The sequence below is a fragment of the Chryseobacterium vaccae genome, from assembly GCF_009602705.1.
Lineage (GTDB): Bacteria > Bacteroidota > Bacteroidia > Flavobacteriales > Weeksellaceae > Chryseobacterium > Chryseobacterium vaccae.
The window spans coordinates 2,191,517-2,249,187 of sequence record NZ_VSWH01000001.1; the positions used below are offsets into that span (position 1 = coordinate 2,191,517).

At 37.6% G+C, this 57,671-nt stretch carries 64 protein-coding genes and 1 other RNA gene (2 of these 65 running past the window's edge); 34 read left to right on the top strand and 31 right to left on the bottom strand.

The genetic code is table 11. The features are described from left to right. From FW768_RS09870 to FW768_RS09905, 8 genes are all read right to left on the bottom strand, one after another. Positions 1-150, bottom strand: partial view of a GumC family protein gene (locus FW768_RS09870; protein ID WP_153394972.1) — the 5' end (the start) only. 2,214 nt of this gene lie to the left of the window's left edge; the window shows 150 of its 2,364 coding nt (coding positions 1-150); it begins with the start codon at positions 148-150; the stop codon falls past the left edge of the window. 62 nt (positions 151-212) lie between these two features. After that, entirely contained in the window at positions 213-1,514 is a 1,302-nt protein-coding gene (locus tag FW768_RS09875; RefSeq protein WP_153394974.1) for a nucleotide sugar dehydrogenase, read from the bottom strand. Positions 1,515-1,560: 46 nt separating this feature from the next. Further along, a complete protein-coding gene (locus tag FW768_RS09880; protein WP_153394976.1) occupies positions 1,561-2,379 on the bottom strand; it encodes a polysaccharide biosynthesis/export family protein in 819 nt (272 codons plus the stop codon). A gap of 33 nt (positions 2,380-2,412) precedes the next feature. Beyond that, positions 2,413-4,341, bottom strand: a complete 1,929-nt coding sequence (locus tag FW768_RS09885; protein ID WP_153394977.1) for a polysaccharide biosynthesis protein — start codon at positions 4,339-4,341, stop codon at positions 2,413-2,415. A 129-nt stretch (positions 4,342-4,470) separates the two neighbouring features. Beyond that, positions 4,471-5,553: a DegT/DnrJ/EryC1/StrS family aminotransferase gene (locus FW768_RS09890; protein ID WP_153399855.1), complete on the bottom strand. Its 1,083-nt coding sequence runs from the start codon at positions 5,551-5,553 to the stop codon at positions 4,471-4,473. Positions 5,554-5,596: 43 nt separating this feature from the next. Beyond that, positions 5,597-6,061: a regulatory protein RecX gene (locus FW768_RS09895; protein ID WP_185151963.1), complete on the bottom strand. Its 465-nt coding sequence runs from the start codon at positions 6,059-6,061 to the stop codon at positions 5,597-5,599. A 59-nt stretch (positions 6,062-6,120) separates the two neighbouring features. Next, positions 6,121-7,389: a serine hydroxymethyltransferase gene (glyA, locus tag FW768_RS09900; protein WP_317163091.1), complete on the bottom strand. Its 1,269-nt coding sequence runs from the start codon at positions 7,387-7,389 to the stop codon at positions 6,121-6,123. 141 nt (positions 7,390-7,530) lie between these two features. Beyond that, positions 7,531-8,430: an NAD(P)/FAD-dependent oxidoreductase gene (locus tag FW768_RS09905; protein WP_153394981.1), complete on the bottom strand. Its 900-nt coding sequence runs from the start codon at positions 8,428-8,430 to the stop codon at positions 7,531-7,533. A gap of 107 nt (positions 8,431-8,537) precedes the next feature. Between FW768_RS09905 and FW768_RS09910 the strand changes: the two genes are divergently transcribed. Then, on the top strand, positions 8,538-8,921 hold the full coding sequence (locus tag FW768_RS09910; protein WP_153394983.1) for a Fur family transcriptional regulator: 384 nt from the start codon (positions 8,538-8,540) through the stop codon (positions 8,919-8,921). Between the two features lie 168 nt (positions 8,922-9,089). On the opposite strand, the gene FW768_RS09915 is transcribed toward FW768_RS09910, so the two are convergent. From FW768_RS09915 to FW768_RS09945, 7 genes are all read right to left on the bottom strand, one after another. Continuing rightward, the gene (locus FW768_RS09915; protein WP_153394985.1) at positions 9,090-10,613 is read right to left on the bottom strand and encodes a glycosyltransferase family 39 protein; all 1,524 of its coding nucleotides are present in this window, start codon (positions 10,611-10,613) and stop codon (positions 9,090-9,092) included. An 11-nt stretch (positions 10,614-10,624) separates the two neighbouring features. After that, positions 10,625-11,026 carry a hypothetical protein gene (locus tag FW768_RS09920; protein ID WP_153394987.1) on the bottom strand — a complete coding sequence of 134 codons (402 nt, stop codon included), beginning with the start codon at positions 11,024-11,026 and terminating at the stop codon, positions 10,625-10,627. Positions 11,027-11,326: 300 nt separating this feature from the next. Then, on the bottom strand, positions 11,327-12,520 hold the full coding sequence (locus FW768_RS09925) for an efflux RND transporter periplasmic adaptor subunit (protein WP_153394989.1): 1,194 nt from the start codon (positions 12,518-12,520) through the stop codon (positions 11,327-11,329). A gap of 102 nt (positions 12,521-12,622) precedes the next feature. Beyond that, entirely contained in the window at positions 12,623-13,894 is a 1,272-nt protein-coding gene (locus FW768_RS09930; RefSeq protein ID WP_153394991.1) for an ABC transporter permease, read from the bottom strand. A 48-nt stretch (positions 13,895-13,942) separates the two neighbouring features. Then, on the bottom strand, positions 13,943-15,172 hold the full coding sequence (locus tag FW768_RS09935; RefSeq protein WP_153394993.1) for an ABC transporter permease: 1,230 nt from the start codon (positions 15,170-15,172) through the stop codon (positions 13,943-13,945). A 130-nt stretch (positions 15,173-15,302) separates the two neighbouring features. After that, the gene (locus tag FW768_RS09940; RefSeq protein WP_153394995.1) at positions 15,303-15,653 is read right to left on the bottom strand and encodes a four helix bundle protein; all 351 of its coding nucleotides are present in this window, start codon (positions 15,651-15,653) and stop codon (positions 15,303-15,305) included. 92 nt (positions 15,654-15,745) lie between these two features. Continuing rightward, positions 15,746-16,435 (bottom strand): ABC transporter ATP-binding protein, encoded by a 690-nt coding sequence (locus FW768_RS09945; RefSeq protein ID WP_153394997.1) that lies wholly within the window; start codon positions 16,433-16,435, stop codon positions 15,746-15,748. 426 nt (positions 16,436-16,861) lie between these two features. Between FW768_RS09945 and FW768_RS09950 the strand changes: the two genes are divergently transcribed. The 7 genes from FW768_RS09950 (at position 16,862) to FW768_RS09980 (ending at position 24,006) form a co-directional block, all read left to right on the top strand. Next, positions 16,862-17,836 (top strand): ribonucleotide-diphosphate reductase subunit beta, encoded by a 975-nt coding sequence (locus FW768_RS09950; RefSeq protein WP_153394999.1) that lies wholly within the window; start codon positions 16,862-16,864, stop codon positions 17,834-17,836. Positions 17,837-17,941: 105 nt separating this feature from the next. Beyond that, complete coding sequence (locus FW768_RS09955) at positions 17,942-18,229, top strand: hypothetical protein (protein ID WP_153395001.1); 288 nt, start codon at positions 17,942-17,944, stop codon at positions 18,227-18,229. A gap of 45 nt (positions 18,230-18,274) precedes the next feature. Next, positions 18,275-19,942 carry a ribonucleoside-diphosphate reductase subunit alpha gene (locus FW768_RS09960; protein ID WP_262885797.1) on the top strand — a complete coding sequence of 556 codons (1,668 nt, stop codon included), beginning with the start codon at positions 18,275-18,277 and terminating at the stop codon, positions 19,940-19,942. 490 nt (positions 19,943-20,432) lie between these two features. Continuing rightward, on the top strand, positions 20,433-21,005 hold the full coding sequence (locus FW768_RS09965; RefSeq protein WP_153395005.1) for a hypothetical protein: 573 nt from the start codon (positions 20,433-20,435) through the stop codon (positions 21,003-21,005). 6 nt (positions 21,006-21,011) lie between these two features. Continuing rightward, positions 21,012-22,580 (top strand): L-type lectin family protein, encoded by a 1,569-nt coding sequence (locus FW768_RS09970; RefSeq protein WP_153395007.1) that lies wholly within the window; start codon positions 21,012-21,014, stop codon positions 22,578-22,580. Between the two features lie 164 nt (positions 22,581-22,744). Further along, positions 22,745-23,635 carry a DUF72 domain-containing protein gene (locus FW768_RS09975; protein ID WP_153395009.1) on the top strand — a complete coding sequence of 297 codons (891 nt, stop codon included), beginning with the start codon at positions 22,745-22,747 and terminating at the stop codon, positions 23,633-23,635. A 140-nt stretch (positions 23,636-23,775) separates the two neighbouring features. After that, positions 23,776-24,006, top strand: a complete 231-nt coding sequence (locus FW768_RS09980) for a hypothetical protein (RefSeq protein WP_153395011.1) — start codon at positions 23,776-23,778, stop codon at positions 24,004-24,006. Positions 24,007-24,049: 43 nt separating this feature from the next. Here the strand turns inward: FW768_RS09980 and FW768_RS09985 are convergent, their stop codons facing one another. From FW768_RS09985 to FW768_RS10010, 6 genes are all read right to left on the bottom strand, one after another. Then, a complete protein-coding gene (locus FW768_RS09985; protein ID WP_231128666.1) occupies positions 24,050-24,568 on the bottom strand; it encodes a hypothetical protein in 519 nt (172 codons plus the stop codon). Positions 24,569-24,831: 263 nt separating this feature from the next. Then, on the bottom strand, positions 24,832-25,476 hold the full coding sequence (locus tag FW768_RS09990) for an HD domain-containing protein (RefSeq protein ID WP_153395015.1): 645 nt from the start codon (positions 25,474-25,476) through the stop codon (positions 24,832-24,834). Then, positions 25,473-26,318, bottom strand: a complete 846-nt coding sequence (locus FW768_RS09995; RefSeq protein ID WP_153395017.1) for an alpha/beta hydrolase family protein — start codon at positions 26,316-26,318, stop codon at positions 25,473-25,475. Before FW768_RS09995 ends, FW768_RS09990 begins: the two co-directional genes overlap by 4 nt. A 91-nt stretch (positions 26,319-26,409) precedes the next feature. Continuing rightward, positions 26,410-27,297, bottom strand: coding sequence for a PfkB family carbohydrate kinase (locus FW768_RS10000; protein ID WP_153395019.1), 888 nt, complete (start codon positions 27,295-27,297; stop codon positions 26,410-26,412). Positions 27,298-27,363: 66 nt separating this feature from the next. Then, positions 27,364-27,999, bottom strand: a complete 636-nt coding sequence (locus FW768_RS10005) for a DUF4241 domain-containing protein (protein WP_153395021.1) — start codon at positions 27,997-27,999, stop codon at positions 27,364-27,366. Positions 28,000-28,077: 78 nt separating this feature from the next. Further along, positions 28,078-30,693, bottom strand: a complete 2,616-nt coding sequence (locus tag FW768_RS10010) for a valine--tRNA ligase (RefSeq protein ID WP_153395023.1) — start codon at positions 30,691-30,693, stop codon at positions 28,078-28,080. 128 nt (positions 30,694-30,821) lie between these two features. Between FW768_RS10010 and FW768_RS10015 the strand changes: the two genes are divergently transcribed. From FW768_RS10015 to FW768_RS10110, 20 genes are all read left to right on the top strand, one after another. Continuing rightward, on the top strand, positions 30,822-31,286 hold the full coding sequence (locus FW768_RS10015) for a DUF1573 domain-containing protein (protein WP_153395025.1): 465 nt from the start codon (positions 30,822-30,824) through the stop codon (positions 31,284-31,286). A gap of 150 nt (positions 31,287-31,436) precedes the next feature. Next, complete coding sequence (locus FW768_RS10020; protein WP_153395027.1) at positions 31,437-32,306, top strand: polyphosphate kinase 2 family protein; 870 nt, start codon at positions 31,437-31,439, stop codon at positions 32,304-32,306. A 150-nt stretch (positions 32,307-32,456) separates the two neighbouring features. Further along, positions 32,457-32,831: a hypothetical protein gene (locus FW768_RS10025; RefSeq protein WP_153395029.1), complete on the top strand. Its 375-nt coding sequence runs from the start codon at positions 32,457-32,459 to the stop codon at positions 32,829-32,831. A gap of 3 nt (positions 32,832-32,834) precedes the next feature. Beyond that, positions 32,835-33,386, top strand: coding sequence for a hypothetical protein (locus tag FW768_RS10030; RefSeq protein ID WP_153395031.1), 552 nt, complete (start codon positions 32,835-32,837; stop codon positions 33,384-33,386). Positions 33,387-33,407: 21 nt separating this feature from the next. Continuing rightward, positions 33,408-33,935, top strand: a complete 528-nt coding sequence (locus FW768_RS10035) for a hypothetical protein (RefSeq protein ID WP_153395033.1) — start codon at positions 33,408-33,410, stop codon at positions 33,933-33,935. A gap of 131 nt (positions 33,936-34,066) precedes the next feature. Further along, the gene (locus FW768_RS10040) at positions 34,067-34,444 is read left to right on the top strand and encodes a hypothetical protein (protein ID WP_153395035.1); all 378 of its coding nucleotides are present in this window, start codon (positions 34,067-34,069) and stop codon (positions 34,442-34,444) included. A 6-nt stretch (positions 34,445-34,450) separates the two neighbouring features. Then, the gene (locus FW768_RS10045) at positions 34,451-34,993 is read left to right on the top strand and encodes a hypothetical protein (protein ID WP_153395037.1); all 543 of its coding nucleotides are present in this window, start codon (positions 34,451-34,453) and stop codon (positions 34,991-34,993) included. A gap of 10 nt (positions 34,994-35,003) precedes the next feature. Continuing rightward, complete coding sequence (locus tag FW768_RS10050; RefSeq protein WP_153395038.1) at positions 35,004-35,534, top strand: hypothetical protein; 531 nt, start codon at positions 35,004-35,006, stop codon at positions 35,532-35,534. A gap of 32 nt (positions 35,535-35,566) precedes the next feature. Next, a complete protein-coding gene (locus FW768_RS10055) occupies positions 35,567-35,944 on the top strand; it encodes a hypothetical protein (protein WP_153395040.1) in 378 nt (125 codons plus the stop codon). 6 nt (positions 35,945-35,950) lie between these two features. After that, complete coding sequence (locus FW768_RS10060) at positions 35,951-36,514, top strand: hypothetical protein (protein WP_153395042.1); 564 nt, start codon at positions 35,951-35,953, stop codon at positions 36,512-36,514. 42 nt (positions 36,515-36,556) lie between these two features. Further along, the gene (locus FW768_RS10065; RefSeq protein WP_153395044.1) at positions 36,557-36,934 is read left to right on the top strand and encodes a hypothetical protein; all 378 of its coding nucleotides are present in this window, start codon (positions 36,557-36,559) and stop codon (positions 36,932-36,934) included. Positions 36,935-36,940: 6 nt separating this feature from the next. Beyond that, on the top strand, positions 36,941-37,498 hold the full coding sequence (locus FW768_RS10070) for a hypothetical protein (protein ID WP_153395046.1): 558 nt from the start codon (positions 36,941-36,943) through the stop codon (positions 37,496-37,498). Between the two features lie 37 nt (positions 37,499-37,535). Further along, positions 37,536-37,913, top strand: a complete 378-nt coding sequence (locus FW768_RS10075) for a hypothetical protein (RefSeq protein WP_153395048.1) — start codon at positions 37,536-37,538, stop codon at positions 37,911-37,913. A gap of 6 nt (positions 37,914-37,919) precedes the next feature. Continuing rightward, entirely contained in the window at positions 37,920-38,480 is a 561-nt protein-coding gene (locus FW768_RS10080) for a hypothetical protein (protein ID WP_153395050.1), read from the top strand. A 38-nt stretch (positions 38,481-38,518) separates the two neighbouring features. Next, positions 38,519-38,896: a hypothetical protein gene (locus FW768_RS10085; RefSeq protein ID WP_153395058.1), complete on the top strand. Its 378-nt coding sequence runs from the start codon at positions 38,519-38,521 to the stop codon at positions 38,894-38,896. 65 nt (positions 38,897-38,961) lie between these two features. Then, positions 38,962-39,498, top strand: coding sequence for a hypothetical protein (locus FW768_RS10090; RefSeq protein WP_153395060.1), 537 nt, complete (start codon positions 38,962-38,964; stop codon positions 39,496-39,498). A gap of 23 nt (positions 39,499-39,521) precedes the next feature. Next, positions 39,522-40,067: a hypothetical protein gene (locus FW768_RS10095; RefSeq protein ID WP_153395062.1), complete on the top strand. Its 546-nt coding sequence runs from the start codon at positions 39,522-39,524 to the stop codon at positions 40,065-40,067. A gap of 77 nt (positions 40,068-40,144) precedes the next feature. Further along, positions 40,145-40,522 (top strand): hypothetical protein, encoded by a 378-nt coding sequence (locus FW768_RS10100; RefSeq protein ID WP_153395064.1) that lies wholly within the window; start codon positions 40,145-40,147, stop codon positions 40,520-40,522. A 5-nt stretch (positions 40,523-40,527) separates the two neighbouring features. Beyond that, positions 40,528-41,085, top strand: a complete 558-nt coding sequence (locus FW768_RS10105) for a hypothetical protein (protein ID WP_153395066.1) — start codon at positions 40,528-40,530, stop codon at positions 41,083-41,085. Positions 41,086-41,097: 12 nt separating this feature from the next. Further along, on the top strand, positions 41,098-41,628 hold the full coding sequence (locus FW768_RS10110; protein ID WP_153395068.1) for a hypothetical protein: 531 nt from the start codon (positions 41,098-41,100) through the stop codon (positions 41,626-41,628). A 130-nt stretch (positions 41,629-41,758) separates the two neighbouring features. Here the strand turns inward: FW768_RS10110 and rnpB are convergent. Then, positions 41,759-42,083, bottom strand: an RNA gene (gene rnpB, locus FW768_RS10115) — RNase P RNA component class A. A 302-nt stretch (positions 42,084-42,385) separates the two neighbouring features. Here rnpB and FW768_RS10120 point away from each other — a divergent pair. Genes FW768_RS10120 through FW768_RS10130 form a run of 3 tightly spaced genes read left to right on the top strand, consistent with a single transcriptional unit; the run spans position 42,386 to position 45,230 of the window. Beyond that, the gene (locus FW768_RS10120) at positions 42,386-42,877 is read left to right on the top strand and encodes an RNA polymerase sigma factor (RefSeq protein ID WP_062702945.1); all 492 of its coding nucleotides are present in this window, start codon (positions 42,386-42,388) and stop codon (positions 42,875-42,877) included. Next, positions 42,870-43,544, top strand: coding sequence for a beta-carotene 15,15'-monooxygenase (locus FW768_RS10125; protein WP_153395070.1), 675 nt, complete (start codon positions 42,870-42,872; stop codon positions 43,542-43,544). Before FW768_RS10120 ends, FW768_RS10125 begins: the two co-directional genes overlap by 8 nt. Before the next feature lie 60 nt (positions 43,545-43,604). After that, positions 43,605-45,230 carry an AMP-binding protein gene (locus FW768_RS10130; protein WP_153395072.1) on the top strand — a complete coding sequence of 542 codons (1,626 nt, stop codon included), beginning with the start codon at positions 43,605-43,607 and terminating at the stop codon, positions 45,228-45,230. A gap of 532 nt (positions 45,231-45,762) precedes the next feature. Here the strand turns inward: FW768_RS10130 and rpoN are convergent. The 7 genes from rpoN to FW768_RS10165 form a co-directional block, all read right to left on the bottom strand. Next, positions 45,763-47,226: an RNA polymerase factor sigma-54 gene (gene rpoN, locus FW768_RS10135; RefSeq protein ID WP_153395074.1), complete on the bottom strand. Its 1,464-nt coding sequence runs from the start codon at positions 47,224-47,226 to the stop codon at positions 45,763-45,765. Between the two features lie 159 nt (positions 47,227-47,385). After that, a complete protein-coding gene (asnS, locus tag FW768_RS10140) occupies positions 47,386-48,834 on the bottom strand; it encodes an asparagine--tRNA ligase (RefSeq protein WP_153395076.1) in 1,449 nt (482 codons plus the stop codon). Positions 48,835-49,527: 693 nt separating this feature from the next. Further along, positions 49,528-51,003, bottom strand: a complete 1,476-nt coding sequence (locus FW768_RS10145) for a helix-turn-helix domain-containing protein (RefSeq protein ID WP_153395078.1) — start codon at positions 51,001-51,003, stop codon at positions 49,528-49,530. 182 nt (positions 51,004-51,185) lie between these two features. Further along, positions 51,186-51,785 (bottom strand): CDP-alcohol phosphatidyltransferase family protein, encoded by a 600-nt coding sequence (locus tag FW768_RS10150; protein WP_153395080.1) that lies wholly within the window; start codon positions 51,783-51,785, stop codon positions 51,186-51,188. A gap of 4 nt (positions 51,786-51,789) precedes the next feature. Further along, positions 51,790-52,437 carry an LA_2272 family surface repeat-containing protein gene (locus tag FW768_RS10155; protein ID WP_153395082.1) on the bottom strand — a complete coding sequence of 216 codons (648 nt, stop codon included), beginning with the start codon at positions 52,435-52,437 and terminating at the stop codon, positions 51,790-51,792. A gap of 31 nt (positions 52,438-52,468) precedes the next feature. Continuing rightward, complete coding sequence (locus FW768_RS10160) at positions 52,469-53,542, bottom strand: fatty acid desaturase family protein (RefSeq protein ID WP_185151964.1); 1,074 nt, start codon at positions 53,540-53,542, stop codon at positions 52,469-52,471. Positions 53,543-53,552: 10 nt separating this feature from the next. Then, a complete protein-coding gene (locus tag FW768_RS10165; protein ID WP_153395086.1) occupies positions 53,553-54,020 on the bottom strand; it encodes a hypothetical protein in 468 nt (155 codons plus the stop codon). Positions 54,021-54,075: 55 nt separating this feature from the next. On the opposite strand from FW768_RS10165, the gene FW768_RS10170 reads away from it, so the two are divergent. Both FW768_RS10170 and FW768_RS10175 read left to right on the top strand, forming a co-directional pair. Next, on the top strand, positions 54,076-55,059 hold the full coding sequence (locus FW768_RS10170) for an XRE family transcriptional regulator (protein ID WP_231128667.1): 984 nt from the start codon (positions 54,076-54,078) through the stop codon (positions 55,057-55,059). Positions 55,060-55,086: 27 nt separating this feature from the next. Then, positions 55,087-56,151 carry a hypothetical protein gene (locus tag FW768_RS10175; protein WP_153395088.1) on the top strand — a complete coding sequence of 355 codons (1,065 nt, stop codon included), beginning with the start codon at positions 55,087-55,089 and terminating at the stop codon, positions 56,149-56,151. Between the two features lies 1 nt (position 56,152). Here the strand turns inward: FW768_RS10175 and rimM are convergent, their stop codons facing one another. Together rimM and FW768_RS10185 are read right to left on the bottom strand one after the other, a co-directional pair. After that, entirely contained in the window at positions 56,153-56,695 is a 543-nt protein-coding gene (gene rimM, locus FW768_RS10180) for a ribosome maturation factor RimM (protein WP_153395090.1), read from the bottom strand. A 13-nt stretch (positions 56,696-56,708) separates the two neighbouring features. Then, complete coding sequence (locus FW768_RS10185; RefSeq protein WP_153395092.1) at positions 56,709-57,272, bottom strand: 30S ribosomal protein S16; 564 nt, start codon at positions 57,270-57,272, stop codon at positions 56,709-56,711. Positions 57,273-57,504: 232 nt separating this feature from the next. On the opposite strand from FW768_RS10185, the gene FW768_RS10190 reads away from it, so the two are divergent. Continuing rightward, positions 57,505-57,671 carry the beginning of a serine hydrolase gene (locus tag FW768_RS10190; RefSeq protein ID WP_185151965.1) on the top strand. 1,456 nt of this gene lie beyond the right edge of the window, so only the first 167 of its 1,623 coding nucleotides appear in the window; the start codon lies at positions 57,505-57,507; its stop codon lies beyond the right edge, outside the window.

A 57,671-nucleotide genomic window follows, 5' to 3' on the forward strand; every position in this document is an offset into this window, starting at 1 on the left:
TACTGGTGTAACAAATTTTAAATAAAAGTAAACTAATATTAAAGCTATTACTGGCATAATAACAAACCATATCCAATTTCTTAAATACGGTTTAATTATTTCTAAAAAATTGATTTCATTTTCTGATTCCTCAACGACTGGACTATTCATTATTTAATTTTAAATTACAGTATCGATTGATTTTAAACTTTTGCTATTAATTTTTTTGTGTTTTATAATCTGGCATCCACCAAGTTTCTGTCTAAACATGCTTTTGCATCAAAAATAATTGCATTCTCTTTTTTCATATTCTTTATATCCATTGTCAAAAACTCATTATGAGCAACTGCAATGATAATAGAGTCATATTTTTTACTGGAAGGCTTTTCATTTAGAATTACAACTCCATATTCATGTTGTACTTCTTCTTTATTCGCCCAAGGATCAAAGATGTCAACCTCAATTCCATATTCTTTTAATTCTTTGTAAATATCTATAACTTTAGTATTTCTTACATCTGGGCAGTTTTCTTTAAATGTTACTCCCAAAATCAAAGCCTCAGAATTTTTTATCATATTTCCTTTAGCTATAAGAAGTTTAACTACTTTAGATGCAATAAATTTTGCTATAGAATCATTTACTCTACGCCCAGATAAAATAACATCGGGATGATATCCTAACTGTTCTGCCTTATGTGCTAGATAATACGGATCTACTGAGATACAATGACCTCCTACTAGCCCTGGCTTGTACTTTAAAAAATTATATTTGGTTCCTGCTGCTTCCAAAACATCATTAGTATCAATTCCTATTCGATCAAAGATGAGAGCTAGTTCATTGACAAATGATATGTTAACATCCCTTTGGGCATTTTCAATTGCTTTAGAAGCTTCTGCAACCTTAATACTTGGGGCTTTATGGGTGCCCGCCGTTATGATTTTTTTATATAAATTATCTACTTCGATTGCTATTTCGTCCGTTGAGCCCGATGTAACTTTTTTTATACTTGTTAATGTATTTATTTTATCTCCCGGATTAATTCTTTCAGGGGAATATCCTACATAAAAGTCTTTATTAAATTGCAATCCTGAGTATTTTTCTAATATAGGAACACATTCTTCTTCGGTACATCCTGGAAAAACGGTAGACTCATATATTATTATATCATCTTTTTTGATGATCTCACCAAGCATTTTAGAGGCATATATTAAAGGCTTTAGATCAGGAGAATTATATTTATCTATAGGTGTGGGAACTGTAACTATAAATATATTGCAGTCTAAAATTTCTTTCAGATCATCGACAGCCTTATATCCTATCTTTCCTTGGGATTCTTTATAATTGTTTAAAGCAGATTTTAGTTTTGCCTCATCAGATTCCAATGTGACATCCCTTCCTTCATTCAATTGAGATATTCTAACAGAATTCACATCAAACCCTAAAACAGGGAAATAATTCGAAAACTCTAGAGATAGCGGTAAACCAACATAACCCTGCCCGATTACTGCTATTCTATATGATTTAATTTCATTCATTTTTAGTATTTTTTTTGCAACCAGAAAGAATTTAATTATGGAACTGTTATTTTTTAATTAAACTCACAATGACAGCCGCTGCAGTAATAGCAATTGAAGCTGCAGTTAAATATAATCCTGTATTAGGATTTTGTTTAGACATCGCATCTTTAGTGTTATTTGCAGAAACTATAATAGCGTCTCCCTGTTTTAAGTTATAATATGGAGAATTAATAAGGTTAGCATCTCTTAAGTTTACTTTACCATGAGTTATCTGGCCGTTTTCTGTTCGGATTACCAAGATATCCTCTCTTTTTCCATACATAGTAAGATCTCCAGCTAAACCTAGCGCATTCCAAATAGTACCTTGTCCATTAGAAATTACATAATCTCCCTGCTTATTTACTTCTCCAAGAATTGTAATTTTAAAATTAGCAAGTCTTAGGTTAACAGTGGGATTAATGATGTATTGTGTCATCTTATTTCTCAGTTCATCTTTGAACTCTACTAATGTTTTGTTTGAGGTATTAAGTTTCCCAAGTATAGGAAAATCTATATCTCCATTAGCATCCACAACATAAGTAGGACCTGTAATAGAAGCAACGCCCTGGTTAGGAGTATTCCCTCCTGCAAATGCATTAGTCTGAACAATTTCAGATGAAGAATAGTTTTGGTTAAAAGGCTTTACAACATCCATATCTTTTGCAGTCACCAATATTACCAACTGATCTCCCGTTTGAATTGTATTATTCAGATTTTTTGAAGATGCTTCAAGAGCTATCTTCTCAATATTTTGCATATAGTTAAGGTCATTTTTTGCGTTAGGATTTGTCTTGCATGAAACTAACCAAAATGCGACCAATACAACCAATATCTTACTTTTCATATCTTAAAATTGTACAAATATACATTTATATTTTTATTTATCTAAAATCTCATAGATCGAGTTATTGCTCCTAAATTCAGGCACAATTGATTTCAAAATCTTAACAACTTCTACCTTATCTTTCATTACGGAAGCCTCTGTAATCAGGTTGATCAAACTCTCAATTTCCATAAACTCCATCGTCGGATCTTTAGAGATCATGATTTTTTCATTATGAGTAGGAAGTGTTTTTGCATTATCGCTCAACAGCTCTTCGTAGAGCTTCTCTCCTGGTCTCAATCCTGTATAAATAATCTTAATATCAATATTAGGTTCAAATCCCGAAAGTTTGATCATTCTTCTTGCCAGATCAAGGATTTTTACAGGCTCTCCCATATCAAAAACAAAGATTTCTCCACCCTGCCCCATTGTCCCGGCTTGCAGTACAAGTTCGCAGGCTTCCGGAATCGTCATGAAATATCTCACAATGTCCGGATGGGTAATGGTAACCGGACCGCCAGCTTCAATCTGCCTTTTAAAGTGCGGGATAACGGATCCGTTCGATCCTAAAACATTACCAAATCTCGTTGTAATAAACTTGGTTATATTACCGTCAACATGCTGTAAAGACTGAACAAATAATTCAGCAGCTCTCTTGGAAGCCCCCATTACATTGGTAGGATTCACAGCTTTATCTGTAGAGATCATTACAAACCGGTTGACCTTGTAGCGGCTAGACAACACCGCAATATTTTTTGATCCTAAAACATTGACACGTATTGCTTCATTAGGGTTTTCCTCAACCAAAGGAACATGCTTATATGCAGCAGCATGATATACCATTGAGAAATTATAGGTCTGGAATAAAGGTTCAACTCTGTGAATATTAGAAACATCAGCCAAAACAAACTTGAATCTGATGTGAGGAAATTTCTCTTTCATCTCCAGCTCAATGTCATACAATGGAGTTTCTGCCTGATCTAAAACAACAATTAAAGCAGGGTTGAACTGAGCAACCTGTCTGACAATTTCACTTCCGATAGAACCAGCTCCACCGGTTACCAGTACATTCTTATTAAAATGTCTGCTTTTTACCTCTTCATTTTCTATCTTAATAGGCTTTCTGTTAAGAAGATCCTCAATCTGAAGATTCCTGATGGATCCCCCCAGGTCACTGTCTCTTAATTTCTGTACAGAAGGAGCTTTGAATATATTCAGGTCTTTTTCTAAAAATAAATTCACCCAGGAATTCATTTCGTCTTTAGACATCATTTCTTTAACAATAATAACACCATCAATGATAAGATCTTCTTTTGTTGCTTCTTCTATTTTCCTTTTTTCGTAGATAGGTTTTCCTAATAACGAAGCTCTTTTCGAATCTGTCCTTTGAGTTAAAAATCCTACAACCTGATAAGGCAGACTTGGATTATCAAGAATAGCACGTGCTATAGCAATAGACTGTTCATCAATACCCAGTACCAAAATTCTTTTTTTCAGGGTACTTCTCCTGTATTCTCTTACAATATGAAAAAACTCTTTCACATAAAGCCTGAACAGAAAAAGTCCCATAAAGGAGATGATAAAATATAGGACAAGAAAAGGGGTTAAAATAAATTTCCCTCCTGTTACCCAGAAGTAAATAAGATTTACTACGCCTATAACTGTCATTGTACAAAAACAGGAAATCAGCAGTTTGAAAAGATCAATAAAGGTGGAGTGCCTTATAATCCCTGCATAGGTCTTGAAAAAATACATAAACATAGTATTCACCACAATAATAAAGGTAAAAACTATACTTTTATCTTCGTGATAAATAAATTCTTTCTGAGTAATTTTTTCTATAGTATAAGTAGAAAGGAATAGAGATATAACCAAAATGATAATATCTATTACAAGTATTATCCATCTGGGAAGATATCTTACATCAGAGAGATTGACAACATTGTCTCCTCCAAATACTTTTTTCCTAAAAGAGTTGTACATTGTCTGTATTTGTGTTCATATTTAAAACGGCTAAAACCAATTTTTAATTAATATTAATTCTTGAGATGGATACAAAATTAAAATAAAATCCCATCTTTATTTAATTTTATGGTATAAATTTAGGGAATTTCACATCCTAAGGATTTCAGCTATTCTTTCCTTGTCATCGTCCGTTAAATTAGTCCCCGATGGCAGGCACAATCCATGGTCAAAAAGTGTACCAGAAAGATTATTTCCAAAAAACTGATATTGTTTATACAACGGCTGAAGATGCATGGGTTTCCATAGATATCTGGTTTCTATATTATTCTGAGAAAATAGTTTCCTCAATTTTTCTTTTGAAAGATTATTTTTGAGAATAACCGTATTGAGCCAGTAGTTAGAAAAAAAATCACCATTTGGTGCAGAAAAAAGTTCAATATTTTCATGATCTTTAAGACAGATCTGATAAAAATCATGATTTTCTCTCCGTCCTGTGATCTTATTTCCCAGTGTTTCCAGCTGTCCGCGGCCTATTCCTGCTGTAATATTATCCATCCGATAATTATAGCCTATCTCAGAATGACAGTAATAATCTTCATCATCTTTGGCCTGTGTTGCCAGAAAAAGAGCTTTCTTTTTATCAGCTTCATTTCTCGAAATCAGAATTCCCCCGCCTGCCGTGGTAATAATTTTATTTCCGTTAAAGCTGATGACTGAAAGATCTCCGAAAGTTCCACACAACTGTCCTTTATAGCTGCTTCCCAGGGCTTCTGCACTATCTTCAATCAATGGGATTTCATATTTCCGCGAGATGCTGAGTATTTCGTCTGCTTTGAAGGGCATTCCATATAAAGAAACAACAATAATGGCTTTAGGCTTTTTTCCTTTCTGAATACAGAATTTAACAGCTTCTTCCAGTGCATCAGGGCACATATTCCAGGTATCTTCTTCACTATCTACAAATACGGGAACAGCATTTAAATAAAGTACAGGATTAGCAGAAGCTACAAAAGTGAACGACTGGCAGATTACGAAATCCCCTTCTTGAACATTCAGTAATCTCAGGGCAAGGTGAATGGCTGCCGTTCCGGATGATAAAGCTGTAACATGGGAAGTGCCTCCTAAATAATGCTCAAGACTGTTTTCAAATTCATCTATATTTGAGCCGTATTGGGAAATCCAGTTGGTATCAAATGCGTGTTGTATATATTGAAGCTCATTCCCTCCCATATGTGGTGGTGAAAGCCAAATCTTCTGTTTTTCCAATATCTATTTATGTTTCTCCAAAAGTATCATTTATTTTTTCATATTCAAAGCCTCTGCTCATCAAATATTTTATAGTTTTTACTTTTTTTTGATATTCTTTCAAGCCTTTCTGTTTAGAAGAATAATTTTCGTAAATTTTCCTGATCATTTTTTCATAATCATCTTCATCAATCTCATCAAAACAGCTATTGATAAGTCTTTCGGAAATCTGTTTCTGCTTCAGATTCATCCTGATCTTATTTCTCCCCCAATGTTTGATATAGAATTTACCCCTGATATAGCTCCGTGTAAAGCGTTCTTCATTCAGAAAGTTCTCCTTCAGAAGATAGAGCATAATTTCTTCCCTGGCTTCATCAATCAGTAAAAACTCTTTCATTTTCTGTTCTACCTCGGCATGGCATCGGTCCTGGTAAACACAATAATTTACCACCTTCTGCCTGATTTCCTCAAATGTGAAAGATTTCTTCTCCATAATCAATGAAAAAAGAATGGACAGGTGCCCATTCTTTATTTTGTATTTTCCGCTAACAATTAATAGTTGAACAGTGCTTTTCCTTCCATCAGTTCATTTACTTTTTTTCTGACAGATGCAAGAACTTCTTCGTTTTTGATATTGTCTACGACATCGGAGATCAGTCCTGCAATAGTATCCATATCATTTTCTTTAAGGCCTCTTGTAGTAATAGCAGCCGTTCCTAATCTGATACCAGATGTAGTGAATGGTGACTTATCATCAAAAGGAACCATATTTTTATTACATGTAATATCAGCAAGAACTAAGGCTTTTTCAGTCTCTTTACCATTTACGCCTTTATTTCTAAGGTCTACCAGCATTAAATGGTTATCTGTACCTCCGCTTACAATATCAAATCCTCTGTCGATCATTGCTTTTGAAAGCGCCTGAGCATTTGCTTTAACTTGTTTAGCATAGGTTTCAAATTGTCCGTCTAATGCTTCACCAAAAGCTACTGCTTTACCGGCAATAACGTGCTCCAGCGGACCTCCCTGAATTCCTGGGAAAACGGCTCCGTCCAATACCTGGCTCATCATTTTGGTTTCTCCTTTCGGGGTTCTATGACCGTATGTATTTTCGAAATCTTTCCCCATCATAATCATTCCTCCTCTAGGACCTCTTAAAGTCTTGTGCGTTGTTGTTGTTACCACGTGGCAGTGCTCAAACGGAGAGTTCAACAGCCCTTTGGCTACTAAACCTGCAGGGTGAGCAATATCCGCCCAAAGTGTTGCCCCGATTTCATCAGCAATTTCTCTGAATTTAGCATAATCCAGATCTCTTGAATACGCTGAGAAACCAGCGATAAGCATTTTTGGTCTTTCTCTGAGAGCTACTTCTCTCATCTGGTTATAATCTATAAGGCCGGTTTCTCTTTCTACTCCATAAGACACTACCTGATACTGGATTCCTGAAAAGTTAACTCCTGAACCGTGGGTAAGGTGTCCTCCCATAGAAAGATCCATTCCCATGATTTTATCTCCTGGTTTCAAAACAGCAAGATAAATGGCAGCATTAGCCTGAGAACCGGAATGCGGCTGAACATTCACATAGTCCACACCGAAAAGTTCCTTGGCTCTGTTGATTGCCAACGTTTCAACCTCATCTACCACTTCACAGCCCCCGTAATATCTTTTACCCGGGTACCCTTCAGCATATTTGTTTGTCAGTACGCTTCCCATTGCTTTCATCACGTTTTCAGAAACAAAGTTTTCTGACGCAATAAGTTCTAATCCATGGGATTGTCTTTGTCTTTCTTTTTCAATCAGGTCGAAAATAATATCCATTATACTTTTAGTTTTTGAAATTTTCCACCCCAAATGTACGGAATTTCCGTTGAGATTTCAACAGTGGGAAAAATGATTTTTGAAAGCTTAGCAGCCGAGGGTGACAGCATAAATTCACCGGTAAAGTCTTTCAGAATATTTCATTTAAAATTGTTCTTCCGCCAATTCTTTGTTCACTACTGCTCCGGTAAAATTCCCTTGAGCAATCGCATTAGCTACGGATCTCATCATGGTTATATTATCTCCGCAGGCAAAAAGTCCGGGGATGTTGGTTTTCTGCATAAAATCAACTTTAATAAAGCCCTGTTCCGTCAGCTCACAGCCTAATTCTGAAGTATCAACGTTTTGTATAAAAGGTATTTTAGCATACAGAGCATTCAGGGAAATCTCTTTTCCTGTTTTAAAAATCACCTTTCTGATATGTCCGTTTTCATGTTCAATACTTTCAACCTGATCTTCAATTAACGAAATCTTATTCCCGGCTAGTTTTTCCTTTTGCTCTTCGGAAAGAGCAGATCTTCCATTGGTCAATAGAGAAAGGTTTTTCGTAAGATTGTATACCACTTTTGTGAAATCATAAGCCATATCTGCGTCCGAAAGAATTCCGGTGGTTTCATTTCTCACTTCATACCCGTGACAATATGGACAGTGCAGAACAGAAATTCCCCAACACTCTGCAAATCCGGGAATATCCGGCATCACATCTTTTACACCCGATGCAAGAATCAGTTTCTTAGCATGAAAACTGTTGCCATCCTGATTCTCAACGGCAAACTCATCATTTTTACTGATCTTGGTTACGGTACCTTCATGAAATTTCACGGTATTATATTTTTCAACCTGCTCTCTGGCCAATGTTGCTATTTCTTTTGGTGCCTTACCGTCATGAGTGATGAAGTTGTGCGAATGTGGTGTCTGCCTGTTGCAGGGTTTACCGTTATCTATGATCAGTACGTTTCTCAGTGATCTTCCCAGTGCCATTCCTGCTGATAATCCAGCATAGCTTCCGCCAATAATGATGACATCAAAGTCTTTATTTTCCATTATAATTAAGTTTGAATGATGATTTAAGTATCTGTTTGTCTGTACAAAGTTAAATCAAAATCCCATTATTGCAACACAGTCGCAATAATATTTTATATCTTTGCCTTATGAATAAGCGGAATACCAAAACAAAACAACTGATCCTGAATTCATTAAAAGATTCAAAATCAGCGGTAAGCCATGATATTTTACAGAAAGAGCTGGGAAATGAGATAGATAGGGCTACCATCTACAGAATTTTGAATAGTTTCTGTGATGACGGAATTGTGCATAAAGTAGTGAGTGATGACGGGAAGTCCTATTTTGCACCCTGTCGTGGATGCTCCGGAAAGCACCATAAACACAGTCATTTTCACTTCAGATGCCTTCAATGCGGAACAATAGAATGTATGCCGGAAGAAGTGGATATTACCATGCCGGAAGGTTATCAGCCTGTGAATTTTAATGGGATTATTTCAGGTTACTGCCCGGAATGTTCTTTATTAAGATAATCCTTACGTCTGGGTTTATTGTTTTTAAACCATTAAGAGCCATTTAAGTTTTAAGATTAATTAAGGAAAAAATCAAAGATTTTCTTGATAAGCTTTATGCTTTAAAGAAAAACAGAAGACAGACTTAAACTTTACTATATTTTCAGAAGTTATTTACCCTCCACCTTTTTAATACTCTCCTTTTACTTCATCTATTTCTTCCTGCAGTCTTGGCCTGATATCTATTTTTGCATTTTTAAAACTGAAGATCATCGCTCCTTTTTCTCTTGCAAACGGATTGATAATAGAATCTGCCTTTTTGGAAGTTTCAAAGTAAGGGCCGGTCTCTTTCAGTTCATCATTATCTGAGAATGGATCTTTGATTCTGATCAGATGATCATACCGCTTACTCAGATCAAACCAATTAACATAATCCGCATTAAAAGAAACTGCCTCTATTTTCTGTTTTGAATAATAATTAATAGCTCCAGCCTGTCCGTAATTATCGCAAAGAACCAAGGTTTTCCCGGATTTCGACAATACTGCATATTCTTTATCTGTTTTCTCTGCAAGTTCCTTCCAGCCCTGCATATCGGCAAAATCCTGAGGCAGCGGATGATCTTTTCCGTCTTCCCAACGGAGAAGCCCTAGCTTTTTATATTGATCAGGGTGATGAATGATATATTCCGGGCTTTTATTGGGAAAAGCTACTTGATACAAAGGGATAAATAACAAAACAGGAATCAGTATGCTGACAGGCTTTAGTATCTTTTTCCAGCCATCCGCCAAAAGATAAGCGAGATACACTGAGCCCAATGCGATGAATACCGGATAAAGTCCAGCCGCATAATAATCCTTTGCTCTGAAAAACAGGAACAGCCCGATTGTGAATGCATACGCCCAAAAGAAGAATCTAAATTTTTCAAATGGCTTATAAAACAGTAAAGCATACAATCCGGCGAAAATTATAAAAACAGCACCTATGAAAAAAAGCATCTGGGATTTTAAAAACTCAAAGCGGCTAACATTTACCAGCTGAGTTTCTGAAAGTTCCTTCATATGATGAACCACGGGAAAGTTATTATGATATTGCCACAGCAGATTGGGAAAAATGATAACAAGAGCCAGCAATGCGGCTCCGTAAAGATGGGGCTGAAGAAATAGGGCTCTCTGTTTCGTCAGCAGTAAAGCCGGAATAATCCCCAATACAGAAAAGACGATATTATATTTATTCAGAAAACCGATTCCGAAGATCACTGCGCCAATGTATAACCATTTTACTTTTTCAGAATTAAAATACCGGATCAGGACGTAGTAAAGCATCGTCCACAACAACACTTCCAGAGAGGTGGGCTGAAAAAGCATATTCATCCGAAGAAATACAGAAAACAAAACTCCCGTTGACGCCAGTACTTTGGCATATAGATTTCCCTGCAATTCTTCGACAATTTTCCACACAACAGCAATTGTGAAAGCACCTAGTAAAGCAGGAAAAAATTTAACCCAGAAGACAGATCCTCCCAACATTTTGATGAGCCAGGCCAACCAGGAGTTCACAGGAGGAACGGAAACATATCCCCATGCCAGATGATTCCCCTGGTCGAGGTGCAGATATTCATCCCGGTGCAGTTCATATTCAGGGCTGATTAATATATACTGCAGTATGAATTTACCAATGATAAAGAAAAAGAGGATAAGGTAATTTTTCTTCATGAAGGTTTGTTTTAAAATATTTCAAATCTCTGAAGGTTCATTTCTGCCTTTACCTCAGAGATCTTTTCACTCCAATACTTAACCGCATCCAGTTTATCAGGACATTCTTCAATCGTTCTGTTCTGACATGTGGTCATCTGTTGTTGGTATTCACTCAGGATATTCCTTAAATACTGTTCGTAATCTTTCGGATTCTTTGGAATATAGCCAATCCCGTAACAACCGCAGGTATTAAATACTTTTCCTGTTCTGAAAAGACCTTCTATAATTTCCCATTCTTTGACCGCCGTTTTTTTAGGAGCTTTAAACTCCCACCCAAGATGTGCCATGATGCTACCACATTCCGGGCATTTTACAGGTCTTGATTCTATTTCCTTCATCAGTAAATCCAGCTCTTCTTTATTAGCTTTCATAAAAAGATGTCCGATTTTTCTCACACTGCCGTCAGGAGCATGATATACGTTTTCTTTTTTTATTCTTAAAAAAATGTCATGAGAATTCTGCTGTTTAAATGATTTTCTGCATTTAAAGCAAGCATAGTGAATTTTATAGCCCTTTCCCGCGTATCTGCACATGGTTTTAATTTGAACTCAAATATATTAATTAGTTTTCAGAAAAACAGCGGCTTAAGAGCGGTTGTATAGTTCTTTTCAATAAAAAATCCTGAGAAAGTTTCCCAGGATTTCATCATGGAAATCTATAATGATTGTTTATTATTTTTTCTTCTCTTTAAGCTCTTCTTTGTCTTTATCAGAAGGGTTCCATACTTTCACTTCGGCATTTTTATCAATTCCGGAAAGGATCTGTACATTGATTCCGTCGCTGGCTCCCAGTTTCACATATACTTTTTTGAACTTACCGTCTTTCTGCTTCACTTCTACAAAAGGAGAATCCTTCCCTTTGACTTTCTCATACTGAACAAGAGATTCGTCCAATAAAAGAGCATTCTTCTCAGATTTCAATACAATTTCTCCGTTAGCAGAGAAACCGGCTCTGATGTACTCGTTATTAGGATTTCTTACATCTCCTTCTACCGGGAATTTGATGGTTCCGCTGTTGTCTTTTCCTTTTGGAGCAATCATGGTAAGTTTACCCGGAAACGTTTTGTTCTGCAATGCACCAATCACGATTTTCATATCCATTCCCTGCTTTAGTTTCCCAGCCTGAGCTTCATCTATATCTCCCTGGAAGATCAGTGAATTCAGATCTGCAATGGAACAGATGGTAGTACCTGCGTTGAATGAGTTAGCCTCAATTACCTGGCTTCCTACTTTTACAGGAACTTCAAGCACGGTTCCTGAAGCTTTGGAACGGATCTGCGTAGTTGCCAATCCCTGAAGTTCAGGAGTTGCTCCTGTTTTTACAATCTGTAGTCTTTTTTCAGCCGTTACAAGCTGCTGTTGAGCATTTTTAAGGGTCTGCTGCTGAGAATAAAGCTGCTGCTGGGAATTCAGATATTCCTGCTTTGAGGCAACACCTTGCTTGTAAAGCTTTTCCTGCATAGCAAACTGCTTTTGCATATTATCAACATTAAGCCTGGCATTATTGATCTGAAGCTGAGAATTAACCACTTCCTGCTGCGCGTTGTTCACATCAGCGATATTAGGAATAATCCTTACCGTAGCGATCAGCTGTCCTGCCTCTACTCTATCCCCTTCATCTACCAGAATTTTATCGATAATCCCTGCAATGTTAGGTTTGATCTCAATTTCTTCTTTCGGAACAATTTTACCTGTTGCCATGACCTTATCTTCCATATCCTTAATGACAGGCTTCCTGGTGAGGAAGGCTTCAGCCTGCTTGGAATTGGATTTCACAAGATACCCGATTCCTGAGAACAATGCCACTGCAAATAAAAGCCCCAATACAATATAAATGGCTTTTTTCAAAGTGAATTTCTTTTTCATATACCTAGTTTATTTTTTTACTATTTAATGGTTTAAAGATTGAAAATTAAAATGTCTGACAAACATTTTCAGATTTTCAAATTTTTCATTTTCAAATTATTACTACTCTGTCCTCAACGCTTCAATCGGCCTGATTTTTACCGCTCTCTGTGCCGGGATCATCCCGATAATCAGTCCCAGAATAACCATTACGGACATAGCGCTGAATACGTTTCCATAATTAACCGTAGGGTTGTAGAACGGGAAGGTATCCTGATTCTGGGTCGCTACATTAAGAATAATCAGAACAAAAATTCCGAACATGAATCCAAGCAGCCCCGATGAGAGTGTAATTACCACGCTTTCCAACAGGATCTGGTTTCTTACTTCAGCAGGTTTTGCGCCTAAGGCTCTTCGTATCCCGATTTCTTTGGTTCTTTCTTTTACCGTGATCAGAAGGATATTGGAGATCGCAATTACACCCGCCAGAATAGTAAGAGTTCCTACGATAATGGTGAGAAGCTGCATTCCGGTAAGAAAACCTGTCAGCTTTTTAAATTCTTTCCCGATATTGAAACTCATAAAGGCATTGGTATCTTCAGGAGATACTTTATTTTTATCTTTCAATACCTGTTTTACGTCTTCCTCTACAACTCCTAAATCTGCCGTTGGCTTGCCTACAATAGCAAACAGGTCAATCTGCTCCCCGGCATTGTACATTTTGGTATAGGTTGAAAGTGGAATATAGGCACTCTGATCGCTTTCAAAACCTCCTCCTTTTTTCACACGAAACACTCCGATCACGTTAAAGAACATCCCTTTTATATTCACTGATTTCCCGATTGGGCTTTCATTTTTCTTGGAATCGAAAAAGTTCTTGTAGATTTCTTCCCCAATCACTACTACATTTTTATTCCCCATCACATCGGCATCATTAATGTAACGTCCGAAAATAAGTTTCTTTTCCGAAATTTTATTTCCTACCGGATAGTCTCCTGTAAGACCATAAGTTCCTTTTTTGCCATTTCTTGACATGAGTTCCCCTGCAGTTCCGGTAAAACTTCCCCTGGAATTCTGCGGCGAAATATAATCTATTGCAGGAACTTTCTGTTTCAGCATATCCATATCAGACAGCTTCAGATGAAGCTGACGCCCTTTCGGAAAACCGTCATACGGAATGGAGGTATTTCCAGCAAACAAGAAAATGGAATTGGTAGCAAATCCTGAGAACAATTTATCAAAACCGTTTTCCATTCCTTTGGCAGCCCCAAGAAGGCTTACATATAAAAACATTCCCCAACCCACACCAATCATGGTAAGGAACGTACGAAGCTTATTATTTCTCAATGAATAATAAATTTCCTGCCAGGTATCTTTTTTAAATAAAATATTCACTTCTCTGAGTTGTATTTTTATATTTTCTTTACTATATCCTAATTACCTTTATTCGGTTCTCAACGCTTCAATCGGTTTGATCTTTGAAGCTCTGTACGCCGGAACGAACCCTGCGATAAGTCCGGAGAAAACCAATGCTATGAAAGCCATAATAATTTCTGTCGTACCTACACTCGGATTCACAATGAAGAATTCTTCGAGACTGTCCCCCATTAAGCTAAGGGTCAAAACTCCCACACCAACTCCTACAATACCTGAAATTACGGTAATCACAACACTTTCCTGTACAATCAGTCCTACAATGCTTCCCGGTTTAGCACCGATAGCTTTACGTACTCCGATCTCTTTGGTTCTTTCTTTTACGATATACACCATGATATTGCTGATTCCGATGATTCCGGCAAGCAGTGTTCCCATTCCAATAAATCCTACGATAATGGTAAGTACAAACATAAACTGGAAGGTTCCTTCCATATTCTTGGCGTTATTCCATACTCCTACTCCATTTTCGTCATCAGGAGAGACATTTTTTCTTGATTTTAATTTATCTTTAAGCTCATCTCCGTATTTAATTGCTTCCTGAGGAGTAAGCTTTTCATTATAGGCAATATAGACTGTATTGACCGTATCTGATCCTTTCTTCATCTGCTGAAGGGTTGTAATAGGAACCGTAATATGTCTTTCATCCCGGTCTCCCCCATCATCAGAAAATACGCCCACCACTTTGAACATGGTACCATTGATATCAAGATCTTTACCTACCGGGCTTCCGTTTTTGATAAGGTCTCTTTGCACCATTCTTCCGATTACCGCTATGTTCTGTTTTCTGTTCAGGTCCATAGGATTCAGGTAGCGTCCTTCTATAACTTTTCTGTTTTCGATAATCTGCTCTCCCGGCTCCGCACCGTTTATCTGATACATTCCGCTTTCCTTACCGTACTTCACCATCATACTCGTAGTATATCTCGGGCTGGCATCTCCCACTTTTTCTTTATCGGTATTGATCAGAAAATCATAATCGTCGTTATCCATCGTTACATTCCTGTCCGACTGGAGACCTCTGTAGGCCACCGTCGTTTTCCCTGTATAAATAGTGATCAGATTTTGGGCATCTCTTGCAAAACCCTGTGTAAAAGCATTCTGCAATCCTTTACCAATTCCGAACAGCACAATAAAGATAAATAGTCCCAAAGCTACCGTAAACCCCGAAAGTACCGTCCGCAATACATTACTGCGGATAGAACTGAATATTTCCTGCCAACGATCTAGGTCAAACATATTTTTTATTTTTTACTATGTAAAAAGTCAATTAACGATGTTGTGAATTTTCTCTGAAGTCAATTAACAAAGTAGTCAATTTTACGGCATCCAAAAATTCATGACTGACTATTCACACTTACTTTTGTCTTTATTTCAACATTCCGCTTAACAGGATAAATGTTGTCTTTATTAAATTTCCAATTTTTGTTAACTCCTCTTGTTTTATATAATCACAATCTATAATTATGTCAAAACAGGAATCTAATTCTATTACTGAGCCTCTTGTAATCTCAAAATATCTTTTTCTTTCCAACTCTGATTTTCTGGAGCATCCTTCGGTAATATTCAAAACAACAGAAGTTGATGCCCGGCGTATTTGATCAATCAGATTAAATCTTTCACTATCCGGAATTTTAATGAAAGTTTTATAGCACTCTTTTCGCAGTTCTTTAGCTGAAATATAAACATCAAGTTTGTAATGGTTCAGATTTAAAAACATTTTTATTTTTTTTCAAATTCATTTGTTGTTTTTTTAAATTTCGGAAAAAAATCAAATTCACTTGCGAAGCAAACTGACCATTCACCATTCATTTATAAGACAATCTGCTTTATAAACTCATCACTTTCTATGATTCCGTCCTTCAGCACAACGTTTCTCTTGGTTTGTGCGGCTACGTCCGGCTCATGGGTTACGACGATGATGGTTTTCCCTTCGTTATTGATGTCCTGAAGAAGCTTCATAATATCGTGGGTTGTTTTGGAATCCAACGCTCCTGTAGGCTCATCCGCCAGAACAATTTTAGGATCTGTAATCAAAGCTCTCGCGATAGCGACTCTTTGTTTCTGTCCTCCGGAAAGTTCATTAGGAAGATGGTTAGCCCATTGTGCAAGACCTACTTTCTCCAGGTATTCCATAGCTTTCTGGTTACGTTCTTTTCTTGGAACATTCTGATAATACAGAGGAAGGGCTACATTTTCCAGAGCGGTCTTATAGCCGATCAGATTGAAAGACTGGAAAATAAATCCTAAGAATTTACTTCTGTATTCTGCTGCTTTTACTTCAGACAAATGTTCAATAGGAACACCATCCAGTTCATAGGTTCCTGAATCTTTTTCATCCAGAATTCCAATAATATTAAGAAGCGTGGATTTCCCGGAACCGGAACTTCCCATAATAGAAACAAATTCGCCTTCGGAAATATTGAGGTTGATTCCCTTGAGAACGTGCAGCTTACTTTTCCCGGTGTCGTATGATTTATGTAAATCCTGAATTACTAACATTGAGTGATCTATGATTTTATACCCAATAAGTAGATGATATTTTCAATTTGTTACAAGAACCCGAATTTATTCAAATATTTTATTGTTTAATAAATCAACCCTTTATTTATAGCACATTACAAAACATTGTTTAACTGTAACTATAGATTTCCATATATTTTTTGTCAATAACCCTGTCTAAGCCATTATCTGCGCTACTTTCATGTAAATGTGGAAAACTTTTAGAGTTAAAAGTCAGCCAATTAGTATTTAGGGCTTTCAAAATCAGTTCTTTTTTTCGAACTTTGTACTTAGTTCTTTACAAGAAACTGCTGCTTATCAAAGTGAATAACTTTCAAACATAAGCACCAAATACACAGAAAGTTAACTGTTATACCAACGTTATCCACAGTGATGTAAATTATTTAATTTTAAAGATATTTTAATATGGGAATTTTTGATAAAAGAGTAAGCTACAAGCCATTTGAATACCCTGAGGTTCTTCAATTTGTAGAAGCGATCAACAAATCGTTCTGGGTACATTCGGAAGTTGACTTTACTGCAGATGTTCAGGATTTTCATTCGCAACTTGAACCACACGAAAAAAATGCTGTGAAAAATGCTCTTTTAGCTATTGCACAGATCGAGGTGTCTGTAAAGACATTCTGGGGAAACCTGTACAATCACCTTCCAAAACCTGAATTCAACGGACTTGGAGCTACTTTTGCCGAATGTGAGTTCCGTCATTCTGAAGCGTATTCCCGTTTATTGGAGGTATTAGGGTATAATGAAGAATTCCTTAGCGTTATAGAGATTCCGGCTGTAAAAAAGAGAATAGACTTCCTGTCGAATGTTTTAAAACACGCCAACTCTACAACTCCGAAAGAATATGTGTCCTCTCTTTTATTATTCAGCATCCTGATTGAAAACGTATCGCTTTTCTCACAATTTGCGATCATTCTTTCTTTCACAAGATTCAAAGGATACATGAAAAATGTTTCCAACATCATTGCATGGACCTCTGTAGATGAACAAATCCACGCCAATGCGGGAATTTACCTGATCAACAAGATCCGTGAAGAACAACCCAACCTTCTTACCGATTCAGATATTGAAGACATCTATACTTTAGTAGATCAGTCTATTGAGCTGGAAGGTGAAATCTTAGACTGGATCTTTGAGTTAGGAGAACTAAGCGTTTTCTCAAGAGAAGACCTTCTGAACTTCATGAAATACCGAGTAGACGACAGTCTGAAAAAAATCAATATGGAAACCCGCTACAACATTTCTCCTGAGCAATACCGCCCGATGAAATGGTTTGAAGAAGAAGTTTTCGCCAACTCTATGGATGATTTCTTTGCCAAAAGACCGGTTGATTACACGAAACACGATAAGAGTATTACAGCCAACGACCTGTTTTAATGAATGAGGCGCGAGCGAAGCGAGCGTCGAAACAGATAGTATTAGAGATATCATTCTGAGAATCCTTTTCTCAAAATAAATATACAATACCAAAACGCAAAGCAAATGATTAATGTAATTGTAACCTACACCGTAAGCCCTGAATTTGTTTCAGAAAATAAAGCCAATATTCAACAGTTTCTGGATGATTTTCAGAATTTAGATCAGGAAACATTTGAATATAAGGTGTATGTAAAAGAAGACGGTGTTACGTTTCTGCATTACTCCAATTACATCAATGAAGAGGCTCAGTATGAGGTTTTAAATGTTCCGTCTTTTAAGGAATTTCAAAGATTAAGAGACGAAAGCGGACTGAACGGGTCCCACAAAGTAGAAATTTTACAATCAATATAACAACAAAATTCCGGAGTATATAACCTTACTCCGGAATTCGAAAATATAACATCTATGGAAGAGCAAAATTCAAATATCTGGTGGCTCAATGAGGAATCTGAGCAAATGCTGAACAGAGGCTACCTGCTGAAAGGAGAAACAGTAGAAGGAGCTATTGACAGAATCACCACTGCAGCTGCTAAAAAACTATACAAGCCGGAACTACAGCCTGCTTTTAAAGAAATGATCACCAAAGGATGGATCAGTTTCTCTTCTCCTGTCTGGGCCAATATGGGAACACAGAGAGGTCTTCCTATTTCTTGTTTCAATGTTCATATCCCGGATAGTATTGAAGGAATTACCCACAAAATGGGTGAGGTAATTATGCAGACTAAGATCGGGGGCGGAACTTCAGGATATTTCGGAGAGCTTCGTAACAGAGGTACTGCGGTAACTGATAACGGTAAATCTTCAGGAGCTGTTTCTTTCATGAAATTGTTCGACACTGCTATGGATGTAGTTTCCCAGGGCGGTGTAAGAAGAGGAGCCTTTGCGGCCTATCTTGATATTGATCACGGGGATATTGAAGAATTTTTATCTATCAAAGATATCGGAAGTCCAATCCAGAACCTGTTCACAGGAATCTGTGTTCCGGATTACTGGATGCAGGATATGATTGATGGTGACATGGACAAGCGTAAGATCTGGGCTAGAGTTCTGGAAAGCCGTCAGCAGAAAGGCCTACCCTATATTTTCTTTACAGATAATGTGAACAGAAATAAGCCTCAGGTTTATAAAGATTTGGGAATGCCTGTGAATGCAAGTAACCTTTGCTCTGAAATCATGCTTCCTTCTACCAGAGAAGAATCTTTTATCTGCTGTTTATCTTCTATGAACTTAGAACTTTATGATGAATGGAAAGATACAGATGCTGTAAAACTTGCCGTTTACTTCCTGGATGCTGTTTTAACTGAATTTATCGAAAAAACAGAAGGAAACTATTACCTGCAGGGAGCAAGAAACTTTGCCTTACGTCACAGAGCGCTTGGATTGGGCGTTCTAGGATACCATTCGTATTTACAGAAAAATATGATTCCGTTTGAAAGTTTTGAAGCTACTCAGTTCAATGCAAGAGCTTTCAGACATATCAAAGAACAGGCGGAACAGGCTTCAAGAGAACTGGCTAATATTTATGGTGAACCGGAATTATTAAAAGGATACGGATTGAGAAACACCACAACAATGGCCATTGCTCCTACCACTTCAAGTTCTGCAATTTTAGGACAGACTTCCCCGGGAATCGAGCCTTTTGCATCTAACTATTATAAAGCAGGTCTTGCTAAAGGAAACTTTATGCGTAAAAACAAATACCTTGCAAAATTATTGGAAGAAAAAGGGTTAGACAATGAAGAAACATGGAGAACCATTATGCTGAACCACGGTTCTGTACAACATTTGACAGAACTTACTGACGAAGAAAAAGCAGTGTTCAAAACATTCAAGGAAATTTCTCCAATGGAAATTATTTCCCAGGCTGCGCAAAGACAACAGTATATTGACCAGGCACAATCTCTGAACCTTCAGATTCCATCTACAATGCCGGTAAAAGATGTTAACTATCTTTATATTGAAGCATGGAAGAAAGGAGTGAAAACTCTTTACTATCAAAGAAGTTCATCTGTATCCAAAGAAATGATGGTCAACTTTGTATCTTGTTCTTCCTGCGAAGCATAATTCACAAATAATAAACTTTTTATATACACAAAAGCACGCTATTCAGCGTGCTTTTTTTATGATAAATAAAAATTTAACATATTTTAACATATTTAATATTTTTATTAAATATATACTCAATCATTTACCAACACTAAGAATAATCAATGTTCACTCTCCGACGGGTGAATCAAATCCTCCTATCGCAGAGATCAGGCCATTGTTATATCATAATTTTATCTACATTTGTTCAATATTACACTATGATTATTCAATTATACAGAAAAATATAAACTAAAATATCTCAATTAAATTAATATTTAACATAATAATAGAAATATTATAACCTGTATTGAAAAATCATATCAATATAAAAACACAGAAAAAAATTAATATTAATCAATAGTACCTTTTATTAGAAAAAACACACAATACTACCTTTAAGCAATTAACTTCTTACTGACATCTGGTTTGTCAATAAGATCAAAACACACAAAAAAATTATTTCGACATGTACAAAATTATTACCTTAGTTTTGGTGATGGCTTTCTGTTCCATTACTGCGCAGGTGGGCATTAATACCGCCTCACCTGATCAAAGTGCTGCTTTAGATGTTACCAGCACTTCAAAAGGAGTTTTACTCCCAAGAATCACCACCCTCACTTCAGTTACCAATCCCGCTACAGGACTTGTCATTTTTGACAGCAACAAGAAATGTATCAGTCAGAATGTGGGAACTCCCGCAGCCCCTGACTGGGTATGTCTTTCTCCCTATGCAGCTAGATTCTTCTATATGCCCAGCGTAGTTTTCGACACCACAACAACCGCTACCGGGCAGACAAAAGATTTGTATACCTTATACAAAAATCAGTTTTCGAACGTCGCTGCTAACGCAAGGAGCGCTTCAGCGCCGGCCTCCATTCCATTTTTCCCAAATGCTACCGATCTGTATTATTATGTAACAGGCTATGATCCGGCTGTATTTAAAATCAACAGCATAAGCAGTACAGGTGTCCTGAATTATGATATCCTGTCCAATGCAACCTCTGCATCTTTCATCAATATTGTTTTTGTTGTAAAATAAACAGTCATGGAAAAGATTTTTAAAAGACCATCATTGATGTGTCTGTTATTCAGCCTGCTCGCTCATTTCGCCTACGCACAGACAGACAGTACAGAAGTAGCCAGTATTTACGGATTTTATTCGTATTCAAGTTCATTGATGAATGCTTCTTCAGCATCTGAACTCAGCATCCAGGGAAATGCAACGCATACTTCAACAGGAGTACAGCTTACCCCAGCCAGCACAGGGCAATTCGGAGGATTATTTATCAATGGAAGAACATTCACTTCAGTTAATGGGCTGCATGTTGAATTTGAGTATGATATGAAAAATGGGGCACCCCTAAGCGGAGCCTATGGAGACGGACTTTCATTCTTTCTGTATGACGGTTCTGTGACTAATCCGGTTATCGGATCACCGGGTGCAGGACTTGGATATGCTTATAACAGAGCAAAAGACACGTATGCCTCCCAACGTAAAGCCGGACTTACCGGAGCTTATTTGGGTATTGCTTTGGATGAATTCGGAAATTTTAAAGCAAAACGGTTCCAGGGAGAATCCAGGGTAAATGGTATTTCGGGAGTCACATGGAGCCAGGGAGGGAGCCATGTAACATTAAGAGGAGCCAAGGGTGCAGCCATCAATACAACAGGTTTAGGAGACGGATATACAGGTTATCCGGTTCTGACAACCCGTACCACCTTAAGCAATTCCGGAACTGTTGGCAGAATATTACAAACCAACAGAAGTTACGCAGCATCCACCAATACGCTTTCCTCTGTATTTGATCTCAGAAATAACAGTGGCGAATTCAGGAAAGTATATCTTGATCTGATCCCGCATTTTACCAGTCCTACCACAACCGACGGATTTGATATCAAAGTGGATATACAGACCTTACAAAACGGAACACCGGTTAATGTGATCAATTATTATCATTATCCAACTTCAGTACCTTACACTGAAAATGCTAATCCGCAGACAAGTGATTTTAACAATTCTGATACTGAAGGAACCGCAACAAACCAGACCCTGAATGCAACCGTTCCTTCTTTTCTGAAATTAGGTTTTGCTGCAGCTACAGGAGCCGCTTATCAGCAGCATATTATCCGAAATGTAAAACTTACACTTCCCTATTCTGCAGTAGCTAATGATGATGTTGCTTCAACATGTAAATTTCAACCCGTCTCTATTCCGGTATTCAATAATGATATAGCATATAAAGGCCCGATCAGCATTGTAACACCGCCAGTAGGAAGCAAAGATAATATTGACTATTCAACCTTTAGTTTTACTAAAAATAATGATACAGATCTTACTCTGTACCGTAAAAAAATAACAGCACAGGGAACATGGAGCTATAATAAATCTACAGGTATTGTCACGTTCAGCCCTTCCAGCGGGTTTACCGGAACAACTACAATGACTTATACCATCAAAGGAAAAACTTTAAAAGACAGCAACGGAAAAATCGTTGAACCTTATGGAGATACTGCATACAGATCCGTTCCCGCAACCATTACGGTTAATTTGAAAACCTCAGGATGTATCTATGCTGTTGTTTCCAACAAAATGGTAACACAGGGTATCAAGTAAAACACAAATTCATCATAAAAAGCTGCACGTTTTGTTTGCAGCTTTTATTTTTAATAACCGCTTAAAAAACTTAATAACCTGATAAGCTGCCCCAATGATTTTATTAGTTTGAAGACATCAATCAGCAAAAAATTGTCTAATTTTAAACAATAAAATAAATTAATATGAAATTCGGACAAGTAGAGGATCCTTCAAAAATAGATTTCACACTACCAAAAGACCACCCGCGCACAAAAGATATTTTAAGCCAGAACAAAAAAGGACTGGATACTATTTCCATTGGATGTGCTAAATGGAATAAAACCGATCTGAAAGGATTTTACCCTAAAGGAACTAAAGACGAACTGACTTATTATGCCACTCAGTTTAATTCTATTGAGCTGAATGCAACATTCTATGGGATGCCTACACCTGAACAGGTAATGACATGGAAAGAAAAAACCCCCGAAAATTTTAAATTTTTCCCTAAAATAACCAATACCGTATCTCATTTCAGAAGACTAATTGATGTAACTGAACCGGTAACTCATTTTGCCCAGGCTGTTATGAATTTCGATGAAAAACTGGGTATGGCTTTCCTTCAGCTTCATGATAATTTCAAGCCAAAAGACTATGACAGACTTGAAAAGTTTGTAAAAGACTGGCCTAAAGAAGTTCCCTTGGCAATTGAGCTCCGGAATACCGAATGGTTTACTAATGAAGAAATTCTGAATACAACCTGCGAGCTGTTTGAGGCTCATAACATCACCAATATTATTGTGGATACTGCAGGAAGAAGAGATATGCTTCACATGCGCCTGACTACCCCAAACGCCTTCATCCGTTATGTGGGAGCCAACGCCGAAAGTGATTATAACCGACTGGATGACTGGATGGAACATTTAACCCGATGGAAAAAAGAAGGTCTTCAGAATCTGTATTTTTTTGTTCATCAGAATGTTGAGAAAGCGTCACCATTGCTTTCTGCTTACTTCATCAAGAAAATGAATGAAGCATGGAAAACAGATCTTCACATTCCTCATATGGCCGTTGAAAGTACAGGCAGTCTTTTTTAATCAGAACAAAAATTATTTCAGTATAAAACAGGCTTCCGAAAATAAAATCTTTCAAAACACTGGTTTATATTGAAAAAATTAGTATTTTAGAGTATACCGATGTTCCCATAGAGCGAGTATACTTTAAAATACGAAATGTCATGGAAAAAAAAATTTGTACAATCAGCATTGTCAGTGATTCGTTGGGCGATGAATATACTTTTTATGAAGATCATAAAATAAAAAGGGTTTACGACAATCATAGTTTAAATTCACACCAGACGGAATGGCTGGAACCTCAGCAGATCAGCAAGCAAAATAAAGATAAATTAATCAGAAGCTGCCCCGAAGAACACAAAGAACAGGTCATGCTTATTCTGGATTATCCTTAATATGAGTAATAGGCAATAGGTAATATACCTGAAAATGTATTACTTATTGCTTATCTTTTCTCAGCAGCAGCACTAAATTCAGAAACAGAAGAAGAAAATCCAGGCTTACCCAGATTCCCAATTTTGCATTTTCATAATTGTAGGCATCTACCTGCTTTTTTGCCATATCAGAGAGCTTTACACTTTGATTGATATAATTCTGCACTTCCACAATCTGATCCATATTTTTATTAGGTACAGAATGCTGGGAAAAATAGACCATATTCTTTTTGCCCAGATACCCTACAATCCAGTATTCATCAGACTTACTCATCTGCAGATATTCAATTCTGTAATATTCCGGACGTATTTTACCGATGTGTCTGGGAAGTAATTCTCCATTGGCATCATGATCAACACTAATCAGATAAAAATCCAGCGTTTGAGGAAGTTTATTAATCACCTGAAGTCCTACTGAATTATCAACAAACCCAACAGCACTTTTTTTAATAAACCAATAGGTAAAAATAGAAATAGAAAAGACTACCGTAAGAATACGAAAGAGTTTTGCCCATTTTGCCATCCTCCCCGATTTTACTTTAGACAAAACCAGAGAAAGCACACAAGCCCAAAAGATAACAAAAATGATAAATTCCATACTGCAAAGATACTGATTTCACCCGAGTTTGGTAAAAACAGAAGATAAAGGCCGGATATAAGGAAGCTTTGTGAAGCCTGAAAACCAATGAAAATTCATTATCAGGCTTATACCATTAGAAAAATTATAGTACGACGGATAATAAAAATGGTACCTTCCCTCTTCCGGCCTTAATTTAAAATATTATATTAGTCAACATTCCATTCTTTGTAGAACTGATCCAGGAACGCCTGCATAAAATCATGTCTTTCCTGAGCCAGTTTTTTACCCGTTTCGGTATTCATCATATCTTTTAAAAGCAGTAGTTTCTCATAGAAATGATTGATGGTAGTTCCGTTCGATTTTTTATACTGGTCTTTGGTCATCCCAAGATCAGGTTTAATTTCCGGATCATACATCGGATTGTTTTTATACCCTCCGAAGTTGAATGTTCTTCCGATCCCAATAGCACCTATTGCATCAATACGGTCTGCGTCCTGAACAATTTTAAGTTCAATGGGCGGATTGGCAGGGATTTCAGCTCTGTTTTTAAATGAAATATTCCTAATAATAAACAAAACCTGTTCAATCACTTCTTCCGGAACCTTCTGTTCTTCCAAAAATGCTCTCGAAATTTTCGGAGCTATGGTTTCATCTCCGTTGTGAAATTTAGGATCTGCAATATCATGCAGCAATGCAGACAGCTCTACAACATCATGATTACAATCCTCTGTTGCTGCAATTTTTTTTGAAAGCTTCCATACTCTTTCAATGTGATACCAGTCATGTCCGGCTTCCGCACCTTCCAGTTTTTCTTTTACAAATGCTACCGTGTTTTCAATTACGCTTTTCATGAGTTCTTTAATTCGTTTAAAATAATACTCCAGAGTTTTTGATTATAGCTTCTGAAAAAATTAACATGCCCAATCTCTTTTTTATCAGATTCGGAAGTTTTTACCAGTCGGTAGGTGGGCTTAAGATTAGGATAGGTATCATTCAAAAGACTCAGAACGCCTTTTTCTGTCAGCCATATATCATCTTCAGCACGGATCACGAATGTTTTCTGGGTTAATTTTTTAGAATGATCATCAATTTTCTCCAGCAGCCTGTTGGTTGATTTCTTGTTTAAAATTAAGGTTCTCCAGTCAAATGCGCAATTTTTCGGGAGACTTTCTCCCAGTCCGAACCAATGTGCCGGAAAATATCCTAATAACCTAGTTGTTACAGGCTGTGCAATCCCGAATCCCAGATAGGCTTCAATTTTGGTCTTTCCTTTTAAATTTCCGACAAAAGCGTTTTGTGTACCTACAAAGATAAATTCATCAAACATCACTGAGTCTTCATTCATTCCCAGAATCAATGCTCCTACTGAATGCCCCAGACAATATTTTTTATATTCCGGGAACTTAGCTTTTATATACTGCGTCAATGTTTTATAATCTACTGATCCCCAGGTTCGCATTGAAGCTTTGAATCCTTTCATTTCGGCAGGTTTAGAAAGACCTATTCCTCTGTAGTCATAGGTAATTACAGTAAATCCCTGCTCTGAAAAGTACTGGGCAAAAGAAAAATAGACCTGCTGCTTTACCCCTGTTGCCGAATTAATGAGAAGAAGGCTTCCATTACTTTTTTCAGGCCGAAAAAGGTGTGCTGTAAGTGATATGTGATCCTTTGTAGTAAGCAAAAGTTTTTCCATACAGGTAAAAAGAAAAAATCCACTATAAAAGTGGAAATTTTACTTATCATTTTATACAAAATCTCAGAGTTTCGATATGTGGCAAATAGCTTTAAAAGAAATCTGACATTTGTGGCAGTCCTGTCTGTGATCCTTTTCCTCTGGAAACTCTTGATGAAACTTCATTTCCGAACTTTACACATTCTTCAATAGAATTCCCGTGGCAGAGTGCAATAGCAAATCCTGAGGTAAAAGCATCTCCCATTCCCATTTTATAAACGGTCTCATCTTTATCGTTCCTGTAGTACTTCATTGCCGTTCCATCAAAATAAATGGTGGAATTGGTATCATCTCTTACAAAAACCTTATTGAAATATTTCTTAAGTACTTCTTCCCGCTGTTCTTCACCAAAAAGAATATATAGCTCACTGCTTTTAGCGACAATAAAATCTGCATTTTCGATGAGTTCATCACTGATTTTCATCGCCGGTGAAGCGTAAAGCCCTACTTTCTTGCCATACTTTTTGGCTTTTTTTACAGTATATTCTACTGCTTCCATCGCTACTTCCAGCTGAACAAGCACGAGGTCTGCCGTATGGAAATAACGGTCTGCTTCTTCTATATGTTCTATACTCAAGCAGTTGTTGGCTGCGGGTACTACCACAATGGCTGCATTTCCATTACTGGTTGTTACATATGCTGTTCCGGTTGCTTCACGATCTGTTTCATGAACAAAACCTACGTTTACATTTTCGCTCACCAGGTTTCTCATGATTTGCTGACCCAGAGGATCCATTCCCACACACCCAACAAAGTATACACTGGCTCCAAGTCTTGCTGTTCCAACAGCCTGATTGGCTCCTTTGCCTCCGAAATAGCTGTCTGAATTGACGGCTAAAACCGTTTCATTCGGCTGGGGAAGTTTTTCAGTTTCTAAAACCAGATCAATAGATGAACTGCCTACAACAATAATTTTGGGTTGTTCAGATGAGAAATTCATTGGTGTTTTTCATTAATTTAATAAAAATTTCTTCCGGAAATATCGTTTCAAAAATAGCTAATTTAATTAACTTATTTCAATAAATTCTGTAATTATCTTAACTGGCTTTCCTTCCTTATCATACGCAATATAGCTGGCGTAAAATCCTTCTCCATATCCGGTTTCAAATGCAAAAATAGTTCCCGGATGATCTTCAGAAGGTTTCAGAAAAGCATACTGATCTATAGCTCCGTTTTCATCGAAAAAATATTCATGGAAGAATTCTTCATAAATGCCCATGAAGTCTACACCTTTGCTGTGATAAAGTCTTTTTTCCAGTTCGTTGAGGCTGTTCTGGGTATCTGCATCCATAAAGCATCCCATTCCGCTTTCTACCGGATATCCGAAGACTTCTTCATCTGTAAGATCTTTGATATTCTGGCCTGCAGTAACCGCCATTTTCCAATCTGTAACGGTTTCTGTGCTGAAAATAATTTCAGCATATGCCACACAGTTACTTTCTCTTTCTTTATGCAGCAGAACAGAGAAGTTTCCTTTTGGAAATTCTGTAGAGAAAGACAGCATATCATTGGTGATCAAAGGATCACAAGCCACCAGCTTCCCACTGGAAAGGTAGATCTTTCCGACTTCAAAGCTTTCAAGTAAAGGACTTTCTACAAACTCTTTTGAGAACAGCTTTTTTATATTTTCTATGTGTGTCATTTTAATTCTTCTTTTTAAATTGTCAGGCTGAACACGTTTTGTGCCCAGCCTGACATTTTGATAAAGCTATTGTCTAAGTTACAAACTTTTCAGTTTCTCTTCCAAAATAGCAATTTTATCCTGAGCATCTTTCTGCTTCTTACGTTCTACTTCTACCACTTCCGGTTTGGCGTTGGCTACAAACTTTTCATTGGAAAGCTTCTTTTCTACAGAGATCAGGAAGCCTTTAAGATATTTCAGTTCTTCTTCTGTTTTCTCTTTTTCTTCTCCTAAATCCAGGCTTTCACTTAAAGGAATAGAAACTTCTGTAGCTCCTACTAGGAATGTAAAGCTTGGTTTATCTGTTTTTGTTCCAAAATGAATTTCAGAAACGTTGGCCAGTTTTCTGATCACCGCTTCGTTCGCAAATTCAGTTGCATTGGTATAAATTTCAGCGGCTTCTCTAGGAGAAATCCCTTTAGTCTGACGGTAGTTTCTAATCCCGGAGATCAATTCTTCTGCTATTTCAAACTTTCGGATTACCTCTTCATTAAATTCACCTGCTTTTTTCTGCTGAGCAATGATTAATGCTTCTTCCGTACTTCTTTCTGAAATCAACTGCCAGATTTCTTCTGACTGGAAAGGCATAAACGGATGAACTAATTTCATTAATTCTTCAAAAAGTGCAACCGTTTTATGATAAACATCTTTAGAAATACCTTCTCCATAGTTAGGCTTAATGGCTTCAAGATATGACCCGCAAAAATCGTCCCAAATCAATTTATAGATCAGGTGCAAAGCATCAGAAATTCTAAATTTTGTGAACTGATCATCAATTTCAGCAATGGTTTTATTCAGTTTATTCTCAAACCACTCGATGGTCTGGTTTTCTGTATCATTAGCCGGTTTATCTTCATGATTCCACATATTGATCAAACGGAAGGCACTCCAAATCTTCGTCATAAAGTTTCTTCCCTGAAGCATCAGGTCTTCATCAAAAAGAAGGTCATTTCCGGCTGCAGAACTCAATAAAACTCCTACACGAACTCCATCTGCACCATATTTATCCATTAAATCAATAGGATCCGGAGAATTCCCTAAAGATTTAGACATCTTTCTTCTCTGTTTATCTCTTACGATCCCTGTGAAGTATACATTTTTAAAAGGAACTTCTTTTCTGTACTCCAATCCGGCCATGATCATTCTGGCTACCCAGAAGAAAATAATATCCGGACCTGTTACCAGATCAGATGTTGGATAATAATAATTGATATCCTTGTTTTCAGGATCAAGCAGCCCGTCAAACACAGACATTGGCCATAGCCATGATGAAAACCAGGTATCCAATGCATCATCATCCTGTCTAAGATTTTCTATAACCAGTTCTTGATTTCCGGTTTTCTGTTTTGCTAATTCTAAAGCATCTTCTTTTGTTTCAGCAACTACAAAATCTTCATCTCCGGTTCCATAATAATAGGCTGGAATCTGCTGCCCCCACCAAAGCTGGCGGGAAATATTCCAGTCGCGGATGTTTTCCATCCAGTGTTTATAGGTGTTTTTAAACTTCTCAGGATAAAATTTCACCTCATCATCCATTACTACATCCAAAGCTGGTTTGGCAATTTCAGACATTTTCAGGAACCACTGTACAGAAACTTTAGGTTCAATAACTGCCCCTGTTCTTTCGGATGTTCCTACTTTATTTACATAATCTTCAGCTTTCAGCAAAAGATCTTTTTCCTGCAATTCTTTGGCGATCTGCTTTCTTACCTCAAATCTGTTCTGACCTGCGTAATGAAGCCCGTGCTCATTAAGGTTTCCGTCATCATCCAAAGCATCAATCATCGGAAGATTATGCTTCTGCCCGATTTCGTAGTCATTGGTATCGTGAGCAGGGGTAATTTTCAATGCTCCTGTTCCGAATTCAATATCTACATATTCATCTTCAATAATCGGGATCACTCTGTTAACGATTGGTACAATTACATTTTTACCTTTCAGATGTGCATATCTTTCATCATTCGGATTGATACATATGGCAGTATCTCCGAAAATGGTTTCAGGACGTGTAGTAGCTACCGAAAGGAATTCTTCTGAACCTTCGATTTTATATTTAAGGAAATACAGCTTACCATTCTGTTCTTTAAAGATAACTTCCTCATCTGAAATATTGGTTTTAGCTTCAGGATCCCAGTTTACCATTCTGTAACCTCTATAGATCAATCCCTTATTATAAAGGTCTACAAAAGATTTGATTACCTGCTGTGAAAGCTTGTCTTCCATGGTGAAACGGGTTCTGTCCCAGTCGCATGAACATCCTAATTTTTTCAATTGATCAAGAATTGTCCCTCCGTATTTATCGGTCCAGTCCCAGGCATGTTTTAAGAATTCTTCACGGGTAATATCAGATTTATTGACCCCTTCAGACTTCAGTTTAGCAACAACTTTAGCTTCAGTAGCAATTGAAGCGTGATCTGTTCCCGGAATCCAGCAGGCATTAAAGCCCTGCATTCTTGCACGACGGACCAGAACATCCTGAATGGTATTGTTAAGCATATGCCCCATGTGTAAGATCCCCGTTACGTTTGGCGGAGGAATTACAACAGTATACGGCGGCTTGTCATTCGGTTCTGAATGGAAGTACTTGTTTTCCATCCAGTAATTGTACCACTTTTGTTCTGTTTCCTGTGGATTGTACTTTTCTGAAATCTGCATAAATTCTATTTCTTTAATTTACAATTTGCAAAAATAGTCTAAAGAAAAAAAATTTTAAGTATGAATTAAAATAATTTTTAACTTTGTTTCTCAAAATTTATCTAACAAACATATTAACATTCAAGAATATGAAAAAATTAATTGCAGGAATTGCATTATTTGGGACATTTGCTCTGGCATCTGCACAGACTATTACATTTGACAGAACTGTTTTTGATTACGGAACGATCAAAACCAATGCTGACGGAACAAGATTCTTCACAGTAACGAACACTGGTGATAAACCTCTGATCATTTCAAATGTAAAACCTTCTTGCGGATGTACAACTCCTGAATTCAGCCAGGACCCGATTATGCCAGGAAAATCTGCTAAAATCAAAGTTGGATACAATACTGCATCAAACGGACCTTTCAATAAAATGATTGAAGTATTTTCTAATGACCCGGCTAACAGCAGAAGTGTAATCCACATTCAAGGGACTGTAGATCCAAACGCTCCTGAACCGAAGCCGTTAACACCTGCAGAGCAGAAAGCTGCTGCTAAGGCTGAGAAAAAAGCTGCTAAACTTGCAAAAAGAGCTGCTGCAAAGTAATCTCTACTTAAAAAAATAAAAGAACCGTCTTCATTTGGAGACGGTTTTTTTATTACATTTATAGTACTGTAGACATAAGATATACGGAATTCTGTTTCAAAAATCCGGATCTACAAGAAATTTAAGACACTTTTTAATCTTTAATACAATATGGACACCAATTTCTCAGACGATTTTCAGATAAATGGAAAATTCTCAATAAAAAAAACATCAACAGCCTATAAAGGAAAGCTCACTAAAGAAGAAGGCGCACAATTGCTGATCAAAGAAAAGGAAAAGCTTCGTGAGCTTCAGGAAAAACTATATGCTGATGGCAGCCAGTCCCTTCTGGTTGTTCTTCAGGCTATGGATGCTGCCGGAAAAGACAGCCTTATTGAGCACGTTTTCGGAGGAGTAAATCCGCAGGGATGTAATGTTACCAGCTTCAAAACACCAAGTTCCAAAGAATATTCCCATGATTTTTTATGGAGGCATTATCTTGCTCTTCCTCAGAAAGGGATGATAGGAATCTTCAACAGATCCCATTATGAAAGTGTTCTGGTGTGTAAAGTACATCCTGAGTATAACCTCAGTGAGAAAACCTGGTCTTCGGTAAAAGATTTTGACAACCAGTTCTGGGAAAACAGATATGAAAGCATCCGGAATTTTGAAAAACATCTGGCTCAAAACGGAACAACGATTGTCAAGATATTTTTAAACGTTTCTAAAGATGAGCAGAAGAAAAGGCTTCTGGACAGAATCAACGAGCAGGAGAAAAACTGGAAATTTTCTACGGGAGATCTTCCCGAAAGAGCTTTATTCAGTCAATATATGGAAGCTTACGAAACGGCGATTAATGAAACCTCCAAAGACCATGCTCCCTGGTATGTGTTTCCTGCAGACAATAAATGGTTTGCAAGAGTAGCCGCTATACAGATCATTATTGATACTCTGGAAAGGATGAATCTAAAGTATCCTCAGCTGGATGAAAAAGAAAAAGCAGGGTTAGAGCAAGCTAAAATAACACTTGAAAGTGAATAATCTACTAATGTAACATACTAATTCATAGTTAAATAAAATAGTTAAATTTTATATAAAAATCCCTATTCCATGAATAATATATTGTTCATGTCAGTTTTTTTTATAATTTTATCAAAAATTAAGAACACCAAACCTTATTAACTATTAACTATGAAAAAATTATTATTATCAGCAGCCGCTGTGATATGTCTTGTTTCCTGTAACAATGAAAATGCCTCTGCAAATACTGTACAAAGTATGAAAACACCGCAGATGGAAAACTTCGACAAAGCTTTCAAAAGCCTGGGTGATCCCCAAAACAGACCTACTGAAGAGGAGAAAAAAAGAAATACCTCTGAACTGAGCGACAGAAGAAAAGCACTTCTGGTTCCGGCTTCTAAAGAACTGATCCTTTCCACCGGAGTAACTGAAAACGAACTCATGAGAAAAACAGGTGGTGATATGAGCCAGATCATTGTATGGGCTACCCAGATCTACATGAAGAAAAGTGATGAGATCCGTAAGAATATCAAATCTGAAAAATAAGTCATGAAAAAGCTTTTATCACTATTAGGAATTCTATCTGTTTCTTTAATGTACGCACAGGGAGGTCCTCTCATCATCATGAACCAGTCTGTGAATTATGATTACCGGGGAAACATTTTTGCCAATAATTTTGCAGGAGCAGGCTGTAACCCAGTTGTAGCCTCTAACAATCCTACCATGTTACGGGTGCCAGCCGGGACTACGGTACAATACGATAATTTCCGGGACCAATATATTCCTGGATCTCAAAGTTCTGTGGCTACCTGGTCGGTTCTTCTTGCGACAGGAGGTACACCTAGCTTACGCCCCTGGAACCATCCCAGCCTGGTGCCGGGAGGAGTTATTTCCAACAACACGAAATGGTCTATGTCTAAGTTTCAGATGTTTCATGCCGGAACACTTGATCCGGAGACTTATTTTTACGGAAATATCGGAGATGCAGCCAACCCTTGTGTCAATAATGTAGATTACATCAATGCACTTCCAATGGGCGATGCATCGTGGTTTACCATTACTACCGGAGGTACGGTCTATACATATCTGCTCATCAACTAAAACTAATAACCCATATTATCTATGAAAAAAATAGCATTACTTTTATCAGTAGCAGCAGGAGCTCTTGTTTTTGCTCAAAGTTCACCTATTATCATACAGAATTACAGTGTCTCAGATGCAGTGGGCAGATTCCGGACAGGAATGCCGGGAGGGGCTCCGGGACCTCTGATGTATGCGGCACCTAATCCGCCTTATGGTTCTTATACGATTCCGGCCGGAGGTTTTACCCAATATGACTCCTTCAGTACTACGGGAACAGCAACGTTCCCTATTGTCAAATGGTACGTTACAGATTATACCAACCCAGCCAATAATGGAGGATATGACTATAATCATCCGTTTATAACGACAATGAACTCTGTGAATGAATGGGCGGGCTTCCATTTCTGGCTTCACGATCCGGTAACCGGAGCTGCTGATATTTATGAGCTGGGAGATCCTACGATTTATTCAGGATTCAGTAATTCGCTGACCGGTACTTTTTCCAGTGCTGACTGGTTTACGATTACTACGCCTAGTGGCCCCACCACTTATCTGCAGATCTTTTAAAAGAACAACTGCTTTATAGCAGTTTATTTAATTGAACACTATCTATACGGAAGCTTAAATTTTAGACTTCCAAGGTTTTTTAATGTCAATTTCCAAAACATATTCAAGACTTATTTTAATAAAAAGTAATTATGAAAAAGCATTTTTTTATGGCGGCTTTTGCTGCTTTGATTCTGGCTTCATGTAACAACGAAAGTACAGCTGTAAACACAGTAGAAAGCATGAAAACTCCGCAAATGGAGAACTTTGACAAAGCATTCAAGAGTTTGGGAGATCCACAGAACAGGCCTACTGAAGAGGAGAAAAAAAGAAACACCTCTGAACTGAGCGACAGAAGAAAAGCACTTCTGGTGCCTGCTTCCAAAGAGCTGATTCTTTCTTCCGGAGTAACTGAAGCCGAACTGATGAGAAAAACAGGCGGCGATATGAGCCAGATCATTGTTTGGGCAACCCAGATCTACATGAAGAAAAGTGATGAGATCCGTAAAAATATCAAAGCTGAAAAATAATAGTTCATGAAAAAAACATTAGCATTATTAGGTTTAACCATCTCTTCATTAGGATATTCTCAGGGAGGTCCTCTTATTATTAAGAATCTTTCTACAAATTATGATTTTCACGGAAATATTATTGCCAATAATTTCGCGGGAGGCTGTCTGCCTTTCGTAATGTCCCAAGATCCGGAGCAGGTTATAGTACAGGCGGGTAATACGGTACAGTATGATAATTTCCGTGACCAGTATAACGGATCTCTAAGTACAGTAGCTACGTGGTCTGTCAGCGTAAATTCGGGTTTGTTTGGTCCTCGTACATGGAATCATCCAACGATGGTACCTGGAAGCATTATTTCCAAAAACACCCAATGGTCACATTCCAAATTTCAGATGTATCACGCCGGAACTTCTAATGCGGAAACCTATTTTAACGGAAATATTGGTAACAAGAATAATCCCTGCTTATCAGCTTCTGAATATATTGATGCTCTTCCAATGGGAGATGCTTCCTGGTTTACCGTTACGTCCAACGGAACCGTATACACTTATCTGGTCATTAATTAATTGAAATACTATGAAAAAAGTTTCATTTATTTTATTGATAACGGCAGGAGTATTCACTTTTGCCCAAAGCTCGCCTATCATCATACAAAACTATAGTGCTTATGATGCTGCCGGCAGATTCCGGACGGCACCAGCCGGTGGTGTAGCAGGGCCTTATATGTTTGCTTCTCCCAACGCACCCTACGGAATGTATACAGTACCTGCAGGAGGTTTTACCCAATACAATTCATTCAGTACTACGGGAACAGCAACTTTTCCTATTGTCAAATGGTATGTTACAGATTATACCAATCCCGCCAACAATGGAAGCTACGCCTATAATCATCCGTTTATTTCCACGGTAATGAATTCTGCCAATGAATGGGCAAGCTTTCATTTCGTTATTCAGGACCCTGCAACCGGAGCCAGTGATGAGTATAAATTGGGAGATCCAACTATTGACCCGGCATTTAGTAACTCTATTACGGGTTCTATTTCAAGTGCCGACTGGTTTACGATTACTACCCCAAGCGGGCCCACAACTTATCTGCAAATTTTCTAAACCAACTAAAATCTATTTTAATAAAAATAATTATGAAGAAACATTTTCTAATGGCAGCTTTTGCTGTTTTAACACTGATCTCGTGTAACAACGAAGGCAATGCCGTCAATACGGTGGAAAGCATGAAAACGCCACAGATGGAAAACTTCGACAAAGCGTTCAAAAGCCTTGGAGATCCTCAAAACAGACCTACTGAAGAGGAGAAAAAAAGAAACACCTCTGAACTGAGCGACAGAAGAAAAGCACTTTTAGTTCCGGCCTCCAAAGAGCTGATTCTTTCTTCCGGAGTAACTGAAGCCGAACTGATGAGAAAAACAGGCGGCGATATGAGCCAGATCATTGTTTGGGCAACCCAGATCTACATGAAGAAAAGTGACGAAATCCGTAAAAATATTAAATCTGAAAAATAAAATACCATGAAAAAAGTTTTAGCATTACTAAGTTTAGCAGCCTTTTCTTTAGGCTATGCACAGGGAGGAACTCTTATTCTCAACAACTATTCCAAGTATGATTTTTATGGATATATCATCGCTAATAATACCACGGGAAACTGTTATCCTCACATAAGTTCAGCTAACCCTGAAATGGTCCGGGTTCCTTATGACTCCCACATGGGGAATGGTAAAGCTCTCGTTTACGAAAATTACAGAGATCAATATACTTCATCTTTATATCCTATGGCCACATGGTCAGTAGCTTTGGCAAGCGGAAGTTCAAGTATCACCCCGAGAGCATGGAACAATCCTTCTATGGCACCGGGCCTTGTTCTTTCAAACAACACTAAATGGGCCACTACTAAATTTGTGATGTATTATCCGGGTACCACAGACCTCGCTCCGGATAACTTCAACGGAGCAGTTACTCTATTTAACAACTGTTACAGTGCACCAAGCAACTTTACTACCCCATCAGGAAACGGCGCAGAAATATTTAGCATAACCAGTGGAACGGATACGATCACTTACATCCAGCTTTTCTGATGCCATCAGGTTTTAAACAATTATACTTACATCTTAATTACTATGAAAAAACATTTTTTACTCACGGCATTTGCTGCTTTAACGCTCATCTCGTGTAATAACGAAGGAAGTACAACCAATACAGTGGAAAGCATGAAAACGCCACAGATGGAAAACTTTGACAAGGCGTTCAAAAGTCTGGGAGATCCACAAAACAGACCTACTGAAGAGGAGAAAAAAAGAAACACCTCTGAACTGAGCGACCGAAGAAAAGCCCTTCTGGTTCCGGCCTCCAAAGAGCTGATTCTTTCTTCCGGAGTAACTGAAGCCGAACTGATGAGAAAAACAGGCGGCGATATGAGCCAGATCATTGTCTGGGCTACCCAGATCTACATGAAGAAAAGCGAGGAGATCCGTAAGAACATTAAATCCGAAAAATAAATAATCATGAAAAAAGTTTTAGCCATATTAAGTTTAGCGGCCTGCTCTTTAGGTTTTGCTCAGAAGGGACCTCTTATCCTTAACAATTATTCTGTTTATGAGTTTAGAGGAGTTATTTTTGCCAGTAATGAATTCGGAACAAACTGCTATCCTTATATAACTTCCCAAGGTCCTGACGAAATTATTATTCCGGCCGACTCGCATATGGGAAATGGAAAAGCACTCATCTACGATAATTATAGAGATCAATTTACCAACTCTTTATATCCTACTGGAATCTGGAGGGTAACCCTTTCGAATACATCTTCAACACAAAGTCCTTGGAACGCACCGTCTTTACTGCCTACCGGGGTTATTTCAGCCAACACAAGATGGTCAGGCACCAAATTCGGAATGTTTCATCCAGGAACCAATGACGGTGTCTGGGGCTTCGGCGGTCCATTAGTGCTTCCCAACAGCTGTTATGATGCTCCTAGTAATATTACCACTCCTGATGGAAACAGTGCGGAAATCTTTACCATCACCGTTGACAAAGTTACAACCACTTATATTCAACTTTACTGATCTCATCAGGTTTTAAACAATTATACTTAAATCTATTATGAAAAAACATTTTTTACTGGCAGCTTTTGCCACTTTAACACTGATCTCGTGTAACAACGAAGGCAATGCCGTCAATACGGTGGAAAGCATGAAAACGCCACAGATGGAAAACTTCGACAAAGCGTTCAAAAGCCTTGGAGATCCTCAAAACAGACCTACTGAAGAGGAGAAAAAAAGAAACACCTCTGAACTGAGCGACAGAAGAAAAGCACTTTTAGTTCCGGCCTCCAAAGAGCTGATTCTTTCTTCCGGAGTAACTGAAGCAGAACTGATGAGAAAAACAGGTGGTGATATGAGCCAGATCATTGTTTGGGCTACCCAAATTTATATGAAGAAAAGTGATGAGATCCGTAAAAATTTAAAATCTGAAAAATAAAATACCATGAAAAAAGTTTTAGCCATATTAAGTCTGGCTGTCTGCTCTTTAGGCTATGCTCAAAAAGGCCCTCTTATCGTCAACAATTATTCTATATATGATTTTAAAGGGGTTGTTTTTGCCAGTAATGAATCAGGAGCAACCTGTTCTCCTTATGTTACTACCAGAGATCCTGATGAAATTGTAATTCCGGCTGATTCTCATATGGGAAATGGGAAAGCACTCGTTTATGACAATTATAGGGATCAATTTACCAACTCTTTATATCCTACAACAACCTGGACTGTAAGCCTGTCAGCCACATCCGTAACTCCAAGAGCCTGGAACCATCCATCTTTATTACCTACCGGAGTTATTTCAGCTAATACAAGGTGGTCTGGCACAAAATTCAGAATGTTTTACGCAGGAACCAATGATCTTGCTCCAGGCGGCTTCGATGGTCCATTAGTGCTTCCTAACAGCTGCTATAACGCTCCAAGCAGCATTAGTACTCCCTTAGGAAACACCGGGGATATTTTTACCGTAACCAGCGGAGCAACAACAATCACTTACATTCAGTTTTTCTAACACTACTCCCAACTTAAAAAAAATTTTAATCTATTATTATGAAAAAACATTTTTTACTGACAGCATTTGCCGCTTTAACTCTATTGTCATGTAACAACGAAAGTTCTGCTGTAAACACTGTGGAAAGTATGAAAACGCCACAAATGGAAAACTTCGACAAAGCATTCAAAAGTTTGGGTGATCCACAAAACAGACCTACTGAAGAGGAGAAAAAAAGAAACACCTCTGAACTGAGCGACAGAAGAAAAGCACTTCTGGTTCCGGCTTCCAAAGAGCTGATTCTTTCTACCGGAGTAACTGAAAGCGAACTGATGAGAAAAACAGGCGGTGATATGAGCCAGATCATTGTCTGGGCTACCCAAATCTATATGAAAAAAAGTGATGAGATCCGTAAGAATATCAAATCGGAGAAATAATCATCTGCTTCTCCGTAATACTTACTCTCATCCCTATTTTAACTCTAAAATACATATTTAATTCTATGAAAAAATTAACCATTATACTTAGCATTGCAGCAGGAATCTCTGCTTCAGCACAATCAACTCCTTTACAGGTAAATAATTATAATCCTGATTATATTGCAGTAGGCAGACTGATGACCAAAAGTACAACTCCTTACGCCCCTTATATGTATGCCATTGGTACCTACCCTTCTACCAATTATACCATTCCTATTAATGGTGACAGCTACTACGATCATTTCGATACTACCGGAACAGCCAACATCCCGATCCTTTATTGGAATTATGTGGATCCTTTAAACCCGGCCAATTCAAACACTTATCCTTACAACCACCCTCTTATTACTGCAATTAATTCTACTAATGAATGGGAAGGTTATGCTTTTAGTCTCAGGGATAGCAACGGGCAATCTGTAGATTCTTTTGAAGTAGGTGATCCGGTACTTTCAGGAGGGTTTTTACAGCCCAATCAAAGCGGGTATAATACGCCATCTTTTGCAGAGTGGTTCACGATAACCTCCGGAACAGGCAATATAACCTACCTCCAGATTTATTAATCCCAATGATAAAATAAAAAAGTATGAAGAAAATCCTAACATTATCCGGCATCATTATCTCTTCGTTTGCTTTTTCACAGGGAACACTTATTGTTAATAATTACTCACCCTATGAACTTCGTGGCCTTGTTATGGCAGATAACGCCAATAATGCGGGCAACAGCTGTTTTCCGCGTGCAGGTAATAATATTACTGTACCGGCTAATGCCAATATGGGTAACGGGCTTCAGCTTGAATATACGAATTATCGGGATCAGTTCAATTCTTCCTTATATCCTATGGCGACCTGGAATTATGCATTCAGCGCTACAAACGGAAGCCAGGGGGTATCCTGGAACGATCCTGTCTTTGATCCTGCCGGACCTCTTTCCACCACTACCAGATGGAGCACCATTAAATTTCAAACATTTTACCCGGGAACCAACAACAATGTGATTGGTCTCATAGGTAATTTAAGTGTTGCCAATAATCCGTGCCAACCCCTGATGCCGTGGTATATAGATTATCCTTCCGGAAATTATGCGGAAATGTTCAGAATAGGAGACATAACCTATATCAGTCTTTATTAGAAAATTAATCTTTTTAACCATGTTGAAATAAGGTATTCCTGCCTTATTTCAACATTAAAAATAAATCTAAAATAATTATGAAAAAACATTTTCTGCTGGCAGCATTTGCCTCCTTAATACTGACCTCATGTAACAACGAAGGCTCAGCTACCAATACGATGGAAAGCATGAAAACTCCGCAAATGGAAAACTTCGATAAAGCATTCAAAAGTTTGGGAGATCCACAAAACAGACCTACGGAAGAGGAGAAAAGAAGAAACACCTCTGAACTGAGCGACCGAAGAAAAGCACTTTTAGTTCCCGCTTCCAAAGAGCTGATCCTTTCTACCGGAGTAACTGAAAACGAGCTGATGAGAAAAACAGGCGGTGATATGAGCCAGATCATTGTCTGGGCTACCCAGATCTACATGAAGAAAAGTGATGAAATCCGTAAAAATATTAAATCTGAAAAATAATAGATATGAAAAAAGGACTCGCATTACTAAGTCTTGCTGCTTTTTCTTTTGGATCTGCTCAGAAAGGCCCTCTCATCCTGAACAATTATTCCAAGTATGATTTTGAAGGATATATTATAGCCAGTAATTCTGATGGAGGCTGCTATCCGTTGGTTACTTCTGCTGATCCCGACCTTGTTAAAATTCCTGCCGACTCTCATATGTACAACGGACATGAACTGAGATATAATGATTATCAGGATCAGTTTAACAATTCTTTATATCCTATGGCTGCCTGGTCTGTTATGTTATCAGCAACCAATACGACTACAATCCCATGGAATGATCCGTCTTTAAGTCTTGGAGGATTTATTTCCGACAATACAAAGTGGGCTGCATCAAAGTTTGCCATGTATTATCCGGGAACCCATAACAATGCTCCTGACAACTTCGGAGGTACCGTATCTATTTTCAGCAACTGTTATAATACAACACCTAATTTCACTACTCCTTCAGGAAATATGGCAGAAATATTCACCATAGACGACGGAGTAACACTTTATACTTACATTCAGCTTTACTAAAATGATTTACTCATGAAGAAAGTTTTAATACTATCCGGGCTGGCAATGACTTCACTGGCTTACTCACAGGGAATACTTATTGTCAATAATTATTCGAAATATGATTTTTCCGGCACTTTGATAGCAGGAAGTACCTCAGCTGCTAATGGATGCTATCCAAGGGTTGGAAATACAGATATCGTTAAGATACCTGCTGATTCCCATACAGGAAACGGAAAAGAACTTATGTATAAAGATTATCAATCTCAATTTACAAATTCCCTCTATCCTACAACTACCTGGGAAGTTTACCAGAATCCCTTGAACCACACCGTAATGTCATGGGATGATCCAAATCTGGCACCCGGAGGTACAATTTCTACGACCACCCAATGGTATGCTACCAAATTCAGTACCTCATTACTGGAGTTCCATGCTAATTTAGCATTAATCACCCCATGTAACCCTAATTCTATGGATACGTATACCACTCCTTCCGGTAACGAATTCGCAGAGATCTTTACCATTAACGGCACTACTTATCTACAGTTGTATTCACTTTAAACCTTACATTCATGATTTGTGGTCGTAAAGAATGCAGATCATTATCTATAAGGCCGGAATCAGTTCCGGTCTTTTTCAAGTAGCTGGAAGTTTGAAAAAAAGACATTTTATAAGGAAATGGGCCAGGAAAAATACGAGAAAATCTATAAGCCGGATTTTGTACTTCCGAAGAAGTGCCTGTTATTTATCTACATTTTACATTACTGCAAAATTTGAGCTGATTACCCCTCGGCTTTCAGGACGAGCCGCCCCTATTTTCATTGCTGAAAAGAACCGATATACTTATCATTGCACCACAAAGAGTTTACCTGGTTTCACTACAGCCGAACTGTACCTGCTTTCTGTTGCACTTGTCCTACCCTCACGGGTGACGGATGTTATCCGCTTTGCTGCTCTACGGTGTCCGGACTTTCCTACCTCCCGTAAAACGGGAAATCAACAAGCCGATTTTCTCGCGAATGCAAAGATACAGGATAATTTGAAAATACAGCCATGCTCTGATTTGAAAATTAAACTATTCTCAATTCATGATCAGAAGGTTTGAAGCTGGGAGCCGGAATAGGGAAGTTATAAAGATCATTAAGAATAACTGTTTATTTAACCCAAACTCAGATTAAATTAAAAACAGGAACGATATTTCAAAGATTTCTTTAATTATTTTTATGAATTTCAACAAAAATTTTCAAATTTTCAAATTAAACCATTTTCAAATTAATAAATTACCGCATTATTATTATCTTCGTGCCATTATAAATTTATGAGTTCAAGAGAAAAAGAATTTGCGCAGCTTATTAAAGATAATCAGGGCCTGATTATTAAAGTTTCGCGCTTGTACACCAATTCTCTCGAAGATGAAGAAGATCTTTTTCAGGAAATTGTTCTCCAGCTTTGGAGAAGTTATGATTCCTTTAAAGGAAACTCCAAAATTTCTACATGGATGTACCGTGTAGCCCTTAATACAGCCATTACCCTTTTCCGGAAAAAAAGCAAAAGTCTTCCTACCAATGAACTGGACATTAACCATAAAGATTTTGTGGAAGATGATGATGAAAAACAGCAGCAGATCTCGCTTCTGTACACCGTAATCAAAACGTTACCGAATGTAGAAAGAGCAATTGTAATGATGTATCTTGACGACCTGCCCTATAAGGATATTGCAGAAAACCTTGGGATCACCGAGGTCAATGCCCGTGTGAAAATGAACAGATTAAAGAAAACCCTTAAAGAACAGATGGAAAAATATGCCTGATTTTGATTTAGATAGCTTTAAGAAAACATGGCAGGAGCAGCCTGTTCAGCCGAAATATGACAGCACCGAAATCCTTCAGATGCTGAACAGAAAATCACGTAATTATGTGAAATATATTTTCTGGATCAGTGTTGTTGAATTTTTATTCTTTTCTGTACTTGGAGTATTTTATTTTTTCCAGGGGGACGAATCTGACAGTTTCCGCAAAATTCTTGAAAAACTGGGAGCACAGGAATCTCCTGAACTGGAAAACAATTTCGACTTTGCTTATTTAGCCATTAAAATCATAGGCCTCATGATCACCGCTTATTTTGTTTTCAAATTCTACCAGAATTACCGTAAAATAAAAATAGAAGAAAACCTTAAAGGGTTGATTACACGAATTATCAAGTTTAAAAATACGGTGAATGCTTTTATTCTGATCAGTATTGTTCTGCTTATAGCTTTTACTCTGGTTTTCTCGGCATTTATCTTTTATATTCTGAATTCCCAAAATATACAGCCTTCCAATTCTAACCTTGCGATTGTTATTATAGGAACCATTGTCAGTATGATTTTGTGCATACTGCTGATCTGGCTGTATTACAGACTTGTTTATGGTATTATCATCCGGAAACTCGACAAAAATTTAAAACAGCTTAAAGAAATAGATTCTCAGGAAAATTAACTGGTATAGGCTCATAATTCAGGATTTATTCATTAATTTTATTCCACCAAACCTTGAATTATGCCATTATCTTATGTCTATGGGACTTCTGAGACTCCGCTATTGGGACAAACGATCGGAGGAAATCTTAAAAACACCGTTGAAAAATATCCCCGCCAGGAAGCATTAGTCTGTGTTCATCAGAATTACAGAGCAACTTATCAGGAATTTTATAATCAGACCACTGCTGTTGCAAAAGCACTGATCTTTTTGGGAGCAAAAGCCGGAGACAGAATTGGTATCTGGTCTTCCAACCGCTATGAATGGGTGCTTCTACAATATGCCACTGCCCGTATCGGAACCATTCTCGTGAATATTAATCCCGCCTATAGAACGCACGAGTTGACCTATGTCATCAACCAATCTGAGATACGGTTCATCTTTTCTTCATTAAGCTTTAAAAGCAGTAATTATAAAGAAATGGTGGAGTACGCCAAAGAAGTCTGCCCTTCTCTGGAACACGAAATATTTTTCGATGATAACTGGGAAGATTTTCTCAACAACGGGCAGGATACTTCAGACGATACCCTGCACAGCTTTGAGGAACATGTACAGTTTGATGATCCTGTCAATATCCAATATACCTCCGGAACGACAGGTTTTCCGAAAGGAGTAACGCTTTCCCATCATAATATTCTTAATAATGGTTATTTTATTGGTATTCGTCTGAAATATTCATCAAAAGACCGGGTTTGTATTCCTGTTCCGTTTTATCACTGCTTCGGAATGGTGATCGGTAATATTTGCTGTACGGCCCATGGCGCCTGTATGGTGATTCCCAATGACAGTTTTGACCCGGACCTTACTTTAAAAGCTGTTTCCGATGAAAAATGCACTTCTCTCTATGGAGTTCCTACCATGTTTATTGCAGAACTGGCTGTAAAAGATTTTAACACCTATGATTTTTCAAGTCTGAGAACAGGAGTTATGGCAGGTTCAGTCTGTCCGCCGGAGATTATGAAAAAGGTTGAAAGCCTGATGAATATTAAAGAAATGAGCATCTGCTACGGAATGACTGAAACCTCACCCGTTTCTACACAAACCCTGATTGGTACTCCTTTAGAAAAACAGGTAAGCACGGTAGGAACCGTTCAGGATCATCTCGAAATAAAGATCATTGATGAAAACGGAAAGATTTTAAACCGGGGCGAGCATGGAGAACTCTGCACCAGAGGCTATTCTGTTATGCTGAAATACTGGAATGATCCGGAAAATACCCGAAAAGTTCTGGATGATGCCCGCTGGATGCATACCGGAGATATGGCTGTAATGGATGATGACGGCTACATCACCATTTCCGGAAGGATCAAAGACCTGATTATCCGCGGTGGTGAAAATATTTCCCCTAAAGAAATTGAGGACTTTTTATATACCTACCCCAATATCCTCGATGTCCAAATCATTGGAGTTCCCAGTGAAAAATTCGGAGAAGAAGTTATGGCGTGGATCAAAATCAGAAAAGGTTTTGAGGTGACCGAATCCGAACTTCTGGAATACTGTAAAGGAAGAATTGCCCATTATAAAGTCCCGAAATACTGGAAATTTGTGGATGAATTCCCGATGACCATCTCCGGAAAAATACGAAAAGTTGAAATGCGGGAAATTTCGATGAAAGAACTGGGACTGGATGGTTTTAAACGGTCGTAATACCCAGCAATTCTCTCTGATTCTGATACTTTTTATAGGTTTTGGCTAAAGCCAATGGATTGTCTTTTTATTTAGGCGGGCTTTAGCCCGCCTCTATTGAATAAATTCTACAGAATACATTAAAAGATTTTTCAGAAGAGATTGTTTTGGATGTTTTTTATGACAGATTTTGCGGGTTGAACAGATCTATTCTCACCCAATAAAAATCGTAGATTTTTATTCTTTTATGAACTTCTATGCGTGAAGCTTTAAACTTAAAAATTTAAGGTGTTAAATTCTCTTGTGTCTTTTGTGGTTTTAAAAATTCATTGCACGGGTTTCCCACAGATAGCTCAGATTTACACAGATTGCTGTAGTATATTCTGTTGAAAACCTTTGGTTTTCTTGCGCCTTAAAAACAGTTAGCTATTAAAAACATTGCGGTATTGCGTTTGCCAACATTCAGAACATTATTTTTTTATTACTCTGTAAAATTGACATAAACCCGGAGTACAATAATAAAGGCTGTCTTTTGAGGACAGCCTTATGTATTTTAAAGTTCTTTTCTTAATCTCGCTACCGGAATATTGAGCTGTTCACGGTATTTGGCGATGGTTCTTCTGGCGATGTTGTACCCCTGTTCTTTAAGGATCACTACCAGCGCATCATCTGTAAGCGGTTTTCTCTTATTCTCTTTATCAATAACCTCCTGAAGGTGGGTTTTAATTTCTTTGGTAGAAACTTCTTCACCATCATCATTGGTAAGGCTGTCTGAGAAAAGGTCTTTCAGATAAATAATTCCATTTGGTGTATCGGCATATTTGCTTTTTACCACTCTTGAAATGGTAGAAATATCGAATCCGGTAATGTCTGCAACATCTTTCAGGATCATTGGTTTAAGAGATTTCTCGTCACCCGTGATGAAATAGTCCTTCTGGAACTTTACAATAGCTGTAATCGTCTGAAGAAGGGTATTCTGACGCTGATTAATCGCATCAATATACCATTTGGCAGCATCAAGCTTTTGCTTGATAAACAGTGCCGCCTGTTTGTGCTCAGAAGAGTTTTTATCGTGTGAATAAGTCGTCAGAATGTCTTTGTATTCTTCAGAAACTCTTAAAGTAGGTGCATTTTTGCTGTTCAGCATAGGGATAACCAAGCCGTCTTTCACCTGGATCACAAAATCCGGAATAATTTCCTGATTAATCGTGATGGTCTGGGTATCAAAATTCCCGCCTACTTTCGGAGACAATTTGGAGATCTCCTCCAGGGCATCTTTAAGATCTTCTTCTTCAATATCATATTTCTGGATGATCTTATTATAGTGCTTGTTGGTAAGGGCATCAAACTGATGTCTCAGAATATTGGCAGCTAAAGAAACTGCTTTATCAGAGCTTACTTTCTTTTCGATCTGAAGCAGAAGACATTCCTGAAGTCCGCGTGCGCCAACGCCTGGCGGATCCAGTTTCTGAACATAGTTTTCCAGAATATCATCCACTTTTTCTTTGGTAGTATAGATTCCCTGTGAAAATGCAAGATCGTCCACAATAGATTTGATTTCTCTTCTCAGATATCCATCTGTATCAAGGTTTCCAATGATATATTCAGCAATTTTCAGATCTTCTTCACTGATGTTGATCAGATGAATCTGCTCCGTCAGATAATCATACAGCGATTGTCCTTCTGTCAGAAGGCTTTCGTTATCAAATTCCTCGTCATCCGGAGAATAGTTGCTGGATGCTGTTTTATAGCTGGGTTCGTCGTCATAAAGATACTCGTTAACATCAAAATCTGTTTCAATGCTTTCCGTACCTTCATCCTGATAGGCTTCTTCCAGAGAAGAATAATCATCTTCTTTAGAATCTTCTTTTACAATTTCCAAAGCAGGATTCTCTTCAAGCTCTCTTTCCAGCTCCTCTTCAAATTCCAGGGTATGCAGCTGTATAAGCTTCATCAGCTGGATCTGCTGAGGAGCAAGCTTCTGTCCTAATTTGAGTTGTAAGTGTTGTTTAAGCATATTTGTATTTGTGTTTTAACATAACATATTCCACGAATTTAATAAATTTATTTGATAAAAAACACCCCTAGCATGATTTTTGCTGTATACTTTCCTAGATAATAAACTATAAAAAAATAAAAAAGCCTTAATTTTTACATTAAGGCTTTTTTTATTCGTCTAGAACTCAGCGTTCTTCGGCGTTCTTGGAAAAGGAATTACGTCTCTGATATTCGTCATTCCTGTTACGAAAAGAATAAGTCTTTCCAATCCTAATCCAAACCCGGCATGTGGCACAGAACCGAATTTACGGGTATCAAGATACCACCAAAGTTCGTGCTCATCCACGTGCATATCTGCCATTTTCTGTTTTAGTACGTCTAATCTGGCCTCTCTTTCGGAACCTCCGATGATTTCTCCGATTCCCGGGAAAAGGACATCCATTGCAGCAACGGTCTTGTTATCATCATTCAGTTTCATGTAGAATGCTTTGATTTCCTTCGGATAATCGAATAATACTACCGGGCACTCAAAGTGTTTTTCTACCAGATATCTTTCATGCTCAGACTGAAGATCTGTTCCCCATTGTTCAACAGGATACACAAATTTTCCTTTTTTATTTTCTTTAGAGTTCAACAGGATCTCAATAGCTTCTGTATAGCTTACACGCTTGAAACGCTTGGTAATTACATTCTCAAGTTTTTCTATCAGTCCTTCTTTCGCTCTTTCTTTTTCCGGTTTTGATTTTTGTTCTTCTTCAAAACGTTTGTCAAGGAATTCAAGATCGTCTTTACAGTTGTCAAGAACGTATTGGATCACATATTTCAGGAAGTCTTCTGCCAGATCAATGTTGTCTTCAAGGTTGTTGAAAGCTACTTCAGGCTCAATCATCCAGAACTCTGCAAGGTGTCTTGTCGTGTTTGAATTTTCTGCACGGAAAGTAGGTCCGAAAGTATAAATTCTTCCCAATCCCATTGCGGCAGTTTCTCCTTCAAGCTGTCCGGAAACCGTTAAGTTGGTTTTTTTACCGAAGAAATCCTGTGAGAAATCAATTTCACCGTCTTCCGTTCTTGGCATATTGTTAAGATCGAAGTTGGTCACTCCGAACATTTCTCCAGCTCCTTCAGCATCAGCTCCTGTAATAACCGGAGTGTTGATATAGAAAAACTGGTTTTTGTTAAAGAATGAATGTACTGCAAAACTTACCGCGTGACGGATTCTGAAAACAGCTCCAAATACATTGGTTCTGAATCTCAAATGCGCCTGTTCACGAAGCTTTTCTAAGCTGTGTTTTTTCGGCTGCAAAATAGTACTCTGCAATTCTTCTGTAAAGTTATCTCCTAAAATAATGATCTTTTTAGCAATAATTTCCACAGATTGTCCGGCGCCCTGACTTTCCACCACTTCTCCTACAACTTTAAGAGATGAAGCTGTACTGATCTTTTTGATAAGCTCTTCATCAAAGTTTTCGAAATCAACAACAATCTGCAAATTATTAATCGTAGAACCATCATTTAGGGCAATAAAGCGATTAGCACGGAATGTTCTTACCCATCCGTAAACTGTAATGTCATGATGTAATACTTTCTTGTAATCCTGTAGGATTTCTTTAATCGTCTGCTTTTTCATTTGTTGATGATAAATTTTTGTATAAAAATTAATGTTTGCAAAGTTACAAAAAAACAGCGCAATTTGATGATTGCGCTGTCTTTAAAAAAATCATTTAAGAAGTATTTAAACTTTCAGTTCAGGAAAATCGCCTTTTTATCTGTTAGTCTTTTTTGATTTTCGAATTTAATTTCACTTTAATACCGGTCTGAACTGTTATAAAAACCTTCATTACTCTGAAGCCACATCACTTTAAATAAATTAGTCTGAGTTTTCATGGAGTAGTTTTTAATAATAAATGGTTATTAGTTTTTAAAATTCAGATTAATGTTCAAACCATGATCCCGTTTTGCTATTACACTTCATTTCCACATTTAAAATGCATTAATGGGATTGAATGGTTCTTGTTTTTACTGGTTTAAAATCCTTAAATGATTAGTGTCTGCATATCAATCTTTAAACAATTATGTCATTACTTTCGTTCGATTTTTTTCGTCACATTAACTTTTTGATTTGATTTTTTACGATCAAAGATTGAACATTTTCAATTTTGAATGGTACCTCTTCAAAATGCAGATGTTGTGTCTTTAACTGAAACAAAGATGCAGTAAAGTAAGATGATTATGCAAGCAGATGGTTTATAGATTCATAAATTTATAGGGATAAAATCATGAATCTATAAATGATAAAACACTGATAACAAATAAATTAAAGTTAAATCGAATTAATATTTTCAATCTCCTTCAGATAAATAGAAAGTGGGGTTCCGGTTCGTTTTTTGAAGGCTAAAGTGAAGGCCTGTTCATTATTATATCCTAGTTCTTCGGCAATAAAAGGAATTTTATAAGAACGGAATTTCTTATCATTGGCCAATCTGTTAATCGCATAATCAATACGAAGATCATTAAGATACGTAGCAAAATTCTTTCCTTTATAGGTATTGATGATTTCTGATAAATATTTGGAATTGGTCTTTACTTTTTTGGCGAGACTTCCCAGGGTAATTCCTTTATTTAAAAACTGTTCTTTATCTTCGAAAATTTCAAGTTCTTTTAATACAGCCTGGGCGATATCCTCTGAAACGGTTTTGGCTGTTTTATGATCTTCAGTTTCTTTGTTCTGTTCTGAAAAACCCTCTGACATCGTTTCACTTTTCGGTTCCCAGCTTCTTTTATTTTTATGAACAGACTGAAGAAGATCCTGTGCAATTTTCCTGTATTTCTTTCCCGTTTTTTTATACCTGAAATAAAAATTCATAAATAATAAATGGGAGATCACTAAAAGACTGAGAACAATATAAAAAAGGTTCTTCCTGTTTTTAAAATCATTGGCAGCGGCTTCTTCTTCCTGCTGCAGTTCAGGGACATCATATTTTCCGGGAAGCTCACGGGATATATCCAGGAATTGAGCATCCAGAATACGGTCAATTTTCATAAAACGGTCTACATAATACCATTGCTTCTCCTTGTCCCCATTTTCTTTATAATAATTGATAAGATAAGTATATACTTCTTTTAGCTCAGGATAAATATAATCCGTCTTAAGAACCATAGAATCTATTCTGACAAAACATTCTATCGCTTTCTCTTTTTCCTGAAGCCCTGCATAGGATTTCCCTAAATTTAAAAGGGTATAGTTTTGATTTCTCTTAGTCGAATTTTCCGGAATAAAGAAGAATTTTCTGCATTGTATCAGGTTATCTATGGCAGGTCTGTATTTTTTTAGCTGTACATGATAAAGGCCCAATAAACCCAGATACTGATGATAGCTGTACTTATTTTCATTCTTTTGGGAAGCCTGCAAACCCTCCTGTATCAGTGTATAAGCAGAATCCATTTTATTAGTCTGTATATAGGCATCTGCAAGGCTAAGTTTGAGAAGATCACGTTCGCCCTCATTCATATTATCTGCCTCATATAAGTAATGTCTGAAAGTTCTGGCTGCTTCGGCATGTTTTCCTGTATAATTATTCAGGGTGGCAATGCCTATATGCGCCAGGGCCATCTGCTTTTTATCTCCTTGTTCTTTGGCAGATTCCAGGGCAGCCTGAGGATTTGTGTTAAAGAATTTTTCTTCCAGTTCCTGATAGGCTGATTGTTTTCCTAAGATACTTTTTTCAGCCGTATGTGCCTGTGCATTCACTACGGTAGTCCATACAATCCATAACAGTATCCAATATTTTACTTTCATTGCTCCTTCAGGGTATCTTACAAAAATATTATTTTATTCGGCAGATTCATGATCTCTTTCAATTTTCCTTTATTGATTGAGGGTTTATAAGGAAATTAATTCCCGATCAAGTTACAAAAAACAGCGTAAAGTAACGATTACGCTGTATGATTCATCAATTATTTAAAAGAAAACGATATGGATCAATTAAAGAAGATGGTCTTTTTTCTCTGTTTTCCGTTCCGGATTCTCCATGCATGGTAAGAGCTGGGTACGTCATACTGCCATTTCGGGAGCAGCACGACAATCAGGATCACATCTATATGAGAGATAAAGCCCAATCCCACTGTAAGATAAAATGCCCAGCCGGTCTGTTGGAATCCTATTAAATAGGTAAAAGCGATCAGCAGACTCACTCCCCACATTTTTGATAAGAACGCATGGGTACAGGTTTCCTTTCCGAATTTCCAGATGCTTACGATATAGCAAAGTGCTTCCATCACAAAGATCAGAAGAATTCCCTGCCATTCGTCTTTAATGAGTCCGGGATTCAGGAAATAGGCAGCAAAGCCCAGTGAAAGCCAGAATATCAAATCGGTCTGACTGTCCATTCTCCGGAGTTTTTCGGAAGAAACCCCTGCTTTCCGGGCAATAATCCCATCAAAAATGTCCGTGAGCAGTCCTGCATACATCATTATCAAAATTATAAATCGGGCTTTTTCACCTGCAGAATAGGCTAAGAAAAGAATCACCGGAGCAAGGAGCAGTCTTATGGCAATTAAAATATAAGGTATTGTTTTCATGGTTTTAAAAATTAATGATTGGTAAACTTCTTTTTCCGTTTTTATTCCATAGTCCCAACTGAAGGCCTTTCATTTTCCTGGAAACATTGACCAGCCCGATCTGTACTCCTGTCATTTCTTCTGTTTTATTGTAGATTCCGGCCTGAAATCCTTTAAATAGTTCAGCGTTGTTTACCGGAGCAATCGTTACTCCTTTAAAGTCTTTTTCATAATTATAAAACCCGGACAGCATCACCCCCTTTCCTTTATCGATGTAAGTGCCCAGTCCTGTTACAATAATTCCGTTCATCGTGTTTCCATAATTATAAACTGAAACAGAAACCCCGTTGTGGTTCACTATACTTCCGTATCCGCAACCGGAAACCGTAAGGCCGTTGACAATAAGCTCAGGCTGCTCTTTCCTGTTTTTCGCAGGATCGTAAAACATCCATACAACAGGTCCCAGAGGAATCGGTTCCAGATTGATACCATTAATTTTTCTGGTATTGTTTTTATCCAGAACACCTCCTAACCCTAAAGCAATACCGTTTACTTTATCAATTTTATTTAATGGAGTTAAAGCGGCGAAACTTGTTCTTTCCCTGCTTAAACTGTTCTGAGCTGAAACCAGAACACTCAAAAAAAGTCCTGTTATTAAAAATATTGTTTTCATATTCTTTTTGATTTATATTTTTTATTCAAAACTACCGGCTTAATTTTTTCAGATATTCATAATGAGAAATTACCGCATAAAAGATGCTTTTTTCATGATAAGGAAGCTGATTTCTCACTGCTGCTTTTTTAATAGCGGGAGTGATAATCGTATACACTGTATGCGGAAGACCGGGAAAAAGATGATGGGCGGCATGGGAATTAAATCCTCCGAAAATCCAGTTGGCCAGTCTGTTTGTAGGGTGATAATCCAGAGAAACGGCTAACTGATGTTCATAATAATCATAGGGTAGATAACCGTTTTCATCTGCTTCCGGAAAGTCTGTTTCAAGGCTCAGGTGGGAAATAATCAGGGTGAGCACAAAAAACAGGGAAATCGTCAGGTGCATGATGATAAAAGACAAAATGATTGTCACTACCGGAATATGAGTAAAAAAAGCAGGAATTACCAACATGTAGCTGAAATAAGCCAGCTTCAGGATAATGACTTCTGCAACAGACATCCAGGAATGGCTTTGATTTCTCAGATTGGCCAGGTCTTTTTTCCCCAGATAAATAAAATCTTTAATCAGGATCCAGTGTAAGGTATACAGACAATACAATAAAGTAGCGTATAAATGCTGGTATTGATGAAGCTTACTTCTGGGCTGATTAGCAGAAAGCCGGATGAATATATTGTCATCAATATCTGTGTCACAACCATCTACATTCGGAAACACATGATGTGAGGCAATATGTCTTTTTTTCCACAGTCTCGCATTAACTCCCTGCAGATTAAAGGTGATATAATAAATAATCTGGTTCAGCTTTTTATACTTTGAAAATGTATTATGTACACAGTCATGAGAACAATTGAATGCAAGAAGTATCCCTGACAACCCTAATAATATATAGTTAATAACAACGGCGTACCTCTTATTTTCCATATAAGGATTAAAAAGATTGAGATACAGCAGGATAAAAGCCACAGAATAGAACAAGAATTTTACAATTATTAGCTGCTTCGCTTTATCAACAGTCTCTTCTGTAAGCAGTACCTTTACCTCTTCACGCAGCTCCGGGTAAAACGCGGAACTCGTTTTTTTGAATTTTATCTTTGTTTTCATGATCATGTGGTTAAAAAACAATGTTGAACCCAAAGGAATACCTGAATCCTTTAATAGGAAAGTGTTTATACGTATTGTACTCGAAATTATAGCCCAGTTCTCCGGTAAAGAAATGGCAGAATGTTACTCCGAATTTGGGTGACGCAGTATAAGGAGAAACTCCTGCTCCCGCATATAGGCTGGTCACGAGATCTTCATCACCAAAAGCTTTTATCTTCCGGAAATAATCGAATTCCGGAATGATCAGCAGCTTTCTCTCGTCCCACCAGTTAAAGTGCCCTCTCAGGCTGTAATAGTTCTTGGCATTTTCGGACGGTAATTTCATTCCTACCGATAAAAAGGTCTTGTCTCCTAATGAAGTTCCTTCTATTCTGGTGCTGAGTATTACGGCTACAATTTTCCAGCCTTTATCATTTCCCAGCTGGGCTTTGCCCAAACTAAAAAAAAGTAAAAATGCTCCTAAGATTATATTTTTCATCGCTGATTGTTTTAAAATGATGTTTCAAAATTATCGGTGAAAAACACCAATCCGAATGCGAAAAAAAATTAAAATAAATGCCTACATTTGTGAAAATCACAAAAACATGCATCAGGAACTTTTACTCAGGGAAATTCGCAGGAAAATTGGTGACAAATCGCTGAATGATGAAATTGCTAATATCCTCAACGTAAGTTATGACGCAGCCCACAGAAGAACTTCATTAAAAGCGAAATTCAGCTTTGAAGAGGCTCTGGAACTGGCAAAATATTATCAGATTTCTCTGGATCAGTTTATGACATCCGATCATCAGATTCTGGTACAAAAAACATCAGCAGTGACTGAGACAGAAGATTTACAGTCATTTTTTCAGAATAATCTCAGCGTTTTTGAGAATTTACCGCTTTCAGACGGGATTACCATTTACTATTCAGCGAAGGATATTCCCTTTTTCTATACTCTTTCTGATACCCTGCTTTCCCGGTTCAAAGTGTATGTATGGATGAATCTCCTGAATGCCAAGCAGGTCTTCGTTCCTTTCCTTCAGTTTTCACCGCCTTATTTTGAAGCAGACACCCAGGAATTGAAGAAAAAGTATGAAACACAAAACGTTGTGGAACTGTGGAATGATATGACGGTTTCCAGCATTCTTCAACAGATTGCCTTTTATTCTGATACCGGCCTGTTACAAAAAAAAGAAGCCAATATTATTTTAGGGGAACTGAAGGAACTTATAGAATATATTGAACAGAAAACTGAAAACAATCCCAAATTTCATCTGTATGAAAATGAGCTGATGCATCTTTCCAACGATATTTTTTTCCATCATCCGCAGCAGTCGCTTTTTGCCATTCCTACCAATATGTTTGGGTATATTCTGATTAATGATGCCAAAACCTGTAACGAAACCCTGAATTATTTTGAACATCAGATTAAAAATTCAAAATCCCTGAATACCTCCGGGAACCGCGACAGGAAGATATTTTTCAACAAAATGTACGAACAGATCGGCCGCCTTCAGAGATATCTGAGCGAATAAAACTGTATCTTTAATCAAAACAACCTTATGAAAACCCGGATTATCCTCTTATTTTCACTATTGGTGCTTCAGTCCTGTTATTCCCCGAAAACAGATATTGAGGAGGACAAACACCCTGAAATACCGGAATTTCCAAAATTTTCAGAGCCTGCCATTTATGCGGAAAAGGTAATCGAACTTCCTCTTTCACAGAGCAGTAATTGTTTTTATCAGCAAAAGGATGATTATTTTTTCATCTACAATTATCCAGGGCTGGATTACGCATCCAATGATCTCTGCCAGCTCTTCATCATCAAAAACGGTAAACCAGTCATTTTTGAAAAATGGAAAAATATTCCGAAGATCAATAATTTTGCATTTGTGGGGGATCATGCAGATCTTTATGTGAATAACAGAAAATATCTGGCCCCCAATTATACTCTGAAAGAAATTTTCCCCATTTATAATCTTGATGATGTTCAGGATAAATATGAACACCTTTTGCATTTGGGAGAAAATGAAAAAGATTCCGCGGTATTGCAAAAGATCGCCGTGGAGCAGAAACAGCTTCAGGATAATATTTTAAGCAGGATCAAAGAAATCCGTTACATCGATAATGAAGCCAGTCCGGGAATGATGAACTACCCTTCCTCATCCGTTTCCTATCTCTGCAATTCTGATTCTGAAAATCCTTTTTATATTATGCCTAATTTTCTGGAAGAATCGCGGGCTGCATTTGAAATGAGGGATGTCGGCTACAAAGATTCTCTTTACGGGAAATTACGACCGAAAATGACACTGGTTCACAGAGAAAACAGGTTTACCCGTGAAATCAGCAAACAGCATGTGGATTCTACATTTTTCAATCAAAAAGATAGAATTGTTACCGGAAATGTTTGGTTCAGCCGTGGCAATCATTATGTAGCCAGCTTTGGTTATTCTCCGGTCTACATGTATTATTACGATCTGAAAATCAAAAATAAGACCATCTCTACCAAGGAAGACAATACCAAAATGGTTATCACATCCATTGTAAAAACAGCCTCAGGGAAATATTTTTTAGTGAACAACCTGAAAGCAGGAAAGTTTCAGGTCTATTTTTTGAAAAATTAAATTATTCGTCCTTTTTGGAAGGCACTAAAAAGACATCGATAAGTCCTTCAGGAAGTTCAGTTTTAATGAATCTTTCTACTCTGTTGACTTCCATGATCCAGTCTTTGATAATTGGAATTACTACTTCTTTTCCGTCTAAATTGGTGATAAAGTAGTTCTGTGCAGTCTGATCATTAACAGATCTTATCACTCCGCAGTTATTATTATTCTGGTCCAGAATATCGAAACCAATGATTTCGTGGTAATAGAATTGTTTTCCTGAAAGCTTAGGCAGTGTAGCAAGCGGCAGATAAACACTTTTACCTAACACCTGATCTACAATGGCTTCTGTGGAATTTTTAAGGAAAATATTCAGAGCATCGTTTTTGCTCCAGGATGATCTTTCAATAAAAAAAGGAACCAATAATCCGTTGATTTCAACGAATATTGATTCCAATTTATTGTAAAGCTCGGGTTGATCGGTATCCAATTTAAGGATAACGTTGCCCGCAAGTCCGTGTCTGCGTGTGATCTTACCTAATAAATAGCAGTCTTCTTTACGCATACGGCGGTACTTTTTAAGCTTCAGTGTTTTCTTCAGTTTCAGCAGCAGGAGCTTCTCCTTCTGTAGCTTCAGCAACTTCTTCAGCAGGTGCGTTAGCAGCTTCTTCAGCAGCCTTAGCATCAGCTTCAGCCTGTGCAGCAGCAGCGATTCTAGCTTCGTTTACTTTAGCTTCAGCTTCTAAAGCAGCTTTCTTAGCGTCTGCCTGAGCTTTAGATAAACCTTCTACTTTACCTTGTACTTTTGCATCTTTAGCTTCTACCCAAGCATTGAATCTTTTTTCAGCTTCAGCTTCGTCAAAAGCACCTTTAGCTACACCACCTTGTAGGTGTTTTTTGTAAAGGGCACCTTTGTAAGAAAGGATTGCTCTTGCAGTATCAGTTGGCTGTGCACCGTTGTTTAACCACTTTACAGCAGCATCAACGTTCAAATCGATAGTTGCAGGGTTAGTAATTGGGTTGTAAGTTCCTAGTTTCTCGATGAATCTACCATCTCTTCTAGCTCTAGAATCTGCAACCACGATGTGGAAGAAAGGCTTACCTTTTTTACCGTGTCTTTGTAATCTGATTTTTACTGACATAATGTTGTGAATTTTACGGGAACTCGTCCCAGTTAAATATTTAAGAGTGCAAAGATAAATAATTTTTCCGATGTAACAAGATAAAATCTTAAATTGTTATAGTATTAAACGGTCAGACAGTTTGTTTATGAAAAATTTCTGTGATTTCCGGAGTTAGTTCTGGTATTACTTTTTCTTTTTCATGTTTCCGTTCAAAGCATTTTTAAATATTTTAACAAAAACGTTACGTTTAATGAAAAACTTACTCCTCCTTATGGTAGCCATCTTTGGTTGTAAAAATCTGTACAGCCAATCCAGAGAAGAAAAAATTGACAAGCTTATCAGCTCTTATGAGCATCTCGGCCGTTTTAACGGAAGTGTTCTTGTGGCAGAAAAGGGAAAAATACTTTTTGAGAAAAG

Bases quoted from the DNA above. Each gene is read 5' to 3' on its own strand.
- FW768_RS10185 (WP_153395092.1), bottom strand. From the start codon at position 57,272: ATGTCAGTAAAAATCAGATTACAAAGACACGGTAAAAAAGGTAAGCCT.
- FW768_RS10095 (WP_153395062.1), top strand. From the start codon at position 39,522: ATGAAGAAAATCCTAACATTATCCGGCATCATTATCTCTTCGTTTGCT.
- FW768_RS09945 (WP_153394997.1), bottom strand. From the start codon at position 16,435: ATGTTAGTAATTCAGGATTTACATAAATCATACGACACCGGGAAAAGT.
- FW768_RS10000 (WP_153395019.1), bottom strand. From the start codon at position 27,297: ATGAATTTCTCATCTGAACAACCCAAAATTATTGTTGTAGGCAGTTCA.
- FW768_RS10160 (WP_185151964.1), bottom strand. From the start codon at position 53,542: ATGAAAACAAAGATAAAATTCAAAAAAACGAGTTCCGCGTTTTACCCG.
- FW768_RS09925 (WP_153394989.1), bottom strand. From the start codon at position 12,520: ATGAAAAAGAAATTCACTTTGAAAAAAGCCATTTATATTGTATTGGGG.
- FW768_RS09970 (WP_153395007.1), top strand. From the start codon at position 21,012: ATGGAAAAGATTTTTAAAAGACCATCATTGATGTGTCTGTTATTCAGC.
- FW768_RS10015 (WP_153395025.1), top strand. From the start codon at position 30,822: ATGAAAAAATTAATTGCAGGAATTGCATTATTTGGGACATTTGCTCTG.
- FW768_RS10155 (WP_153395082.1), bottom strand. From the start codon at position 52,437: ATGAAAACAATATTTTTAATAACAGGACTTTTTTTGAGTGTTCTGGTT.
- FW768_RS09950 (WP_153394999.1), top strand. From the start codon at position 16,862: ATGGGAATTTTTGATAAAAGAGTAAGCTACAAGCCATTTGAATACCCT.
- FW768_RS10050 (WP_153395038.1), top strand. From the start codon at position 35,004: ATGAAAAAAGTTTCATTTATTTTATTGATAACGGCAGGAGTATTCACT.
- FW768_RS10165 (WP_153395086.1), bottom strand. From the start codon at position 54,020: ATGAAAAATATAATCTTAGGAGCATTTTTACTTTTTTTTAGTTTGGGC.
- FW768_RS10170 (WP_231128667.1), top strand. From the start codon at position 54,076: ATGCGAAAAAAAATTAAAATAAATGCCTACATTTGTGAAAATCACAAA.
- FW768_RS09940 (WP_153394995.1), bottom strand. From the start codon at position 15,653: ATGTTTTTAAATCTGAACCATTACAAACTTGATGTTTATATTTCAGCT.
- FW768_RS09955 (WP_153395001.1), top strand. From the start codon at position 17,942: ATGATTAATGTAATTGTAACCTACACCGTAAGCCCTGAATTTGTTTCA.
- FW768_RS10045 (WP_153395037.1), top strand. From the start codon at position 34,451: ATGAAAAAAACATTAGCATTATTAGGTTTAACCATCTCTTCATTAGGA.
- FW768_RS10040 (WP_153395035.1), top strand. From the start codon at position 34,067: ATGAAAAAGCATTTTTTTATGGCGGCTTTTGCTGCTTTGATTCTGGCT.
- FW768_RS09995 (WP_153395017.1), bottom strand. From the start codon at position 26,318: ATGGAAAAACTTTTGCTTACTACAAAGGATCACATATCACTTACAGCA.
- FW768_RS10125 (WP_153395070.1), top strand. From the start codon at position 42,870: ATGCCTGATTTTGATTTAGATAGCTTTAAGAAAACATGGCAGGAGCAG.
- FW768_RS09905 (WP_153394981.1), bottom strand. From the start codon at position 8,430: ATGGAAAATAAAGACTTTGATGTCATCATTATTGGCGGAAGCTATGCT.
- FW768_RS10110 (WP_153395068.1), top strand. From the start codon at position 41,098: ATGAAGAAAGTTTTAATACTATCCGGGCTGGCAATGACTTCACTGGCT.
- FW768_RS09965 (WP_153395005.1), top strand. From the start codon at position 20,433: ATGTACAAAATTATTACCTTAGTTTTGGTGATGGCTTTCTGTTCCATT.
- FW768_RS10055 (WP_153395040.1), top strand. From the start codon at position 35,567: ATGAAGAAACATTTTCTAATGGCAGCTTTTGCTGTTTTAACACTGATC.
- FW768_RS09880 (WP_153394976.1), bottom strand. From the start codon at position 2,379: ATGAAAAGTAAGATATTGGTTGTATTGGTCGCATTTTGGTTAGTTTCA.
- FW768_RS10085 (WP_153395058.1), top strand. From the start codon at position 38,519: ATGAAAAAACATTTTTTACTGACAGCATTTGCCGCTTTAACTCTATTG.
- FW768_RS10005 (WP_153395021.1), bottom strand. From the start codon at position 27,999: ATGACACACATAGAAAATATAAAAAAGCTGTTCTCAAAAGAGTTTGTA.
- FW768_RS09885 (WP_153394977.1), bottom strand. From the start codon at position 4,341: ATGTACAACTCTTTTAGGAAAAAAGTATTTGGAGGAGACAATGTTGTC.
- FW768_RS10130 (WP_153395072.1), top strand. From the start codon at position 43,605: ATGCCATTATCTTATGTCTATGGGACTTCTGAGACTCCGCTATTGGGA.
- FW768_RS09975 (WP_153395009.1), top strand. From the start codon at position 22,745: ATGAAATTCGGACAAGTAGAGGATCCTTCAAAAATAGATTTCACACTA.
- FW768_RS10145 (WP_153395078.1), bottom strand. From the start codon at position 51,003: ATGAAAGTAAAATATTGGATACTGTTATGGATTGTATGGACTACCGTA.
- FW768_RS10065 (WP_153395044.1), top strand. From the start codon at position 36,557: ATGAAAAAACATTTTTTACTCACGGCATTTGCTGCTTTAACGCTCATC.
- FW768_RS10175 (WP_153395088.1), top strand. From the start codon at position 55,087: ATGAAAACCCGGATTATCCTCTTATTTTCACTATTGGTGCTTCAGTCC.
- FW768_RS10020 (WP_153395027.1), top strand. From the start codon at position 31,437: ATGGACACCAATTTCTCAGACGATTTTCAGATAAATGGAAAATTCTCA.
- FW768_RS10150 (WP_153395080.1), bottom strand. From the start codon at position 51,785: ATGAAAACAATACCTTATATTTTAATTGCCATAAGACTGCTCCTTGCT.
- FW768_RS09935 (WP_153394993.1), bottom strand. From the start codon at position 15,172: ATGTTTGACCTAGATCGTTGGCAGGAAATATTCAGTTCTATCCGCAGT.
- FW768_RS10075 (WP_153395048.1), top strand. From the start codon at position 37,536: ATGAAAAAACATTTTTTACTGGCAGCTTTTGCCACTTTAACACTGATC.
- FW768_RS10035 (WP_153395033.1), top strand. From the start codon at position 33,408: ATGAAAAAAATAGCATTACTTTTATCAGTAGCAGCAGGAGCTCTTGTT.
- rimM (WP_153395090.1), bottom strand. From the start codon at position 56,695: ATGCGTAAAGAAGACTGCTATTTATTAGGTAAGATCACACGCAGACAC.
- FW768_RS09920 (WP_153394987.1), bottom strand. From the start codon at position 11,026: ATGAAAGCTAATAAAGAAGAGCTGGATTTACTGATGAAGGAAATAGAA.
- FW768_RS10105 (WP_153395066.1), top strand. From the start codon at position 40,528: ATGAAAAAAGGACTCGCATTACTAAGTCTTGCTGCTTTTTCTTTTGGA.
- FW768_RS10120 (WP_062702945.1), top strand. From the start codon at position 42,386: ATGAGTTCAAGAGAAAAAGAATTTGCGCAGCTTATTAAAGATAATCAG.
- FW768_RS10080 (WP_153395050.1), top strand. From the start codon at position 37,920: ATGAAAAAAGTTTTAGCCATATTAAGTCTGGCTGTCTGCTCTTTAGGC.
- FW768_RS09910 (WP_153394983.1), top strand. From the start codon at position 8,538: ATGAATAAGCGGAATACCAAAACAAAACAACTGATCCTGAATTCATTA.
- FW768_RS09915 (WP_153394985.1), bottom strand. From the start codon at position 10,613: ATGAAGAAAAATTACCTTATCCTCTTTTTCTTTATCATTGGTAAATTC.
- FW768_RS09990 (WP_153395015.1), bottom strand. From the start codon at position 25,476: ATGAAAAGCGTAATTGAAAACACGGTAGCATTTGTAAAAGAAAAACTG.
- FW768_RS10100 (WP_153395064.1), top strand. From the start codon at position 40,145: ATGAAAAAACATTTTCTGCTGGCAGCATTTGCCTCCTTAATACTGACC.
- FW768_RS09985 (WP_231128666.1), bottom strand. From the start codon at position 24,568: ATGGCAAAATGGGCAAAACTCTTTCGTATTCTTACGGTAGTCTTTTCT.
- FW768_RS09980 (WP_153395011.1), top strand. From the start codon at position 23,776: ATGGAAAAAAAAATTTGTACAATCAGCATTGTCAGTGATTCGTTGGGC.
- FW768_RS10070 (WP_153395046.1), top strand. From the start codon at position 36,941: ATGAAAAAAGTTTTAGCCATATTAAGTTTAGCGGCCTGCTCTTTAGGT.
- FW768_RS09875 (WP_153394974.1), bottom strand. From the start codon at position 1,514: ATGAATGAAATTAAATCATATAGAATAGCAGTAATCGGGCAGGGTTAT.
- FW768_RS10010 (WP_153395023.1), bottom strand. From the start codon at position 30,693: ATGCAGATTTCAGAAAAGTACAATCCACAGGAAACAGAACAAAAGTGG.
- FW768_RS10030 (WP_153395031.1), top strand. From the start codon at position 32,835: ATGAAAAAGCTTTTATCACTATTAGGAATTCTATCTGTTTCTTTAATG.
- FW768_RS10025 (WP_153395029.1), top strand. From the start codon at position 32,457: ATGAAAAAATTATTATTATCAGCAGCCGCTGTGATATGTCTTGTTTCC.
- asnS (WP_153395076.1), bottom strand. From the start codon at position 48,834: ATGAAAAAGCAGACGATTAAAGAAATCCTACAGGATTACAAGAAAGTA.
- FW768_RS09890 (WP_153399855.1), bottom strand. From the start codon at position 5,553: ATGGGAGGGAATGAGCTTCAATATATACAACACGCATTTGATACCAAC.
- rpoN (WP_153395074.1), bottom strand. From the start codon at position 47,226: ATGCTTAAACAACACTTACAACTCAAATTAGGACAGAAGCTTGCTCCT.
- FW768_RS09895 (WP_185151963.1), bottom strand. From the start codon at position 6,061: ATGGAGAAGAAATCTTTCACATTTGAGGAAATCAGGCAGAAGGTGGTA.
- FW768_RS10060 (WP_153395042.1), top strand. From the start codon at position 35,951: ATGAAAAAAGTTTTAGCATTACTAAGTTTAGCAGCCTTTTCTTTAGGC.
- FW768_RS10090 (WP_153395060.1), top strand. From the start codon at position 38,962: ATGAAAAAATTAACCATTATACTTAGCATTGCAGCAGGAATCTCTGCT.